Origin of the sequence: Kribbella sp. NPDC058693 (genome assembly GCF_042715335.1) — a bacterium.
Taxonomy (GTDB): Bacteria; Actinomycetota; Actinomycetes; order Propionibacteriales; family Kribbellaceae; genus Kribbella; species Kribbella jiaozuonensis.
In genome coordinates this window covers 374584-417974 of record NZ_JBHXSQ010000006.1, presented here as the reverse complement: position 1 = coordinate 417974, position 43391 = coordinate 374584, and the positions used below count along the sequence as shown (strand labels likewise).

The window sequence follows — 43391 nt, the reverse complement described above, 5'->3', positions numbered from 1 at the left end:
GGAAGTTAAGCCCGCCAGCGCCGATGGTACTGCGACCGGGAGGTCGTGGGAGAGTAGGACGCCGCCGGACATTCACACTGTTAAGGGCCACCCCAACTGGGGTGGCCCTTAACATATCTACAGGCAGTTTTCGTGCGGCTAGCGCCGCTCCTGAATGAGCTGCTTGCGCTGGGGCGTGTAGGACCACCACGGGCGGGCTGGATTGCCGTTGGCCTGGTCTGTGGCCGACATGATCGTGTCCAGTAGGCATGGGTCGTGGCGTACGCCGTCCCGTTCGCAGAGCGTTTCGTAGATCTCGAAGGGATCCCGGCCCGCCAGATCGTCGACCTGGGTGATCCCAACGCGCCCGAGATAGCCGGCTACCGCGGCGCCCACGTTCATGAGGCTAGTCAGATCACTAGGTTGCTTCGTTGGCATAGTTCGACCATGCCTCGGCGTCACCCATCGCGTCTTGAACGGATCGGACATCCGGCCACTTAGGATCTGTGCGTGGCTGTGATGGTGTTGATCGTTGGATTGCCGGGTGCCGGCAAGACGTCCTGGGCTCGCCGACTCGAGGAGGAGCGCAAAGCGATTCGGTTGACGCCGGACGAGTGGATGGAAGCCCTGTTCCACACCAGTGAGGTGAACGGACGCCGATGGGTGCTCGAGTCGGAGATGCTCTGGGGCGTTGCCGCGAGGGCACTTGAGCTCGGGGTCGACGTGATCCTCGACTATGGCTGCTGGTCCGAGGAGGAGCGGGATCTGTTCCGGACACGAGCGCAACAACTAGGCGCCAGTGCGGAGATCGTCGTACTGGATCTTCCGCTGCAGACCTTGTGGGAGCGGCTGGAGGAGCGGAATGCGGACTTGCCGGCTGCGACGTTCAGGGTCAGCCGGGAGGAGCTGGAGGAGTGGAGCGCCAAGTTTGAGGTGCCGACGGCTGAAGAGGTCCAGCGCTGGGATCGACACCTGGTGGTGACCAGCTAGCCGTCTACTCGGGCGCGATCCCGACCAGTGCGGCTGCGGCGCAGATGTGGACCGGGGTTAGGTCGATGGGGGAGACCGGCGCCTGGAGCAGGGTGCCGCGTTCGTACGGCGTGAGCGTGATGTCGATGCCGGGCGCACCGGCCACCATGCCCCGGACGTACGTCAGCCAGCCCATCATCGGGATGCCGCGGCGGAAGACGCCGGCCGCGGCGGCGAGCTCGGTGTCGGCGATGCTCGCCCAGTCGGGCTCCCAGATCGTGACGACCGCACGCAGTACCTGGGCGAAGCGCTCGGACTGCCTCAGCGCATCCTCGTCGCTCCAGTGCAGAGTGAGCTGGTCGGAGATGGTGGTCATCGTCCCGCCCATGGACAGGTCGAACAGCCACGGCAGCTCACCGGTGCTCTGCAGGTGTAGGCGCGTCGTACTCGTGCCGTTCGCGAGTACCTTCGTGGTGGCCTCGACCATCTCCTGCAGCGGAGTCGAGGCGTCGGCCTCGAGGACGTGGTAACCCCAGCGCTCGTCCTGGGTCCAGTTGTGGACGTCCGGGAACGCGACGGCGACCGCGGTCAGCGTACGGCCGACGCGGAGTGCGCGATGCTCGACGGACTCGTCACGGTGCGACCACTGGGCGCGGAGCAGCCAGGAAGCCATTCACGCCCTCCGATCATGAGGCGGTCGGCTCTGCGGAGGTGACACTGCGACGCCGGACGCAGGTGACGGTACGCCGTGATACAACCGCTTGACCAGAGGTCCGCCTACTCGGTGTGAGCGGGTGAGATCGATCTCTGGAGGCGTCACTGGAACAGTCTGCTGTACCCACCGGTCAGTGGTCAGCACCGGGGTCCGATTTTGGTAGCCACCCATCGAAATCTGGACAACTGTCAAAGAATTCAGCTCTTGGCGGTTGCCGCCAGGAGTCCGCCCAACGCGCTCGCCTGGGTACGCCAGTCGCGCACATTGGCGCCGCCGCCGGCCCATCGCTGACCGAGCCGGTTGAGCGAATCGCGATCGTTCTGCCAGATCGAGTCGGCCTGCCGCTGCGCATACGTCCGGTACGTCGCGTCGCTCGTGGAGTCGGCCAGATCCATCAGGTACCGCATGAACACGCCCTTGAACTGCTTCTGGTTGTCGTCGCAGTTCCCGGCCGCGTCACACGACTCGGTGAGGATGCCGCCCGGGCTGAGCAGCGGCGACGACATCGCCGCATCGCCCAACTGCCGCGCCGCGGCGAGCAGCGAACTGTCGCCGGTCGCCCGCCAGAGCTCCAGCGCACCACCAATGGCCAGACCCTGGTTGTACGTCCACACCGTCTGCCCGTTGTTGGTGCACGATCCGGTCAGGCCGTCGTTGACCAGCCCGGCCGAGTTGATCATCCCGCTCGCGCGGAACCAGTTCCATCCCGTCGTTGCCCGCTGCAACCAGACCGTGTCGCCGGCCAGCCGGTTGTGCAGCGCCGCCGCCAACCGGATATAGAGCCCGTTGGTGACCGCGTTCTTGTACGTGCGCTCGCGGTCCCACCACACGCCGCCGCCACACGTCCCCGTGTCCCAGTACCCCTGCACGTAGTTCGCGATCGTGACCGCCATGTCCAGGTACCGCCTATCACCGGTCAGGTCGTACGCCTCGACCCAGGCGATGCCCCACCACTCGGTGTCGTCGATCGCGCGGCTGATGAAGTTCCCCTCCAGCGCATCACCGCTCTTCTGGCCGGCCGGGAAGACACCCTTGTTCTTCTCGAACACCTCGTTCACGATCCAGCGCAGATCGGTGCGGCGGGTGCGCTGCTGGTAATCCATCAGCGTGGTCACCGCGACCGCTGAGTTCCACCAGCTCGACAGCCACCAGGCCGTGTTCGGCTGGTACGAGTACATCAACGCCTCGGCGGCTGCACCGGCGCGATCGGAGGCGGGCCGCACCCACGCCGTACAGCTGCCGTTCTGGCCTTCGACGGCTCGACCGCAGGCGCGGACGGCGCCGCCGTACAGCTTGGAGAGTGGGTCGGTTGTCGCATACAGCCGGGTGCTCGTCGAGGATGCGCCGGAGCCGACGCTGGTCCGGCCGAGCGACGAGCCGTCGGGCCAGGATGCGCCTTCGTTCCAGGAGCGGTCGAGCCAGATCTCGTCGCCTGCGGTGCCGTTGGCGATCGTTCCCCAGGCCATGCCGCGGTTGTCGAGGTGGAGCGAGATCGTGCGGTTGGCCAGCGTCGTCGACGGCGCCGGCTGGTTGTCGCCCGACGGTCCGTCGCTACCGTCGCAGGCCGCCGCGCAGACCGAGGCGTGTACCCAGGCGGTGCAGTCGACGCCGGCCGCGTCGCCGCACGCACGGATCAGACCGCGCCGGTGGCCGGCCGGATCGGGAAGGTTGTACATCAGCGTGCGAGTGCCGGTCCACCCGGACGGGATCCACGCCTTTCCGAGCAGACCGTCCCAGCTCGCGCCGCCGTCCCAGCTACGGTCGAGCCAGACCGCGTCATTGGTCGCCCCGCCGTCGATGCTGCCCCACGCCATCGCGTCCTTGTCCGACACATGCAGTACGACGTGGCGCCCGTTGATCACCTTCTCCGGCACGGGGAACGTCTCCTCCTGCGCCTTCGACGGATCGAGCGTGTCGCACGCAACCGAGCAGACCTGGTCCGCCTGCACCCGTGCTTCAGCCGTGAGCGTGCCGGCAGGCAACGCAAGTAAGACAACCGCGGTCAGCAAAGCACGGCCTGACGGCATGTGGATCTCCCTGGGGCGGTAGGAAGAGCGCTCTCATCTCGTGAGTATCCGGACCGCGGCGGTCAGGTCAAGAGCCCACGAGAACTACGTGAGCGTCGGCGAGGCCAGCTCCAGGGTCGGCGTGGAGCCGCGGTACGACGTCATCCACTCGCGCAGCAACTCGACCCGCGCCGCGTTGTCCTCGTTGCCCTTCACGACCGGCGCCTGGTTGTACGCCATGGTGTCCGAGCTGCGCCGGAGCTTGACGTACAGCCGGGACGACGCGAGCGCGTACCGCTCCATGTCGTCCTGCAGCGCGCCGATGACCGTGATGTTCCGGTCGCGACCGATCTGCTCGAACAGCGCGACTGCCTCGCGGCGGTGCTGCGAACCGAGGTTGCGGCCGAGCTCGTCGAGGATCAGCAGCAGCGGACGATCCGAACCTCCGGCGAGCGCCGCGGCGCAGACGAGCTTGACCGCCTTCTCGTCCATCTGGGCGGTGTTGCCCTTCACGTTGAACGCGGAGAACGGACCGCCCTCGGAACGACGCCACTTCGGCGTGACCGTCCAGCGCCACGGCTTGTCGGGCTCGGCCGGCGGGTCGGGCTCGGGAAACTCGAGCTTCGCGCCGTACCCGCCGTACTGCTGGTCGAGGCGGTCGAACTCCTGCGACACCAGGCGAAGTCGCGCTTTGATGCCGTCGGCAAGGGACGTGCGGTGGGCACGAGCCGTGCTCTCCGCTTCGTCCAGACCTTCGCGGGCTCGCTCGAGTGCGGCGTTGCGCTCGGCGCGCTGACTGGCGATCTGCTGTTGCTGCAGGCTGTCGAACGTCTCGTGCTGCGCGAGGTGGCTGCTCAGCGTCCGATGCAGCGCCGGGACCAGACCGACCCGGTCGCCGAGAGTGCCGCTGGTCCAGCCGTCCGGGCCGTTCAGGATTTCCCAGAGCTCGGTCGGGATCTCCTCGCGCGAACGCGCGTTCGGGAAACAGCGGCGGATGACGTCGTCCAGTTGGGTGCAGGCCTGGTGATTCCAGTCGGCCGTCGTACGGCGTTGTGCGTCGTCAGGCAGTCCGAGAATGAACTCCTCCGCCTCCGCGGGTGTGCCGCCCCAGGCGGTGGTCCGCGTGGTGAGGTCGAGCGCGGTCTGCTCCTCGAGCAGCGCGAGGCGGCGGCCGGTGAGGTCGTCGAGGATGCGGTCGTGGTCGCGTCGGGTCGACTCGAGGTTCTTCAGGCGCTCGTCGCGCACCAACTGCTGGCCGGCTGCAGCCTCCGCGGATTCCTTTGCTGCTTGGAGTTGTGGCGCGAGCGAGTCCCGATCGGTCTCGTGCCGGTCGATGGTCTCGCGGAGCTGCAGGATCTGCTCCTGGACCGCGTCCGCGTCGGCCAGCGCCTGGGCAGCCGCCGTACGGCGCTCTGCCTGCTCGACCCGGGATCGCGCCTGATCCAACGCGGCAGACGCGACCGCGCGGGCGGCCTTGGCCGCCTCCACGCGACGCCCGGCTGCCTGGATCCGGGCGGTCCGGCCGGTGATCGGCTCGTCGAACTGCCCGACCGCGACGACACCGGCGGTCTCGTCGATGTTCTCCTTCGTCGCGCGTTCGCCCAGCGCCGCGAAGAATCCGTCCAGCGTGAACCGCTCGTCCGCCGACTTCGGCCCACGGCGCAGCTTCGGCGCGTCCGGGCGATTCGCCAGTACCAGCAGGAATCCGGGGTACCCGGCGTCGGCCAGCGCGGTCGTCGCGACGGTCGCGTCACCGGCATCGATGACCACAGCCTCGCGGTACGGCGCGAGCCGCGGCTCCCACTCGGCCCGGTCGGATTCCGGCAACTCGGTGATGTCGGTCAGCGCGCCGCACTCGATGCCCGCGGTCTCCAGGACCTGCTGCTGCGTCGCGGACACGGTCTGGCCGCTCTCGGCCTCGCGCAGCTCAGCCTCGGTGTGCTCGACCGCCACGCGCGCGGCGTGGTCACGGCCGATGTGCTCCTCGAGGACCTCACGAGCCTCGGCCTGCTCCTCAGCGGCCGCGGCCAGGTCACGCCCATCCGCCGAACGACCTGCCTCGACCAACCGCCGATGCTCCTGGCCGAGCCGCTCCAACTGCTCGCGCACCGAACGCTGGGCCAGGTCGAGCTCGCGGTCGCGGGCGTCGAGCTTGTCCCGCTCCTGCCGGGTCAGCTGGACATCCCGGAGCATGCCCTCTTCATTGCCAAAGGCATCTATCTCCGAGTCGACAGCTTCCCTCCGGGCTTCCTGCTCGGCAACGTGTTCGTCGAGGACGCCGAGCTCCTGGAGGATCTCGCGGTTGCGGGCGTCGCCGTCGATCAGGTGCCGGGCGTTGCGGGCCTGCCAGGACTCCTTGGCTGCCGCGAGCGCTTCACGAGCGGCGGCACGCTGCAGGATGCCCGCCTCGACGGTCGCCATCTCCTGCTCCCAGCGCTGCAGGTCGGCCGTCGCCTGCTTGGTCGCCTCGCGCTGGGTGTGCTCGGCGGAACGGTGCGCCTGCTCCTGCTCGAGCTCGTGATCGAGACCGGTGAGTGTCGCGATCGCGTTGAAGATCCGGGCCGGGCCGAGCTCGTTGAGCGGCTCGGCGAGCAGGTTGGCGGTCGGGCTGGAGCGCACCGACGTCGACAGGAACGAGACGCAGCGGACCTGACCGCCGTAGAGAACCTGGGACAGCTTGTTGGCGTGGAAATCGGTGCGGCCGTTCGAGTGCGGGAGGGCAGCCCACAATGCGTCGGCGCCGGCGGCACGCTCGGCCTCGGTCGCGCCGTACGGGATGTGCAGGCCCTGCTTCCAGCGGAGATCGATGTACGACGCCTTGCGGTTGATCCGGATCCAGACGGTGATCGCGGCCGCCTCGACCTCGTCGAGGTCGGTCAGCCCCGGGTCGGAGAAGACGCCGACGATATAGCCGCGGTCGACGTTCGACCAGTTGCCTTCCTGGCCGGCCGCTTCCGCGGTGAACAGCAGCTCGGCCGCGCCCGGAGCGCCGCTGGTGAGGCGCCATTGGTCGTCGGCGTGCAGGAGGCTGAGCGCCGCGATCCACGACGACTTGCCGGCGCCGTTGGAGTCGGTCGGACCCTGACCGGCGACCGTGATCAGGCCGCGGCCGATCATCGGGATCGGGTGCGTCGACAGGCGCGACAGGTCGACCACCTGCACCCCGAGCAGCACCTTGGAGCCAAGGATGTCGAACGGCCCGTCCTCGGTTGCGGCGCTCATGCTTCGTCTCCTACTGCTACTGGATCTGCTGCTGGAACGCCGTTGCGGGCGCGGATGGCTTCGGCGATCGGACTGGCCGGCGCAGCGGCGAGGATCAGTTGGTCCTGCAATCGTCGACGTGCTGCTGGTGTCAGCCGCTGGAGCTGAGGACCTGGGATGTACGACGGTCCGCCCGAGTGATCGCCCGAGAGCTGGATCAGCCCGGCGGCACGCAATCGCTGCAGGGACAGGCGTCGTTCCTCGCCGCTGATCCGCGTCGTCCGCAGCTCGTCGACGGTCGTGGGTCGCGCTGACTTCCAGCTGTCGCCGGTCAGGATGCCTTCACTGCGGGGGATCGCGACGGAGTGGACAAGCACCAGCACGAGTACTGCGCGGTCGATGACCGACAACGGCTGCCAGCCTTGCGCGACCAGGCTCGCCGCGATGTCGTCGTCGTACCCGGCGGTCCAGTGGGTGCCGTCGACGTGGACGAGCGTCCGGCCGATGAGCTTCAGCATCCGCTGCACCTGGCGGCGGAGCGTCACGTCGCGGAGTCCCGCCAGCTGCACTTCGGCGACCGGGTGCGCGGCGTACTGCACTGCGCTGAAAGCAGCGAGCACTTCGTCGCGCGCGCGATCGCTGAGGTCCTGGAGCAACGAGTCGAACAACGCGTGCTGCTCAGTCATCCGACACCTCCGCGCCCAGCTGCGCATCGTCCGCGGCCGGCGCGGCGGGAGGTTTGATGGACAGCACGGCAGGCGGCGGCTCCGGAAGGTGGCGGCAGAGGTCGCGAAGCGTGGAGAGGTCCGTTGCGGTCCAGGTGATGACGCGCGGGCCGAGCCGGACCTCGGCTGCCTTCTCGTCCCACCGGATCCAGTGCGTGGCGTGCAGGCGGCGCAGGCTGCCGATGATCAGGGTCAGATCGCTCGACTGCTCGGCGCGGCCGCGCATCCCGGCGTACACGGATCTGATCTGGGCCAGCGTGCCGGTCACACCCGGCCAGGCCGGAGCGCTGCGGTCCGTCCAGCAGCAGGTGACGCAGATCGCGAGCAGGCGGGCGGTCTCGTTCGGCTGTTCGACGGCGACCGGGGGAGCGCCGAGCTCCTCGAGGACGCTGTGCCCCGCCCCTGACGGGAGCGTCGGCACGAGCCAGACGGTCGATCCGTCCGGCGAGGTCGCGCGGGTAAGACCGGCGACGGCGGGCGTTTCCGGGTCGATCTCGAGTGGGCCGGCAGACTGCACCTTCGCCCACCACATCGCGTTGTAGAGCCGCCGCTCAACGGCTTCCGTGCTCATCGCGCCACCCGGCGGAAGACACCTTCGGTCGCCCACGGCGTCCCTGCGGTCGGATCGATCCGCATACCGTCGGACCACACCAGCTCGTACTCAAGCTCGTCGTGCAAGTGCGCCGCGGTCAGCTCGGCCAGCACGCGTCGCGCGGTGATCCAGTCGCCGGCCTGATCAACGACCTCCACGATGTCCACCTCGGGCCGCCCAGCCAACACCCGCTCGGCCTCCGCGCGCAGGTCCTCGCGGTCCGTCGCGGCAGCGGACTCTGGCGCGTCGGCATCCGCGGTCGGGCGCGGTGGCGCCATCCGAGCGCTACCGGACCGGCGGCCGGTATCGACCGCTTCCACCATCGTCTGCGGCGAGAAGTCCGGCGCAGCAGCGTCAAACAGAAGACCATCCAGTACGGCGGCCAGCGCATCGGGCTCGCTGCTCCGGGTAAACGTCAGCCAGGTCTCGATCGGCAGCAGCCCGAGCGCCCTCGTCGTACCGGCTCGCTCGACCAAGCGGCCGGCGGCGAGTTGTACGGCGTCGGCGTACGCGGCGAGGGCCATGCGCAGCGAAGTGCAGTCGCGATGCAGCTCGGGCCAGCGCTCGAGGACGATCCGGTGGACCTTCTCAGCCTGCTCGATCAGGCGCTCGTTGCCCCACGCGAGCTGGGCGTTCTCGCGGAGCTGTGCCGTAGTACTCGTCGAGACGAGGATCGCCAGCTCGTTGCCGAGGAGCCGGAAGACCTTCGTCATCCGCCCGATCGACGCCTTGCCCTCGTCCGCGGTCGCCTGCGGATCGCTGACGCTGTGCGCCTCGAGTGTGAGCAGCTGGTGCAGCTCGGCCTGACCGCCCTGGACGGACATCCGGCGCAGGAACATCAGCATCACGTACGGCGCGAACGCGGCGCGGTGGCGCAACTCGTTCGGACGGTCGACGAGTTTGGTGATCGCGCCGTACTGCCTGAGGACTTCGAAGCGGCGGACGATCATGTCGTGCGGGTACGCCCGGCAGGCGAGCGTGGCCTGCTCGACCGTGAGACCGTCGCTGCCGGCCTCGGCGAACGCGTCCAGGATGGCCTGGTCGACGTCGAGCAGGTCGGGGTCGACGATCATCGCGCCGGCCTCGCGGGCGAGCACGGCGAAGACCTGACGGTAGACGCGCAGCACGGCCGCCTCGGCCTCGGCGTCGAGCAATGTCGCGTCCATCCCGTGCTCCCTCCCGTGTGATAGCAGCTGGGCTACCAGAGAAAAGGACTCTAACCACCCGCACCGACAGACCAAAACTCACCCGCCACCGGCCTGTGGACAACCGGATCGCAGGTGGTGCTGTGGAAAACCGGATGACGTCCCGAGCGCTGCTGCCTACCATCCGAGATGTGATGAGAATCCTTGGCTGACGCGGTCGACAGGCCGCGTCAGTACCACGGCGCCCCCTGGGCGTCGCCCCGCCGGTGCGGACCCTGTCGCAGGGTCCCCGGCGCGCTTGCTGATTCTCTCCTTTCGGAGCTTGCACATGACTGTGCACCCATTCGCCCACTCGGCGCGTTCCATCGGCGCCCAACATCCCCGGGTCCGTGACCTGCTGACCCTGCGGAAGGACGGTTCACCCGGCCGCATCATGGTCGAAGGCAGTTGGGAACACGACCGCCTACTCACCACCGCGGCCTCGATCGACGCCTTCTTCTGGTGCCCCGAGGTCGCCACGACGGAGGTCCATCGGATCGCGGAGCGTGCCACCGAGATGTACCGCATCTCGGAGAAGCTGCTCGCCCGCCTCTCCCGCAAGACCAGGTCCGACGGCCTGATCTCGATCGCGCGTCTCCCGGAATGGCGGCCGCACGCGTTCGAGTTCACCAACGAGTCGCTGGTGCTGGTCGCCGACGGCGTCGAGTACGCCGGCAACCTTGGCACCCTGATCCGTACTGCGGACGCCGCCAACGCCGACTGCCTCGTCCTGACGAGCAGGCGGGCCCGGCCGACGCATCCGTCCGTGTACTCCGCGAGCCGCGGCACCGTCCTCTCGATGCCGATCCTGGAGTTCGACGACATCCCGTCCGCAGCGGCGTGGCTGCGGAATCATCGCTTCCGCGTCCACCTCGCCGACCCGGCGGCAACGGGGACGTATCGCGTTCCGCAGTACGACGGGCCGACGGCGTTCGTGGTCGGTTCGGAGGGCTCGGGGCTGTCGCGGGAGTGGCATGCCGAGGGGTTCGACGCGGTGTCGATCCCGATGCTCGGGCAGGCGGACTCGCTGAACGTCGCGCTGTCGGCCGGGATCCTGCTGTTCGAGGCGCGGGCTCGGAAGGCCGGTTGGTGAGCTCGCCAGGCAGAATGGCACAGCAAACCCGATCACAAGGAGTGTGCTGTGCCGTTCGAGCCTGGCGAGGTCGTCGCCCCGTCCGATCCGCGCATCGTCCTGGAAGGACAGTGGGGTCACCAGCCCGGTGTGGCGATCACCGTGAACTCCGGTTCGCGGATCTCGTTCTCGTACGCCGGTGAGCGGCTGCAGCTGCTGTTCGACACCGACGGGCTCACGGTTGCGCCGCACCTGTGGATCACGGTGGACGACGGCGAGCCGAAGCTGCACGTGATCGAGGGGCCGGTCGTCGAGCTGTCTGCGCCGGACGCGCGGCACCGGGTCGAGGTCGTGGTCAAGGACGTGAACGAGCACGCGAACCGGTGGAACCCGCCGTTCGAGTGCGCGGTCGTGTTCGCCGGCCTCGTGCTCGACGTGAACGCGCGGCTCCGGTTGAGCGGTCGGCCGAGCGGTCCGCGGATCGAGTTCTACGGCGACTCGATCACGCAGGGCGTGCGGTCGCTGAGCGTGCACCCGGAGTCCGAGGGCGCGGACGGTACGACGACGTACGCGTATCTGACCGCGCGGGCGTTCGGCGCGACGTCGTACCAGGTCGGGTTCGGCAGCCAGGGGATCAGCAAGCCGGGGAACGGCGAAGTGCCCGCCGGCGTCGACTCGTTCGGCTGGAACTTCGCCGGTTCACCGGCCGAACACGTCGAGCCGTCCGACGTGGTCGTCATCAACCTCGGCGTGAACGATCCGACGCTGGAGGTCGAGGAGTACGCGGCCTACGTACGGCGGGTGCGCGCGGCGTACCCGGACACGACGATCGTGTCCCTGTCACCGTTCAACGGAAAACACGCTGACACGATCCAGGCCGCGGTGAAGTCCCTCGACGACCCCAACCTCATCTACATCGACTCCACCGGTTGGATCACCGAGGACGACTGCACCGACCAGGTCCACCCCACGGTCGCCGGCCACACCAAAATCGCCGAGAACCTCATCCCAGCCCTCGAAGAACACACAACCCTGCGCCGCGCATGACAGTCGACGAGTACATCGCGTCGTTCCCCGAGGAAGTCCGCGAGGTCCTGGAACAGGTACGCCGCACAATCCACGCCGCCGCACCCGGGGCCGGCGAGAAGATCAGCTACCAGATCCCCACGATCACCCTCGACGACAAGCCACTGATGTACTTCAGCGGCTGGAAGGCGCACATCGCCGTCTACCCCCTCCCACCCCTCGACGACGCCCTGGCCATCGCGATCGACCCGTACCGCTCCGGCAAAGGCACGCTGAAGTTCCCCCTCAACAAACCGATCCCGTACGACCTCATCACCCGCCTCACGCAGGCGTTCGTCGCTGCCCGTTGACTCAGGCGTACGCCGGCGCGATCGCCCGCGCGAGCGTGACGATTCCGGCTGGGCGCAGGATGCTGTCGGGCGTTGCGAGCAGTTCGACGTATGCGTTCTTGGCGGTGCGGAACACCAGTTGGCCGCCTGTTTGCTGCCAGCCTTCGGCGCCGACGCTCACCGGGTGCGCGTAGGGACTGTCCTTCATGTAGCCGAAGTCGAGCGAAGGATCCGAGCCCTGGCCGCCGGATCGGACCGCGACCGAGCCTGTTGCCGAACCCCACTGGCATGACAGGTAGCCGTCAGCCACGGTGTCTCGTCGCAGCACCGCCTTCTCGCCGAGCAACTTCTCGGCGGCCGCAGTACCGCGTGCACACGCAGGCTGCGCGATGACCGCCGGGGCGGTGGGAAGTCCGCCGGGAAGCGTGAGGATCGTTTGCGCGATGGATCGGAGTTCGTCCAGCGTGCCCGAGCCGTCGTTCAGTACGCGCAACTCGATCGGACTGTTGCCGGCGCGGAACACGAGCCAAGGGGCGGCTGCCGCTGGGTTGACCGCCCACGAGCCTGGTCCCACTCCGCCGTGCTGTCTGCGAGCGGCGCACTGACGCGGAAACCTGCTGCCGCGGCGGTCCAACGGCGGTGGTGCACCCTCCCCAGGAACGTACGTCGGGGGAGCTTAGAGGAGGTCGCGGGGGTCGGCGGCGGGTGGGCGGGTGAGGGTCCAGTCGTTGAAGGCTTGGTCGAAGCGGTACCAGAGGTTGTCATGGCCCAGGCGGAGTTGGAGTTTGCCGGAGGTCAGGCGGTTGGACTCGATGGTGGCGTTGGGGAGGGCTTCCAGGGCTTCGGTGAGGGCTTCTGGGTCGACGTCGTGCGGCTCGTCGAGGGTTACGGCGAGGCCGCCGGGGCCGGCTTCGCGCCAGGCGACGGCCCAGGTGGTTAGTTGGCGGGAGGAGATGCGGGCGCGGTGGGCCAGGTCGGCGAGGTCCGGCGTACCTAGGGCTTTGGCTGCTCTGCGGGCCAGGTCCTGCTCGAAGGTGAGGTTGAGGCCGCCGTCTCCGTCGCCGGATGCCAGCTCCCAGGCGCGTTGGGCGGCGTCGGTTGCCAGTGCGACCAGATCTCGTACGTCGACGCCGGACGACCGCGGCGGATCCAGCACCCGCACCGCCGCAGGCACTCCCGGAGCTCCCAGCGGTCTAGGTGGTGTGGGCACAGGCACAGGCCCCGCCGCACGCCGAGCATCCTGCTCGGAGGAGGCGGGCGTCGACGAGAGGGCTGGGCCGGCTGTCAGGTGGCGGGCGAAGGCTGCTATTGCGGGGATGCCGGCGGGGGGAGGAGTGCGGGGTGCGACGACTGGTGCGGCGGTTGAGCCGCGGCGGGTGCGGAGGGCGGCCAGGAGCTCGTCTTTGCGGCGACCGCGGAGGAGAAGCAGGGCGAAGGGGTCGTCGTCCAGCGCGTCCGTGATCAGGTAGCAGACCGCCGCGGAATGCTTGCAGGGAACGGCAAAGTCGGGACACGTGCAGTGCGTAAGGACCTCACCAGCACCGGGCAGAAGCTCGAGCCCCGCGTCGCGCACGTCGTCGATCACCTCGGGCGGCAGCTCACCATCCAGCAGCGCCGCCACCCGACCGATCTGCGCCGAGACCACCTCCAGCACCGAGTCCCACTCGGCGCTCGAGAACGCGCGGATCCGCACCGTCACCTGGTACGGCGTGACGCGGCTGCCCTGCACAACAGCCTCAACCTCACCCGGACTCACCGTCAGCTCGACAACACTCCCGCGCCGCGCGTACGACCGCCCACGCGACAACCGCCCCGGATCAAGCCGAGCCCGTTGCTCCAGCGCTTCCAACCACGCGCGACCCCACCACGTCGCCCCGAACGGCCGCCGACTCCCCGGCCCCTTCGCCGCCGGCAGTCCGGCATCCTCCCCCTTCCGCCGCCACCCCTGCCACGGCACCCGATCCTCATCAGCCATCGGATTTCCCAACAGCAGAAGGGTTGTACGCACTCGCCGAGCCCGACTTCGCCGGGGTAGTCGACAGCTCGACCAGCTCGGTGAGCTCGGAATCCGACAGCTCACTCAGCCACGCCTCACCCGAACCGACCACGGCATCCGCGAGGTCGCGCTTGGCGTTGATGACCGTCGAGATGCGGTCCTCGAGCGTGTTCTCGGTGACAAGCCGATGCACCTGCACCGGACGATCCTGACCGATCCGATAAGCGCGGTCGGTCGCCTGATCCTCAACCGCCGGATTCCACCAACGGTCGTAATGCACGACATGCGTCGCTCGCGTGAGCGTCAGCCCGACCCCACCGGCCTTCAATGACAACAGGAACACCGGCGCCTCACCCGCCTGGAACTCCTGGACCAGTTGCTCGCGCTTCTTCACCCCGATCCCGCCGTGCAGGAACAACGACTTGATCTGCCGCGCCGCCAGATGCGCCTCGATCAGCCGGCACATCTCGACGTACTGACTGAAGATCAGCACGGACTCGCCCTCGGACAGGATCACGTCGAGCAGCTCGTCGAGCGCGGCGAGCTTGCCCGAGCGCCGCTCCAGCGGACCGGGCTCGTGCAGGAACTGCGCCGGGTGATTGCACACCTGCTTCAGCTGCGTGAGCAGACTGAGCACCAGCCCACGCCGAGCGATGCCCTCCGCCTCCTCGATCTTGGCGAGCGTCTCCTTCGCCACGGCCTGGTAGAGCGTGGCCTGCTCGACAGTCAGCGGTACGACGACATCGCGCTCGGACTTCTGCGGAAGCTCCGGGGCGATCCCCGGATCGCTCTTCTTCCGCCGCAGCAGGAACGGCCGCGTCACCCGAGCCAGCCGCGCAGTCGCCTCCTCGTCATGGAACCGCTCCACGGGTACGGCGACGTCGTGGCGGAACCGGTCGAGCGTCCCGAGCAACCCCGGCGCCGACCAGTCCAGGATCGACCACAGCTCGGACAGACGGTTCTCCACCGGCGTACCGGTCAAGGCGATCCTGGTTGCTGAAGGCAACGTTCGCAACGCGCGAGCCGTGCGGGACAACGGATTCTTCGCGTGCTGAGCCTCGTCCGCGACGACCAGGCCCCACGCCACCTCGCCGAGAACGCGGTGGTCCTGACGCACCACGCCGTACGTCGTGAGCACCACCTCGTCGGGCGCAATGTCGCTGAGCGTCCGGCCTGCGCCGTGATAGCGCCGCGTCGGTACGTCGGGGGCGAACCGCTCGAACTCGCGCTCCCACGTGCCGAGCAAGGTCGACGGGCAGACGACGAGCATCGGGCCGCGTCGCTCCAACTGCAGATGCAACGCGATCACCTGGATCGTCTTGCCCAGGCCCATGTCGTCGGCGAGGCAGCCGCCGAGGCCGAGATTCGCGAGCTGCGCCATCCACGCGACGCCGCGGCGCTGGTAGTCACGGAGGGTCGCGCGCAGGCCGACCGGATCGGTGAACGGAGCCGGCTCCTCGGCCGTCCGCAGCCGGGCGAGCATCGCGGCCAGCGAACCGTCCGCATCAAACGGAACGAGCTCGCCGTCGACATCGATCGTCCCGGTCAGCGCCGCGCCGAGCGCTTCGGCGCCGGTGAGTTTGCGGGTCGAGCCGTTGCGGAGGCGGCGTACGACGTCCTGGTCGACGCGGATCCAGCGGCCGCGCATCCGGATCATCGGCCGTTTCGCTTCCGCGAGCGCACCGACCTCGGCCTCGGTCAGATCCTGGCCGTCGAGCGTCGGCCGCCAGCGGAAAGCGACCAGGTCGTTGAGACTGAAGTCCGGCCCGGTGATCGCGCCCGGAGTCGGCGTAGCGACGGAGCCGCGGACAGCCAGCTCACCCGCGAAGAGGTCGGTCGGCCAGAGCACCTCGATCCCGGCGCCCTCGAGCTCGCTACTCCCTTCGGCCAGCTCATCCAACGCCACGTCGTCGATCCCGACCTCTTCCGGCGCCGCGTCGCGCAGCGCGGCTCCCAGCGGAGGCCAGACTCGAGCCCCGCGGCGGAGAGCGAGGAGGAGATCGGTCTCCGCACGCTCACCGAGGGCTGTCAGTACGGCGGCTGGTGCGTTCCACATGTCTGCGACGTCGACCAGCAGGCTCGGGTCGAGCCCGCTTCGCAACTGCAGGACGCCGCGGAAGGATTCCTCAGGCAGCTCGGGTGGTTCGATCCGGAGCACGAGGCGGGCACCGGCCTCCTCGGCGAGGGCGGTCTCGTCGAGCCAGCCCGACGGTCCGGGGAGCGCAATCGGGTCCACGGCCGCGAACGGAGCCGCGCCGGGACGCCCGGCGATGGCGGCCGAAGGCGTACGGACGATGGTGTCGGCGAGCGCGTCCCAGAAGGCACGCACGAGTTGCTGGGGGTCGACGAGCCGGACCGGCCTGGTGCCCTCGATGGGCAGCGCGTGACCGTACGCCGGCATGGCGGCGCCCAGGTTCCGCAGCCACGCGCGGTCCAGCGGATCGAGCGGAGCGACGCGCCACGCGCCGTACCCGTCCGGACTGCGATCCGGCACCAGCCGCCCGCGCCCGATCAGCACCAGCCCCGCCAACCCAGCCGCCCGCCAGGCACCCCAACTAACCGAGCCCACCCCCCGAGGCGAACCGTCCTGACCCGCACTCGAGCCGACCCCACCCGGATCCGAACCGACCCCACCCGAGCCGCCGTCGCCCGGAGCTGTCAGCCGAGCCAACACCTCGGCAACGGACAGCAGGCGCGCGGGGACCGTCGTACGGCGGACTGTCGAGCCGCGCGGGAGGACGAGCTCGACCGTGCCGTTCGCCTCCTCGCCGGCCGCGGCGAGATCGCCGTACAGCGCCAACCGGCCCGCGCGCGGCGGGTCGGCCGGGACGAAAACGGCGTCGAGCATGCCCAGCACAGTACGCCGGACCACCGACACTTCCCGAGCTTGACCTGAACCAACGTTGAGGTTGCACTCTCGGAACCCCGACGACAACCGGAAAGAGTGCAGATATGCGTGCAGCAGTAGTCACCAAGTTCGGCGACGCGGACGTGATCGAGACCCGCGACGTGCCGGATCCCGAGCCCGGAGCCGGCCAGATGCTCGTCGACGTGGGGATCGCGGACGTCATCTTCGTCGACACCGCGATCCGCCGCGGTCAGCACGGCAAGTTCTTCGACGTCGAGCCGCCGTACGTCCCGGGCGGGACGCTCGGCGGCCGGGTCCGCGCGGTCGGTCCCGACGTATCGACCGACTGGATCGGCAAGACCGTGGTCGGCCGCACGATCGGCTTCGGCGCTCACGCCGAGCTCGCCCTCACCACGACCGACGTGGTCGAGGTACCACCCGAGCTCGACCTGCCGGCCGCGGTCGCGGTGTACGGCGACGGGTTGACCGCGCTCATGCTCGAGCAACTCGCACCGTCGATGACCGGCAAGGACGTTCTGATCACCGCCTCGGCCGGCGGTATGGGCCTGCTCCTGATCCAACTGGCTCACAAGGCCGGCGCACATGTGATCGCAGCCGCTCGCGGCGACGAGAAGCTCCAGCTGAGCCGGGCCCAGGGCGCCGACGTACTGATCGACTACAGCAAGCCGTCCTGGGAGAAGTTGGTGCTCGAGGCAACGAACAACCGGGGCGCCGACATCGTCTTCGAAGGCGCCGGCAGCGAACTCGGCGCGGCCGCGTTCAGCGTGGTCAGGGACGGCGGCTGGTTCTCCGCCCACGGCGCGCCGAGCGGCGGTTTCGCCGCCATCGATCCCGCCCAAGCCGAGCGCCGCGGCGTCACCGTGAAGGGCATCATGGACCTCCGCGCCGACTCGACCACCACGACAATCACCGGCGCCGACGTCATTACCCGCGCGGCCGCCGGTGACCTCAGTCCGGTCATCGACCAGCTCTACGACCTGGACCACGTCGCCGACGCCCATCGGGCGCTGGAACACCGCACCCTGCGAGGCAAGGCGCTGATCAGCGTCAGTCGTTGATGTGGTGATCCGAGTCGGACCGCTCTGACTGCTCCAGGTGGTCGACGTGGTCCGTGACGGCCGGCGGGTTCGGGAGGGCGGCCACGATCTGGTTGCGCCCGGACCGCTTGGCCGTCAGCAGCGCGTCGTCGGCGGCCAGGACGAGCTGGTCCATCGTGTTCGCGACGTGCGGGTAGATCGCCGCACCGAACGACGCCGGTACGCCGCTGATCGCTGCCGTGCCGCCACTCGTCGTACCGACCGACACCGTGAGGCTGACGAGCCGCGCTCTGATCCGCTCCGCGATCTCCATCACCTCGGTCTCGGACGCGCCGGGCAGCAGCACTGCCAGCTCGTCCCCGCCGACCCGTGCGACCAGGTCGCCGTGCCGGACCTCGGCCCGGATCGCCTCGCCGACCGCACGCAGCGCCTCGTCACCTGCGGGGTGGCCGTAGGTGTCGTTGATCTCCTTGAACTTGTCGAGGTCCAGCATCAGCAGACCGACTGTGCTGCGCAGTGTGTCCGCACGGGCCAGCTCGGCGGGCACTGCGCTCGCCCAGTACGACGAGGTGGCCAGACCGGTCTTCGAGTCGGTCCCAGCGGCCCGCTGGTACTGCGGAAGCAGCAGATCGCGGTGCAGCGCCATCACCGTCACCATGAGTACAGGGACGACCCATGGGTACGACGACTGGACCGCAGCGATCGCTACACCGAGCCCGAGCCCGGCACACACGACCAGCTGGTCTGATAGCTCGCCGAGCGCCTCACGCGCAGTCGCTTCGGGGGAGGCGAGCAGGATGGCGCCGATCACCAGCGCGTAGTTCACCAGCCACCAGACCCCGGCCGCGGCGATGACGATCACCAGTGACCAGAGGCTCGTCGGCACCCGCGGCTCGGTCAGCAGGCCGCCGGCGCGCAGCACGGCCGCGGCGGCGGCGCTGGCCAGGATGTACGTCGCCGTGGAGAACACCTTGCGGTGCGCGACGGTCCGCCCGTACACGCGGAACCAGGAGTAGGCGTAGGCCAGCACGACCAGCGGGATGACCAGCGACAGCGGGAGCAGCAGCAGGGCCGCGAAGATCCACAGGCACTTCAGGTTCGTGTGCGGTGAAGTATTGGCCGCCAGCTCGCGTCGGCGCTCGATTCCGCGGGCACACTCCAGATGCAGGGTCGAGGCGACGGCGAGGACGACGAATGCCACCCACTCGGAGTGCCGCACACCGGAATTCGGCCCGCTCACCGTGCTCCGAACCGCGAGTGTGGTAATCGTGACCGCAATCACATCAATCGCGAGCACATAAGCCAAAGCGGTCCTCGGCAACGACCAGAGCTTCCATTGCCGGGGTGGCCCCCAGCTGCTCCGACCGATCAGAATCATATGAGCCTCACACACGGTCGATCTGAGCGGTTATGCGTACATCGTAACGACCTGTTCACGTCTGGTCACCCCCGTGTCCGGGTCATTCCATCAGTTGGTCATTCCAGAAGGGTCGAGAATCATGCAGAAGACGACGCGCGGCACCGGCAACGGCAACGACTGGTTCACCGGCGGCAACGACTGGTTCCACGGGGGGAACGACTGGTTCGCGGGCGGGAACGACTGGTTCACCGGTGGCGGCAACGACTGGCTCCGCGGCGGTAACGACTGGTTCGCACCGCGCACCGCCAATGGCGGTAACGATTGGTGACGAAAGGTAAATCTTTACCTGGGTCTTACATTCCGGATAACTCATTCACGAGATAAACCGGGCGGCCCGGAACTTATCCTAACTGTAATTCTCCGAATGGTCGTCGATTCGGCGGGCGCGCGCCCAGGCGGCGCCCGCCGCGGCCGCCAGTATTGCGCCTGTGACGCCCATCACGGCGAGTGCACCGGATGGCCCGAATGGTTCTGCCAGCGCCCCCGCGAGCAGAATTCCGAGGCCCTGGCTGCCCTTCAGCGCGGTCCCCGCGACGCCGAACGCCTTACCGCGCTGATGATCGGGCACAGCCTGGACGAACGCCGCACTCGTCGGCAGGTGGTACGACGATGCAGCGCCGGACAGCGCCCAGAGACAGAACGTCACCACAGGCCCCGGCTGGAGCGCAGAGAAAGCCAATGGAACACACGCAGCGACCGCCAGGGGGCCGAGCAGCTTCATCCGCCGCTCCGGCGACCACAGCGTGATCAGCCACATCCCGACCACGCAGCCGGCCGGACTCGCGGCCAGCAGGACTCCCGCAGTCGTGGTGCCGTAGCCGATCTCGTGGGCGTAGGGGACTGCCAGACCCTCCACGGTGACGTAGAAGCCGGCGATGGTGGCGAGCAGGACGAGCGTCCGGAGCTTCGGTGTACGGGCGACCTGCGCGATGCCGGACGTCAGGTCCTTCAAATAGCTCCCGGATGGCGCATCTGTGCCACTTGTCGGAGCAGGGCGCCGGCGTACTCCGAAGGTGATCAGGAGGGCCGACAAGACGAAGGTGGCGGCATCCAGGAGCAGGCCGCCGGAGGTCCCCACGGCGACCACGACAGCGCCGCCGAAGCCGAAGCCGAGGACCTGGCTGAACTGGACGACCATGTCGTTCGCGGCCTTGCCGAGCACGTAGTGATCACCCGGGAGTACGGCGGGCAGCGTGGCCCCGCGCGCCGCGTTGAACGGCGACCCGAACGCCTGCAACGCGAGCAGCAGTAGGATCACGACGAGCAGTGGAAGGGCCTGGATCGCCATACCTGCAACGAGAATCGCCCGTGCGACATCGGTGACGATCATCACTGTGCGTCGCGGGTACCGGTCGGCGAAGCCGGCGAGTAGCGGCCCGAACAACAGGTCCGGTACGTAGGTCAGCGCATACGTCACCGCGGTCAGCCCGGCCGACGAGGTCCGGTCGAAGACCAGCACCGACAACGCCACCCGCGCCAGCTGATCACCCGCCACGGACAGCACCCCGGCGAGGAACAACGCCCGGAACTCGGCGTGCCCGAAGACGTCACGCCAGCGCGCCCGCTCGACCGCCGCAACCGACATACCTACGACGTTAACCACAATCCGTGGCCTGACACCTCCCGAGGGTGAGCAACTCTGTGTCCTGCAAGGGTTCAAGGGATAACTTGCGGCGCATCTGTGCCAGTTCGGGTCCAGATTGGGGGACCCGGTAGCGCAGTATTTGGGTGAACGTTCTACTCTGTAGATCTCCGGTAGCGGGGTCTGGGCGGGGCGGCCCCGACCCTGCTACCGGAGCTCTTCTTTGTGGGGCGGTATGGCCCCGAAACTGTCGGTAGGCCCCGGTAGCGTTCTCGGTGCCAGGGGCGGCTCCTGGACGTGCTTCCTTCTCCTTCACCAGGCCAAGTAGCGCGTCCGCTCTCCGCCCCTGGTGCCTTCATCTCACGACGCCACCGGGGAGACGCCATGCCGGAAGAATCTGCGCAGGTCCTGCTGCGCCGCCGCCGGCTCGTCGACGTCACCACGCTGACCCCGGCGGTACGCCGTACTGCCTGGCAATGGCTCCGCCGTCCGCTGACGATCCAGACCGGACTGTCCGCGCTCCAGGCCGACCTGATCCAGCGGGGCTTCCTGCTGTCGGTCGGCCTGTACCGGTACTGCGCCTCGCTGTCGGCTCCCGCACTCGCCGGCTTCGGCGGCGCACTGCTCGACCTGCTCGACGCCGAGTCCGGTCACGACACCCACCACACGCCGCTGTTCCGCGGCTTCCCGGAGAGCGTGCCGGGCAACACCGAGACCTTCTACGTGAACCGGGTGTTCGCTCGTCTCCTCCAGGAGCCCGATCAGCCCTGCGTCCTCTGCGGCGATACCAAGGCGGTGCATCCGGTCTCGCCGTGCGCCCATCTGGTCTGCCGGACGTGCTGGGACGGCTCGGACTTCAGCGCCTGCCCGCTCTGCCTGCGCCGGATCGACCGCAAGGACCCGTTCCTCAAACCGTCGTTCGACGAGGAGCAGCCGGCCCACGTCCGGTCGGACCGTTTGCGCCTGCTCTCGCCGGCAACGGACGACTCAGCCCGCGAGACGGTCGAGATCTTGCTGGCGCGGCGTGCACCGCTGTCGGGCGCGGACCGTGCTGACCTGCTGGTGCTGCTCGACGCTGCCGACCCGTCCTGGCTGCCGGACGAGATCCCGGTCCGCGAGACCCGGGCGCTCGTCATCGCGCACTTCCTCGCCGACGACCCGGAGCTGATCGATCGCACCGACACCGCGACCGACGTACTGCGTTTGATCTACGCGTTGATGGACGCCGATCCCGGGCTGCGGACGCCGCCGGCCCGGCGGAAGTCGTTGCCGCGGGCAACTCGGCGGCTGGTGCTGCGGCGGCTGGACCGGTTGCCGGCGGAGACGCTGGTCGAGGATCTGCTGCGCCACGAGCGGGCCTGGAAGCGGATCGCGGAGAACCTGCACCCGTTCGAGTTCGCGACCCGTTTCCCGGTCGCGGCGCTCGCGTTCGCAGTCCTTCGGCAGACCGATCTGGACCTCGGGACTCCAGCCGGGCGGGCAGTGGCGGGTGAGGCCGCGCAGCATCCTCTGATTCGCGTTGAGGACGGGCGGCTCGTGATGAGCACGTTCGCCTCGCGGGTCGAAGGCGCCTTCGCCCAAGGGCGGCCGGAGCAGGCGCTGGACCTGCTGCGTGAGCGTCCCGGCGAGTTGGTACGTCGACTTGTCCACCTCGCGCGCGTACTTCCGCCCGAGCAGCACGTCACGCTCGTCGAGGCCCTGACGACCGCAGTCTCGGACGTGTCTCCGGTGGTGATCACTGCCGCGCTCGGGCAAGTCCGCACACCGCCGGGCGATCTGCGGCTGTTCTTCCCGCGCGGCGGCACTGCCCGCATCTGGACGGCCGTGGACGACCGCGAGCCGTTGCCGAGCGAGCTGGCGACCGAGTTGTCCGGCGTACTGACCGGTGAAATGTTGCGTCGGGCAACGGATCTGCCGCGGTGGCGGCGGGCGTTCCTGGACGAGGAGTTGACCCGGCTGGCGGCGCCTGGTTCGGAGCGGAGCGCGTCCTCGAGTCTGCTGCGGATGACGCGGGGGAGTGCGGTGCCGATCCCGCAGGATGAACTGCTGCGCCTGTTCCTGCATTGGATCGAGCCGGCCGGACGGCGGGTCGATCTCGATCTGTCCGTGGCGGTGTTCGATGAGGAGTGGGCGTTCGTCGGGCTCTGCGATTACACGCGGCTGCGGTTCGACCAGGATGCGCTGGTGCACTCCGGTGACCTGACGTCCGCGCCGGCGCCGCACGGGTCCACCGAGTTCGTGGACATCGATCTGCGCGCGGTGCGCCGGGTCGACGGGCGCTACGTGCTCCCGGTTGTGTTCAGCTACAACGACGTACCGTTCGATCAGTTGGCGCGCGGGTTCGTTGGGGTGATGCGGCAACCAAATGGCCTGTTCGATCCGGCCGCGGTCGAGGAGCGGTTCGATCTGTCCGGGCCGGCGAAGATCCTGATGCCGTTCGGCGTCGACCTGCAGACCAAAGAGTTGCGCTGGTACGACGTGAACCTGGGCGCGGCCGGATACGGTCACAACATCGCGAGGTACGGCGGTCAGCTCGGGCTGATGGCCGCGACGCTCGAGGAAGTGCACGGGTCCGGCGATCGGGTCAGCCTGTGGGAGGTCTGCTGCTGGCACGCGGCCGCGCGCGCCGACGAGATCGCCGTACGGTGTGCCGACGGATCTGTCGTCGGGTATCAGCGGGAGCCGTCCGAGGAGCTTGCGGCGTTCGCGCGGCGGGTGACGGCCCGGTTGGAGCCTGACCGGCGGTGGGACGAGGATGCCGCCAACCGCGCCGATTTCGTCGCCGTTCTGGCTGGTGATGTCACGCCGCGCTCGGGGGCGGAAGTGTATGCGCTGCATCCGCGTCTGCTCGACCACGCGAGCGTGGAGCTGATCGACGCGCCGCACCTGCTCGCCGTACTTGCGCCTGACACTCGCGCCCGGGCGACTCTGCGGGCCGGCTGAGACGCGGCCCCTGCGCTCGGGCGAGTCTGGCAGGGGCCTGAGAAATGTTTGACAGTTCCGTGACGGAGGCGGGGGTGTCGCTTTGGTGCGCTCCGCTGCAGGAGTACAACGGAATTGACGCGAAGGGAGCCACGAATGACGTACGACGTGGTGGTGCTCATCGAGCGGGAGATGAGCGAGGGCGACGCGCGCCGCGTTGCCGCCCTGTACGCACGACATGAAGAAGCCGTTGGCTACCACCTGCTGGTCTCCAGCCATCCCGACAGCGGGATCGGTGGTCCGATGGCGTTGCTGGGATCGACGTTCGCGGACGTGGCCGGGACGACCGGCGCGGCGGCCGTGGTCGGCTCGGCGACAGCTCCGTCGGCACGGGTCGGCCCGACAGCCGCTCCGAGCCGGACACCGACGGCCACCCTCGCGGACCCGGCCGTCGACCTCGCGTCGGTGATCGAACACAGTTCGCGCCGCCTCCGGGCCGCGAGCGGGTACCAGGTCCACGTGTCCATCACGCACGGCGAGATCATGCTGGCGCTGATGCAGATGGTGAAGACCACCGGTAGCCAGGAGGTCGTGGTGGTCGCCTGGCCGGAGACCGCGGCCCGGTTCGTCTGCTCCGACTGGTCCACCAAGGCCCGCAAGCTGCTGAAGGTGCCGCGGGTCCGCATTCTCGAGCACGACACCTGAGGACCCGTACCGAACGACAGGACGTAGTTTCACGCCACCGGAGCGGGCGGGCTCCACGGCGTCATGGCGCGCACCGCCACTACCCTGTCGTTCGGTACGAATCAGCCCGTTGCGGGCTGCCGCGGCAACCGCACCTGCAAGGTGGTCCGGCCGGGCCGCGAAGCGATCGTGATCGTGCCGCCGTGGTGCTCGGCGACGATCCGTTGTGCGATGTCGAGCCCCAGGCCGGTGCCTTTGCCGACGTCCTTGGTCGTGTAGAACGGCTCGAACGCCCGGGCCGCGACCTCCGTCGGCATACCGCGACCGGTGTCGGTGAACTCGACGACGATCCGGTCGCCGTCGGTCCGGGTCATGATCCGCAACGTGCCGGCGCCGTCCATCGCGTCGACCGCGTTGTCGATCAGGTTCGTCCACACCTGGTTGAGTTCGCCCGCGAACGCGTCGATCCGCGGTACGTCGGCACCGTACTCGCGGATCACCTCGACGCCGTCGCGGAGCTTGTGCCCGAGCATCACCAGCGTGCTCTCGATGCCCTCGGTCACGTCGATCGTCTGGATCGAACCGCGGTCCATCTGCGAGTACGAGCGGACGGCCGCCACCAGTTCGGTGATCCGCCGCGTCGACTCCTTCACCTCACCGAGCAACGTCGCCGCGGACAGCGTGCTGGCCACCCACTCCAGACCGGGCTCCAAAGCATCGCCGAGTACGTCGGCCGCGCGCTCGCACCACTCGACGCCGGCGCCCGCCGCGGCCAACGGCGGCGCGATCAGCCAGTCCTGCGTGACACCGTGATCGGCGAGCCAGTCCGAGATGACGTTCTCGTCATCGGCAAGATCGACCGGATCCGGCGCCGCCGTACCCGAGCCGAGCTCCAGCCGCAGCTCGTCCAGCGCACTGAACTGCACCGCCGTGACCTCGCCCTCCGCGAGCCGGCGCAAGGCCGACAGCAGCGTGACGCACGCGGTGTCGAGTGCGCTGACGGACCGGGCCGCGGCCGCGGCCGGATTGTTGATCTCGTGTGCCAACCCGGCTGCCAACGTGCCGAGCGTGATCAGCGACTCCCGCTGCCGGGCCGTCGACTCGATGGCCCGCGCAGTCCCGTACACGCCCCTGATCAGGTGGCCAGCGAGCGGGAACCACGCGTCGACCCGTTCCCGCAGCAGGTCGGTCGGCACCCGCAGTACCCGACCTTCGGCCAGGCCGCGGCCGCTGGCGAGATAGACACCGTGCTCGTCCCAGGCACGGAACCCGCCGGCCCAGCGGCCCGGAACGTCCATCTTGCCCATCACGGTGTCCTCGCGGCCGATCTTGCGGTGCAGCGCGATCACACCGTCGACCAGCACCCACCAGAAGTCCGCCGGCTCACCTTCGTGGAACAGGTCCGCGCCGAGCTCGATCGGCACCTCGGTGCTGCCCTCGATCAGCTCCTCGAGCTGTCCGTCGGCCAGTCCCGCGAAGAGCGGGATGTCTCGCAGATCGTCGGCGCGCATCAGACGGTCGCAAGGTAGCGGTGGACGAGATAGATCGACATGGCGCCTTCGCCGACCGCGGAGGCCACCCGTTTCATCGAGTCGAGCCGAACGTCGCCCGCGGCAAACACCCCGGGCACGCTGGTCTCCAGCGCGTACGGCGGCCGCGGCAGCGACCACCGATCGAACGCGAGCACATCGGGTCCGGTCACCACGAAGCCCTTCTCGTCGCGTACCACGGAATCGCCGAGCCAATCGGTCCGCGGGATCGCGCCGACGAAGATGAACAACCAACTGGCGAGGACCTCCTCGACGCGACCGGAGTTGCCATCGGCCAACGTCAGGCCCTCGAGGTGACCGTCGCCCCGACATCCGACCACCTCGGTCCGGCATCGGACCTCGATGTTGGTCGCGTTGGTGATCTTGTCGATCAGGTACCTCGACATCGAGCTCTCCAGCGACTCGCCGCGGACGAGGAGCACGACCCGTTTGGCGTAGCGGGAGAGGTTGAGGGCTGCTTGGCCGGCCGAGTTCGCCGCGCCGACGACGTACACCTCGTCGTCCTGGACCTGGCTGGCCTCGCTGGCGGTGGCGCCGTAGTAGACGCCGCGGCCGGTGAGGTCGGCGAGGCCGTCGACGTCGAGGCTGCGGTACGAGACGCCGGTCGCGACGATCAGCGCGCGGGCCTCGATCTCACCGGATCCTTCGAGCAGTACGGCGTGCACGGGCCCGCGCGACTCGAGTCCGACGACCGAACGCGCGAGCACCATCTCGGCGCCGAAGCGGGATGCCTGCGCGACCGCTCGGGCGGCCAGGTCCGAGCCGGTGAGTCCGCGCGGGAAGCCGAGGTAGTTCTCAATTGCGGCGCTGAGTCCGGCCTGGCCGCCCGGGGCTTCGCGTTCGACGATCACGGTGCTGAGGCCTTCGGACGCGGCGTACACGCCGGCAGCCAGGCCTGCGGGTCCGCCGCCGACGATGCAGACGTCGTACAGCGGTTGTTCGGCTCTCGTACGCAGGCCGAGCGCCGATGCGAGGTCGAGGGTGGTGGGGGAGCGGAGGGTGTCGCTCTCCGGGATCAGGACCAGCGGGAGATCGTTGTCGGAGGCATCGGCCAGGTCCTTCAGCCGTTGGGCCTCCGGATCGCGTTCGACGTCGTACCAGCGGTACGGCACGTGGTTGCGGGCCAGGAAGGTCTTGATGTCGTGCGACCGGTCCGACCAGCGGTTGCCGACGACCCGGACATCCGAGACGTGGTCGGGGTTGGCGTGCTGCCAGTCGCCGAGCAGGTCGTCGACGACCGGGAACAGTTGGTCCTCGGGCGGATCCCACGGCTTCAGCAGGTAGTAGTCGAGGCCGATGTCGTTGATGGCCCGGATCGCGACGTCGGTGTCGGCGTACGCGGTGAGCAGCAGGTACTTCGCGCTCGGTGCGTGCACGCGGGCCCGTTCGAGCAGCTCGATACCGGTCATGCCGGGCATCCGCTGGTCGGTGGCGATCAGCGCGATCGGCTGGTTGCGCAGGGCCAGCTTCGTCAGCGCGGCCAGCGCCTGGTCGCCCGAGGTCGCGCGCACGACGAGGTAGTCGTCACCGTACCGGCGGCGTAGATCCCGGGAGATCGCCGCCGACACCATTGGATCGTCGTCGACAGTCAGAATCGCTGGTTTGCTCACGCGGTGCCCCCCACCAGTGAACCGATCCCGTCAGAATGCCACGGGAGTACCTCAGTCCTCTATGAGTGCACGCAACGTTTCCTGCTCGGAGTCGGGCACATACCCGCCGTAGTAGTCGTACATGTTCTGGCGGGCCAGGCGCGCGGCGGCGTGGCCGTTGCCGGTGCGGATCGCGTCGACGACGTCGGCGTGGTGGTGCAGTGACTCGAGCATCAGGGCGCGACTGTTCGGCGCGTGCGCGATCTTGTCGGAGATCAGGCTGAGTACGACGCCGCGGACGACCTCGTTGCAGGTCTGGATCAGCGAGTTGCGGCTGATCCGCGCGATCAACTCATGGAAGGCGAGATCGGCCTGGCTGAACGCGCCGAAGTCGACGTCGATCGCCGCTCGCATCGCCACCAGCGTCTCCTCCAGCTCGTCGAGCTCCTCCGGCGTACGCAGCCGGGACGCGACCTGGATCGCGGCGCCGTCCATGATCATCCGGAAGCCGATCAGCTCGCTCAGGGTCAGCTCGTCGACGCGCGCCAGGCGGACCATCTGCTTGCGCAGCGCGGACTGCGAGAACGGCAGGATCTCCGGCCCGTTGGGATCGCCCGGACGGGAGCGAACCACGCCGTTGCTCTCCAGCACCCGCAGCGCCTCGCGGACGGTCGATCGGCTGACCGCGAACTGTGCGACCAGTTCCCGTTCGCTCGGCAGCCGCTGGCCCGGGGCCAGGTCGCCGCGGGCGAGGGCGTCCTCGACCTGTTCGACGATCCGTTCGTACGCGCGCACGGGCTGTACCGGACTGAACTGCGGTCCAGTTGTCATCCGGCGCACCCCCTAGTCGCTTGACAGGCACCTGAGCAGGGGACAAATCTAGTGGCCCAGTTACACCTAGTCCACTGGTCGGACCAGTGAAGGAGTTGGCGTGAAGTCGTCGTTTCGCATCCGGGCGGTCGCGTTCGTCGCTTCCGCGGCGGTGCTGGCCCTGACCGCCTGCTCAGCGGGTTCGAGCACCTCTTCAGGCAGTTCGCCCGGCGGGGACCAGAAGCTGTCGATCGGCCTGGTCGCCGAGCCGGCCAGCCTGGACTTCACCACCACCGACGGTGCCGCGATCCCGCAGGCGCTGCTCGGGAACGTGTACGAGACGCTGGTCAAGCAGGACGACTCCGGCAAGATCGTGCCGTCGCTGGCGAAGTCGTGGACGGTCTCGCCGGACCGCAAGACCTACACCTTCGATCTGGTCGACAACGCGAAGTTCACCAACGGCAAGCAGTTCACCGCGAACGACGCGGTGTTCAGCATCAACCGGGTGAAGACGGCCTGGACGATCTCGCTGAAGGCCGCGATGGACGTGGTCTCCGGGGCCAAGGCGCTCTCGCCCACGCAGTTGCAGGTCACGTTGGCCAAGCCGAGCAACGACTGGCTGTTCCGGATGACCACCCGGATCGGCGCGATGTTCTCCGAGTCCGGTGTCAGCGCGCTGGCGACCGACCCGGTCGGCACCGGCCCGTTCAAGTTCTCGAAGTGGAACCGCGGCGACTCGATCGTCATGGTCCGCAACGACGACTACTGGGGCAGCAAACCGTACTTCCAGACGATCACGCTGAAGTACTTCAAGGACGCGACCGCGCTCAACAACGCCCTGCTGACCAGCACGATCAACGTGATCGGCACGGTCCAGGCGCCGGAAGCGCTCAGCCAGTTCACCAGCAACAGCAAGTACCAGGTGATCGAAGGTACGACGAACGGCGAGGTGCTGCTGTCCTTCAACAACTCCCGGCCGGTGTTCAAGGACCTCCGGACCCGCCAGGCGATCCGGATGGCGATCGACCACAAGGCACTGCTCGACACCTGCTGGGCCGGTCGCGGCAAGCTGATCGGCAGCATGGTCCCGCCGACCGACCCGTGGTACGAGGACCTCACCGGCGTCGCGCCGTACGACCTGGCCAAGGCCAAGTCGTTGCTGCAGGCATCCGGTGCGGCCGGCAAGACGCTCCGGCTGCGGCTGCCGACGTTGCCGTACGCAACGTCCTGCGGCCAGGTGGTGAAGAGCATGCTGGAGCAGGCCGGGCTGAAGGTGCAGATCGACCAGCTCGAGTTCCCCGCCGCCTGGCTGACCACGGTCTTCAAGAACGCCGACTACGACATGTCGATCATCGCCCACGTCGAGCCGCGCGACCTCGGTGCGGTGTTCAACGCGAAGTACTACACGCGGTACGACGATCCGACCCTGCAGGGCTATCTCGCCGCCGCGGACGCCGGTGACGAGGCCGCGCAGGTCGACAACATGAAGAAGGCGGCGCGCCGGCTGTCCGAGCAGGCCGCTGGCGACTGGCTGTTCCTGATCCCGAACCTGATCGTCGCTGACAAGAACATCAAGGGCCTGCCGACCAACGCCATCACCGAGAACTTCGATCTCTCCAAGCTCGCCCGATGATTCTCCGCCTGATCGAGCGCACCGGCGTGTTCTTGGTCAGTCTTGCGGTGAGCTCGGTGCTGGTGTTCGCGTTCATGGCGGTGCTGCCCGGCGACCCCGCCCGGGTCGCGCTCGGCGTGAACGCGTCCGATGAGGCGGTGGCCGAGTTGCGGCAGCAGTTCGGCCTCGACCGCCCGCTGCCGACGCAGTACTTCGACTGGTTGGGCGGACTGCTGCACGGCGACCTCGGTACGTCGTACGTGTCGAAGGTGGCGATCGGGCCGCAGGTGTTCGATCGCCTGCAGGTGACGCTGTGGCTGGTCGTGGCCGGGATGATCATCGCGCTGCTCGTCGCCGTCCCGGCCGGCACGATCATGGCCGCGCGGCACCGCAAGCTGTCCGGGCTGGCCCTGTCCGCGGTCTCCCAGGTCGGCGTCGCCGTACCGGCGTTCCTGGCCGGCATCCTGCTCATCGTGGTGTTCGCGGTGAAGCTCGGCTGGCTGCCCGCGAACGGCTGGACCCCGCCCGCGCAGGACCCCGGGATGTTCCTGAAGCAGCTGATCCTGCCGGCGCTCTCACTCGGCCTCGTCCAAGGCGCCGTCCTCACCCGCTACGTCCGTAGCGCGGTCCTCGACGTTCTCCGCGAGGACTACCTCCGCACCGCCCGAGCCAAAGGCCTGAAGCCCTTTCAAGCCCTCTGGCGCCATGGCCTCCGCAACGCCGCCGTCCCCGTCGTAACAGTCCTGGGCCTCCAGCTCGCGACCCTCCTCATCGGCGCGGTCGTCGTCGAACGAGTCTTCGTCATCCCCGGCCTGGGCAGCCTCCTCCTCGACGGCGTCTCGAACCGCGACCTCCTACTGGTCCAAGACGTCGTCATGGTCCTCGTCCTCGCCGTTCTCCTGGTCAACTTCATCGTCGACCTGCTGTACGTCGCTCTCGATCCGCGCCTGAGGACGGCATCATGAGGCGACTGAACCCGAGCCTGATCGCCGGCGGCGTCATCGTCGGCCTCATCGTGCTGATGGCACTCGTCTCGTTCGTCTGGACGCCGTACGACGCGACCCTGGTCACGCCCGCGTCGCGGTTGCTTGAGCCGTCGTGGTCGCACTGGTTCGGGACCGACAAGTTCGGGCGCGACGTGCTCAGCCAGATCATGGTCGGCTCGCGTACGACGCTGTTCGTCGGCGTCGTCGCAGTGGGCGTCGCCGCGGTCATCGGCGTACCGCTCGGGATCCTGGCCGCGATGGTCCGGCGCTGGCCGAGTGAGGTGATCATGCGCGGCAACGATCTGCTGCTCGCGTTTCCTGCGTTGCTGTTGGCAATCATGTTCGGCGCCGTGTTCGGGGCGAGCACGCTGACGGCGATGATTGCCATCGGCATCGCTTCGGTGCCGAGCTTCGTCCGCGTGATCCGGAGCGGCGCGCTGCAGGTGATGCGGACGGAGTACGTGCTCGCGGCCCGTGCGGCCGGACGACGGCCGTTGCCGGTCGCGGTCCGGCATGTGCTGCCCAACGTGACCAGCCTGATCACCGTGCAAGCCTCCGTGTCGTTCGCGATCGCCGTACTCGCGGAGGCGGCGCTCTCGTTCCTCGGATACGGCACGCCACCGCCGACACCGTCGTGGGGCCGGATGCTGCAGGAGAGCCAGGAGTTCCTGTTCAGCGCTCCGCGGCTGGCGATCTTCCCAGGGATCGCGATCGCCATCGCCGTACTCGGCTTCAACCTGTTCGGTGACGGCCTCCGCGATCGCTTCGACCCGAAACTGGAGGACCGCCGATGAGCGACGTGCTGACGGTTCGCGGGTTGTCCGTCAAAGTCCGCGACACGACGCTGGTGTCCGATGTCGACCTGACTGTCGGCGCGGGGGAGCGGGTCGGGCTGATCGGGGAATCGGGGTCGGGCAAGTCGTTGACCGCGTTGAGCGTGCTCGGACTACTTCCCGAGGACGTGTACGTCGGCGGCTCGGTCCGCCTCGACGGTGTCGACCACGAGTTGATCGGTGCCGACGAACGCCGCATGTCGCAGGTCCGCGGTCGCGACATCGCGATGGTCTTCCAGGAGCCGATGACCGCGCTCAACCCGACCATGCGGATCGGCGACCAGCTCACCGAGGCGATGCTGATCCACAAGACCAAGCCCAAGTCTGCAGCACGTGCGGCCGCCGCGGAGCTGCTCGAACGCGTTCAACTCCCGGCCGACGCCCTGCGCGCGTATCCGCACCAACTGTCCGGTGGCCAACGGCAACGAGTCGTCCTGGCGCTTGCCTTGGCCAACGATCCGTCCCTCCTGATCTGCGACGAGCCGACGACCGCGCTCGACGTCACTGTCCAGGCTCTCGTCCTCGACCTCATCGTTCGCGGCGTCATGGACCGCTCGTCCGCGCTCCTCTTCATCACCCACGACCTCGCCGTTGTCGCGACCGTCTGCGAACGAGTGCTGGTGATGTACGGCGGACGGGTCGTCGAGTCCGGTCCCGTCGCCGACGTGTTCACGCGCCCGCGCCACCGCTACACCGAGGGCCTGCTCGCGGCGTCCGACCTCGACACGACTACCCGTCGACTGACGACGATCCCCGGCAACGTGCCGCCCGCCGGCAAGTTCCCGTCGGGTTGTGTCTTCCGCACCCGCTGCGCCTACGCAACCGCCCTGTGCGAAGAGTCTCCGCCATGGTCGGGCGACGAGTCGGAGGGCTTCGCCTGCCACCACCCCGCGGGGGTGACGGATGCCTGAGCACCCGCCGACGTCCGGGCGTCCGCCGATGCCTGAGCACATCCCGACGACGCATGAGCTCGAGACGCCGACCGCCATCCAGGTCGTCGATCTCGTCCGCGACTATCCGCGGCCGCGTACCTCGTTGTTCCAGCCGGCCCCGGTCGTGCACGCGCTCCGCGGCGTGAGCCTGGAAGTCAAGCAGGGCGAGCGATTCGGCATCGTCGGCGAGTCCGGCTGCGGCAAGTCCACGCTGCTCCGGATCATCGCGGCCCTCGACCGCGCGACGTCCGGCAATGTGATTGTCGAAGGCACCGACATCACCCGCCTGTCCGATCGCCGCCTGCGCTTCCTTCGCGAGAACCTCCAGCTCGTCTTCCAGGACCCGATGAGCTCGCTCGACCCGCGGATGCGGGTCCGCGACATCATCGCCGAACCGCTCGTCGTCCAAGGCCATCCCGCCTCGGGCGAGCGCGTACGCGAACTACTCGAAGCCGTCGGCCTGTCCGCGGACGCCGGCGACCGGTACCCGCATCAGTTCTCCGGCGGTCAGCGTCAGCGCATCTCGATCGCGCGTGCGCTCGCGCCCCGCCCGCGCATCCTGATCGCGGACGAGCCGGTCAGCGCCCTCGACGTCTCCGTCCGTGCGCAGGTCCTCAACCTGATCTCCGACCTGGTCGACGAGCTCAACCTCACGCTGGTGTTCGTCTCGCACGACCTGTCCGTGATCAAGCACGTCTGCGACCGCGTGGCCGTCATGAACGCCGGCCAGATCGTCGAGACCGGCTACACCGGCGACGTGTACGCCGCTCCGCAGCACCCGTACACGCAGCGCCTCGTCTCGGCCATCCCCACGCTTCAGCGCGCGCTGTCCGGCGCGACCACGTCCGACCTGCTCGCGAAGGGAGATCCAGCGTGAAGTTCCCAGCCGGCCTGCCGATCGGTGAGGCCTGGGTCGAAGCGCCGGCAACAGCTCCGGTCATCTTCCCGTACGACGGTTCGACGGTCGCGGACGCACCGGTCGGCGACGTCGAGCTGGCCCGGGCCGCGCTCGACAACGCCCTGTCGGTCCGCGAGACGGTCGGCCGGCTTCCGTCGTACCTGCGCCGGAAAGTCTTGCAGAGCGTGCATTCCGCGGTCCTTGCTGCACGCAACGAATTCGTGGATCTGCTGGTGCTCGAGACCGGCAAGCCGCTGGTCGACTGCCGGGTGGAGATCGATCGGACGCTTCTGACCCTGGAGACGTCGGCGGAAGAGGTTGCTCGGCTGCACGGTGAGACGGTGCCGCTGGATCTGCTGCCGAGTGGTGAAGGTCTGCAGGGCTTCTGGGTGCGCAAGCCGATCGGCGTGGTCGTCGGGATCACCGGCTTCAACTACCCGTTGCTGCTGGCGGCGCACAAGATCGCGCCTGCGTTCGCGGCCGGCTGCCCGATCATCGTGAAGCCGGCGCCGCAGACGCCGCTTGCCACGCTGTGGCTTGTGCACCTCATGCGTTCCGCGCTTGCTGACGCGGGTGCACCGGAGAGCGCTGTTCAGTTGGTGACCGGCGGAGCGGATGTCGGCGCGGCGCTCACCACCGACGGTCGGGTTGGTGCCGTCTCGTTCACCGGATCTGCGGCTGTCGGTCATCGCATCGCGCGTGATGCGGCGCCGACGAAAGTCCTGCTCGAACTCGGCTCCAACTCTGCACTCGTCGTTGCCGAGGACGCCGATCTGGACGCCGCCGCCGATGCGATCGTTCGCGGCGGGTACTACGCCTCCGGGCAGGCCTGCATCTCCGTCCAACGCGTCATCGCCGTCGAGTCGATCCGCTCGGAGCTGCTGGAGAAACTCGGTGCTCGGCTGCCGACCGTCGTTGTCGGCGACCCGCGCGACCCTCTGACGCGGGTGTCTGCGCTAATCAACCCGGCGTCCACCGAGCGGGTTCGCCAGTGGGTCGGGGATGCCGTTCACGCCGGCGGGTCGATCGCGTACGAGGCGCCGGGCGACGTGCTCGGGCCGATCGTGCTGACCGACGTACCTGATGGTCTGCCGGCCTGGGACGAGGAGATCTTCGGACCGGTCATTGCGGTGCGGTCGGTGCCGGACGTCGACAGCGCGTTGCGGGCCGTGAACGAGACGCGGTACGGCTTGCACGCGAGCGTCTTCACGTCCTCGCTGGACACCGCGTTCGCCGCGATCGACCGGCTCGAGGTCGGCGGAGTCGTGATCAACGACGTACCCGGATTCCGCTCCGACGTCATGCCGTACGGCGGGGTGAAGGACTCGGGCACCGGCCGTGAGGGACCGCGCTTCGCGATCGAGGAACTGACCACAACCCGCATGGCGATCATCCGTCCACGCCCGTGAGAGGTGGCCCGTATGGAGTACGCGAATCTGTTCCGGCTTGATGGCAAGCACGCGTTGGTGATCGGCGCGGGGAGTGGGATCGGGCGCGAGAGTGCGCTGGCACTGGCTGCGCAGGGTGCGCGAGTGACGTGTGCTGACCGGGACCTCGCGGCGGCTCGTGCGACGGCCGGGTCCGAGCTCACGGCGTACGAACTGGATGTGCTGGACGACGCCGCGATCGCGCGGGCGGTCGAGGAGCTGGATCCGGTGGACGTGCTGGTGTTCACGGCGGCGACCAATGTGCGGAAGCGGATGCTCGACTACACCGGCGAGGAGTTCGACCGGGTGGTGTCGCTGAATCTGCGGGCCTCGTTCGAGCTGATCCGCGCGTTCGGGCGGGGGATGGCGGAGCGGCGGAGCGGCAGCATCATCGGGTTCAGCTCGATCCGCGGAACCACGGTCGAGCCGGGGCAATCGGTGTATGCGGCAACGAAGGCCGGGCTGGTGCAGTTGCTGCGTACGGCGGCGGCCGAGCTCGGGCCGTCCGGCGTACGCGCGAACGCGATCGCACCCGGCGTCGTCGAGACCCCGCTGACCGCGCAGATCAAGGCCGATCCCGCGTGGTACGCCGCGTACGCGCAGAAAGGTGCGCTGGGCCGGTGGGCGCAGCCGAGTGAGCTGGCGGGCGCGGTCGTGTACCTCGCGTCCGATGCCGCGAGCTTCGTGACCGGGAGCGTACTCGCGGTCGACGGCGGCTGGACCGCGGTCGACGGACGCTTCGACCCACCGAACTGAGGGGTGTGTATGAGTCTCGCCGATCTGACGGCGGTTGAACTGCTGGCGAAGTACCGCGACGGCTCGGTGTCACCGGTCGAGGTGATCGAGGACGTGCTGGCCCGGGTGGACGCTCGCGAGCCACAGATCTGTGCGCTGTACGCGCTCGACGCCGAGGGAGCACGGGCGGCGGCGCTCGAGTCGGAGCGTCGCTGGCGGGACGGGACGGCGGGGGCGCTGGACGGCGTGCCGGTGACGGTGAAGGAGAACATCGCGACCCGCGGTACGCCGGTGCCGCAGGGGACTGCGGCGACGTTGTTGACCCCGGCGGTCGAGGATGCGCCGGCTGCCGCGCGGTTGCGGTCGGCCGGGGCGGTGATCTTCAGCAAGACGACGATGCCGGAGTACGGGATGCTCTCGTCGGGGGTGTCGACGTTCCATCATCTGACGCGGAATCCGTGGGATGTGACGAAGACTGCCGGTGGGTCGAGTGCGGGTGCGGCGGCCGCGGCGGCGGCTGGGTACGGGCCGATCCATATCGGCACGGACATCGGCGGGTCGATCCGGTTGCCGGCGGGCTGGTGTGGGTTGGTCGGGCTCAAGCCGACGCACGGGCGGGTCGCGGTCGGGAATCCGTATCCGGGGCGGGCGATCGGACCGTTGACCCGTACGGCCGGCGACGCGGCGCTGGCGTTGTCGGTGATGTCCGGGTATGACCCGCGCGACCACACGTCGTTTCCTGCTTCCGACGACGAGTTTGGGGTTGAGCTCGAGGGGCTGCGCGTTGCGTTGTTGCTCGATGCCGGGGTCGGGCCGGCGGTGGATCCGGCCGTGATCGCGGCGGTGTCGGCGACGGCCGACGTACTGTCGAAGGCGGGTGCGCTGGTCGAGCCGATCGACCCGATCATCACGCGGGAGATGCTCGACGGGCTCGATCGTTTCTGGCGGATCCGCTCGGCGACGGACATCGCCGCACTGCCCGAGGAGCGGCGTGCGAAGGTGCTGCCGCAGATCCGGGAGTGGGTGTCGACGGCGGGGGATCTGTCCGGGTCCGACGTGTTCCACGGGTACAGCCAGATGGGTGCGATGGCGGCTGCGGTCGCGCAGGTGTTCACGGCGTACGACGTGATTCTGTCGCCGGTCGCGCCGATCACCGCGTTCCCGGCGGAGCTCGCGTATCCGACGGACGACCCGTCGAAACCGTTCGAGCACATCGGGTTCACGGTCCCGTACAACATGTCGCAGCATCCGGCGACCACGGTCAACGTCGGGTGGTCCGCTTCGGGGCTGCCCATTGGCGCGCAGCTCGCCGTACCGCATCATCAAGAGATGAGGGCACTGGCGTTGGCCGGTTACCTGGCCGACCACCAGACCGAGAGCCGGGCCTGGCCGATGGAGTAGCTATGGGTGACTCCGGGTTGATCGCGCACTGCTACCGCATGCTCGGCTCCATCACCGACGCCATCGAGATCGCTGGTTCCACGTCTGGTTATGAGGCTGCCACTCGCGCGTGTCTGCTGCACGCGGGGAGCCGTCCGCTCCCGTCCGACCTGGCCGCTCCCAGCGCGCATCCGGAGGGAGCACTCTCGGAAAGCTCCGAGATTCTCTGGCTCGAACCCATCCCCGAACATCTGATGGACGGCCGCCCGATCGACCTCGGCCTGATCGCCGCCCTCCAACGCATCCCACCGCGCGAACGAGCCGCGACCATCCTCCACGACATCGAGGACTGGCCTGGCGCCCGCATCACGGACCTGCTGGGCGACGTACGCCCGATGCCGCTCACCGTCAGACCGAGCGCCGCCGTCCCCGACGAAGCCCTGCTGGCTCGCTACCGGGCCGCGTTCGAGCAGTACGACGTACCCGCGATCGTCACGCTCTTCACCGCCGACGCGATCTGGGAGATGCCGCCGTTCACGTCCTGGTTCCGCGGCGCCCGCGACATCGGCCGCCTCATCTCCACCCACTGCCCGGCCGAACGCCCCGGCGACCAGTACCTCGTCCCCCTGAAAGCCAACGGCCTCCCCGCCTTCGCCGTCTACATGCGAGACCCCCGCGACAACATCCACCGCGCCTTCCAGATCCAGGTCCTGACCCTCACCGCGACCGCAATAGTCCACGCAGTCGCCTTCTTCGACCTGTCCCTCTTCCAAACCTTCCACCTACCCGACCTACTTCAAGGCCTCCCACCCAACCCCTACGACGGCACCCTCAGACCCCACGTAGAACGCCGCCACTAACCAACACCCTCAAGCCGAGCAACCGCGGCGTTGAGCAGCTGGACGAACGCGGCGTCGGTCGGGTAGGAGTCGCTGTCCGCGGTGAGCTTGAGCAGCGTGCCACCTCGCGCGACATAGGCGGCGTACGAGGCGGACTTCGCATTCCCGGTCCGGATGACAATCCCGTCCTTCAGCCCGGCGACGGGAAGCTGACGCGGGGTGATCCGGAACGTCTCGCCGTCGTACCAGGTCCCGCTGACGGTCGCACACCGCGGGAGCGTCGCGGCGATCCGCTGTACGACCGGCAGTCGCGACGTCGGCCACGAGCAGATGAGCTCGGTCACGGAGATCGGGTTGTCGTTCACACGGATGAAGTACTGACCGCGGATCGCAGTGGCCGGTACGCCGAGGTCCCGCATCGGATCCCTCACCATCCAGCAGTCTGCCGGCTCGTACTTGACGTCACTCGCCACCGTCGGCGAGGGATCCGGCGCCACGCCACCTTCCCACCCCTGCGGTCAACAGCAACACAGCACCGACCGCGAACCGGCGTACCACTCCTGACACGGCGCTAGTGCCTGCTGGCATCAAGCCGAGCCACCGCCTTCGTCAGAAGCTGAGCAAACGCTGCATCGGTGGGAAAGGTGTCGCTGACCCCAAAGATGCGGAGCACGGTGCCTCCGCGTACCACTGTGGCGGAGTGGAGGACGAAGATGCGGTCAGGAGTATCTGCATCGACCATCTCGGTGCGCAAGGCAATGCCGTCCTTCAAGCCTGGCATCTGCACTTCCTTGACCGTCATGCTGAACCCGGTCCTGAGGGACGTTGTGCCCTTGACGGTGGTGCAATGAGGTAGTGCCGTCGCGATTCTCTGGACGAGCGGCTGCTGTGTGGTCGGCCAGGAATAGATCAACTCTGTGATCCCCTCGAGAGGTTCACGGACGAAGTACTGCCCCCGGACCGAGGTACTGGGCGCGTCCAGGCTCCTCAGCGGGTTACCGACCACGATTTGGCAGTCCGCCGGATCGTACTGAGTCGTGGCGGCGCCCGGACTTGGACTTGGATCCACCGCGACGCCACCGTCCCAGCCTTTCGGCAGATCTGCCAGCGTCAGCGCCGCCTTGGTCGCTTGGGCGACTGTCAACGGGGCGGCCGTTGGCGTGGGGTTGGGAGTGGGGTTGTCGGGCTGTTGGCTGCAGGCTGTGAGTGCGAGTACAGCTACGAGCGCGAACCGGCGTACCAAGACGTCTCCTCAGGCTGGAACGGCCTTGATTGTAAGGGATTTGGGCCGGTTCGATTACAGCAGCGGTATCGCCTCGGCTGTGAACCGGGCCTTCAGGTCTTCCGGGCTACGACGATGCAGTGGTCGTCAGTGTCCGGGACTATCGGTTAGCGTTCGTCCAGGGGAAAGTGTGATGGGATGGAGCGGCGCCGGACGAGCTCAGCGGTTGTCCGCCGGCTGACTGGACTGCTCGCAGCCGGCCTGCTGGTCGCTGCCGTGACCGCGCTCATCAAGCTCGGCGAGCCCCACGTCCCGACACTCAGCCTGCTGGTGCTCTATCTGCTCGCCGTACTGCCCATCGCGATCTTCTGGGGTACGCCACTCGCCGTCGTCACGGCCGTGCTCAGCGTGTGGGCGTACGCGTACTTCTTCGTCAGCCCGCTGCACTCCCTCCTGCTTGCCGACGCCCAGAACGCGGTCGGCTTGGGTGTGTTTCTCGTGACGGCGGTGGTCGTGGGCGAGCTTGCGGCTCGGCTACGACGGGCGGCACTGGAGGCCCAACGGCTGTCGAACGAACAATCCGCGCTCCGGCGGGTCGCCACTCAGGTGGCTCGAGCGGTAGCGCCGAGTGTCCTGTTCACAGCCGTGACCGAAGAGGTGGGGCGACTCTGCGGCGCCGATCTCGCGCGGATGGAGCGGTACGAACCGGACGGGACGGTCACCGGTGTCGCGGCCTGGAGCCGGGTGCCCGCCCATCTGGCCGTCGGTGAGCGGTTCGATCTCGACGGCCTGAGCATCGCCCGCGAGGTACGCCGACGCGCCGGACCGATCCGCCTGGACAGCTTCGCCGGTGCGTCGGGCGCGATCGCGCAGGAGGCGCAGACCATCGGAATCCGTTCCTCGATCGGCTGCCCGGTCACCGTGGGCGGCCGCCTCTGGGGTGTCGTTGCCGCCTCCAAGACCAACGACATACCGTTCCCGGCCGCGACCGAGGCACAGATCGCGGGCTTCACCGAGCTCGTCGCCACCGCGATCGAGAACGCAGAGGCCCGGGCCGAGCTGATGGCATCCCGCGCCCGCGTGGTGGTCACCGCCGACCGGACGCGTCGGCAGATCGAGCGCAATCTGCATGACGGCGCACAGCAGCGGCTCGTCTCACTCGCGCTCCGGCTGCAGACAGCCCAGACGAAAGTGCCGCCTGAGTTGTCCGAGCTCACCGCGGAGCTGGACCAGGTGCATGGCGGACTGACCGACGCCCTGGACGAGCTCCGCGAGACGGCGCGCGGAATCCACCCGGCGATCCTCGCCGAGGGCGGCCTCAGCCCGGCACTGAAGTCACTGGGCCGCCGGTCGACGATCCCCATCCGCCTGACGCTCCGTGCGCAGCCGCGCCTGTCGGAGCGGCTCGAGGCGAGCGCCTACTACTTCGTGTCCGAGGCTCTGACCAACGCAGCGAAACACTCGCAGGCTTCGCTGGTCGTGGTCACCACCGACATCACCGGCGACGCGCTCCGCGTCGAGATCCGCGACAACGGACAGGGCGGCGCGGACTTCAGCCGGGGCACCGGGCTGCTCGGCCTCCGCGACCGGGTGGAAGCGCTAGGCGGCCGGCTGAACCTCGACAGTCCCCGCGGCGCCGGAACCACCTTGACCGCCGAGTTCCCGCTGACCGGCAGCTGACGTCCGCCGGAGCCAACGTTCGATTGCACAGAGAGTCGCGTTAGCTGGAATGCGCCGGGGCCCTCGTCGCGTGATTCTGGAGCCATGGGGTTGCGCTGCTTCATCGTCGACGACAGCACTGACTTCCTGGACGCCGCGCGGTCCCGCCTCGAAAGTGACGGGGTCACCGTGGTCGGAGTCGCCTCGACGATCGACGAGGCGCTGGCGCGACTGGACGGCGCCGAACCCGACGTCGTACTCGTCGATGTGAACCTCGGCAGCGAGAGCGGCCTCGACCTGGCCCGGCGGATCCAGATCGAGACGAATGTGGACCCCGCGCAGGTCGTTCTGATCTCCACCCACGCGGCGGAGGACCTGATCGATCTCGTCGAGAGCGTGCCGGCCGCGGCTCTGCTGTCCAAGACGGCGTTGTCGGGTGTCGCTCTCCGCCGGATCCTCGACGACAGGTAGGTCTACCGTGGGGAGATGACGATCGACTCGGCCGTCGATGGCGGTGCGACACGCAGCCGCGTCGTCCTGGCCGAGGACGACGTACTCCTGCGCCAGGGGCTGGCCAGCCTCCTCGAGCAGGCGGGTTTCGAGGTCGTCGGACAGACCGGCGACAGTGTGTGGATCCTCCCGCTGGTGCGGGACCTGTCGCCCGACCTGGTCGTGGTGGACATCCGGATGCCACCCACGCACAGCACCGAAGGGCTGGACGCCGCCCGGGAGATTCGGCGCGAGTTCCCGGCCGCCGGGATCCTCGTCCTGTCGGCCCACGCCGAGGTCGAGCACGCAATGGAGCTGCTCGCGTCCGGCCAGCGGATCGGCTATCTCCTCAAGAGCCGGGTGACGGATGTGGGCGACTTCATCGAGACGATGGAACGGATCCTCAGAGGTGGCTCGGTGATGGACCCTGCCCTGGTCCAGGAACTGGTCAACGCCCGCCGGGACGGCGACCCGCTCGCCGAGCTCAGTCCACGGGAGCACGAAGTACTCGCACTGATGGCCGAGGGTCGCTCCAACTCGGGCATCGCACGCCGGCTGTGGGTGACCGAAGCGACTGTGGAGAAGCATGTCCGGCATGTCTTCGCCAAGCTGCGCCTCCCCGAGACCAGCGACGACCATCGCCGGGTGCTGGCTGTGGTCCGGTATCTCGACGCCCACTGAGTACCGGTCAGCCAGACCCAGGATTCCGGTTAGCGGGTAGCCCCTCTGGACGCTGGCCTTGCTGACGCCCGCCCTCCGACGGCGGATCGTAGTGACGAGATCAGCGGCCTGGGGAACGACCAGAGGGACCGATCGCGATGTTCACGACAAGGCCCCGGCCTGGAGCCGATTGGTGGCGGACCGCCGTCATCTACCAGGTCTACCTCCGCAGCTTCCACGACTCCGACGGCGACGGTGTCGGTGATCTGGCCGGCGTCCGCGCGAAGCTCCCGTACCTGCGGGCCCTGGGAGTGGACGGCATCTGGCTCAACCCGTTCTACCCCTCACCGCAGCACGACCACGGGTACGACGTCTCCGACTACTTCTCGGTCGATCCCCACTACGGCACCCTCGACGGTTTCGACCGTCTGGTTGACGACGCGCACCGACATGACATCAAGGTCCTCATCGATCTTGTCCCGAACCACTGCTCGACCGAGCATCCCTGGTTCGCCGCGGCGCTGGCCGCAGGCCCGGGGAGCCCTGAGCGCGCGTGGTTCCACTTCGCCGACGGGCGGGGCGAGGAACCGCCCAACAACTGGCGCTCCGTCTTCGGCGGCCCGGCCTGGCAACAGGTTCCCGACGGCCAGTGGTACCTGCACAGCTTCGCGCCGGAGCAGGCCGACTTCAACTGGCGCCACCCCGACGTGGCGGCGTACTTCGAGCAGGTACTGCGATTCTGGCTCGAGCGCGGCGTCGACGGCGTCCGAATCGACGTGGCGCACGGGTTGCACAAGGCGGCCGGACTGCCGGACCACGGGCAGGCGATCGACGACGAGCTCACCGGTGACCCGCTCAACCCGCACGCGTGGAACCAGCCCGAGGTGCACGACGTCTGGCGCCGTTGGCGGCAGATCGCCGATGGATACTCGGCCTTCACCGGCCGCGAACGCGTGCTGATCGGCGAGGTCGGCGTACTGGATACCCGGCAACTCGCGCTGTACCAGCGGCCGGACGAACTGCATCAGACCTTCTATTTCGAGTTCCTGCGCGCGCACTGGGACGCACAGATTCTCTCCGACGTGGTCGACCGCGGGCTGGACACGATCCAGGACGCCGGCTCCTCGGTCGCCTGGGTGCTGAACAACCACGACATGCCGAGATCCGTCACCCGCTACGGCGGTGGGGCCCCAGGCGCACACGCCGGGGACGTCGATCTCGGGACCGCACGTGCGCGGGCGAGTGCGCTGCTGATGCTCGCGCTGCCGGGAGCGGCGTACCTCTATCAAGGCGAGGAGCTCGGTCTGCCCGAGGTCACGGATCTGCCGGACAATGTGCTCACCGATCCGATGTTCCACCGCAGCAACGGGGCGCGGCGAGGCCGGGACGGCTGCCGGATTCCCTTGCCCTGGTCGGCCGGCCAGGAGGCTTTCGGCTTCTCCCGGTCAGATCCGTGGTTGCC

General features: G+C 68.6%; 38 protein-coding genes (1 of these 38 running past the window's edge). 21 read left to right on the top strand and 17 right to left on the bottom strand.

Annotation, left to right across the window (positions count from 1 at the left end):
• Positions 1–138: 138 nt before the first annotated feature.
• On the bottom strand, positions 139–417 hold the full coding sequence (locus ACFWUU_RS39070; protein ID WP_380183535.1) for a helix-hairpin-helix domain-containing protein: 279 nt from the start codon (positions 415–417) through the stop codon (positions 139–141).
• Positions 418–498: 81 nt separating this feature from the next.
• Between ACFWUU_RS39070 and ACFWUU_RS39065 the strand changes: the two genes are divergently transcribed.
• Positions 499–969 (top strand): AAA family ATPase, encoded by a 471-nt coding sequence (locus tag ACFWUU_RS39065; protein WP_380183546.1) that lies wholly within the window; start codon positions 499–501, stop codon positions 967–969.
• 4 nt (positions 970–973) lie between these two features.
• Here the strand turns inward: ACFWUU_RS39065 and ACFWUU_RS39060 are convergent, their stop codons facing one another.
• From ACFWUU_RS39060 to ACFWUU_RS39035, 6 genes are all read right to left on the bottom strand, one after another.
• Positions 974–1621: a hypothetical protein gene (locus ACFWUU_RS39060; RefSeq protein WP_137257813.1), complete on the bottom strand. Its 648-nt coding sequence runs from the start codon at positions 1619–1621 to the stop codon at positions 974–976.
• A gap of 239 nt (positions 1622–1860) precedes the next feature.
• Positions 1861–3690 (bottom strand): glycoside hydrolase family 76 protein, encoded by a 1830-nt coding sequence (locus tag ACFWUU_RS39055; RefSeq protein ID WP_380183533.1) that lies wholly within the window; start codon positions 3688–3690, stop codon positions 1861–1863.
• 84 nt (positions 3691–3774) lie between these two features.
• Positions 3775–6891 carry a chromosome segregation ATPase gene (locus tag ACFWUU_RS39050; protein WP_380183531.1) on the bottom strand — a complete coding sequence of 1039 codons (3117 nt, stop codon included), beginning with the start codon at positions 6889–6891 and terminating at the stop codon, positions 3775–3777.
• Positions 6888–7556: a hypothetical protein gene (locus ACFWUU_RS39045; protein WP_380183529.1), complete on the bottom strand. Its 669-nt coding sequence runs from the start codon at positions 7554–7556 to the stop codon at positions 6888–6890. The genes ACFWUU_RS39050 and ACFWUU_RS39045 overlap by 4 nt, the downstream gene beginning before the upstream one ends.
• Entirely contained in the window at positions 7549–8166 is a 618-nt protein-coding gene (locus tag ACFWUU_RS39040; protein ID WP_380183527.1) for a hypothetical protein, read from the bottom strand. The genes ACFWUU_RS39045 and ACFWUU_RS39040 overlap by 8 nt, the downstream gene beginning before the upstream one ends.
• Complete coding sequence (locus ACFWUU_RS39035; protein WP_380183525.1) at positions 8163–9353, bottom strand: hypothetical protein; 1191 nt, start codon at positions 9351–9353, stop codon at positions 8163–8165. The genes ACFWUU_RS39040 and ACFWUU_RS39035 overlap by 4 nt, the downstream gene beginning before the upstream one ends.
• A 307-nt stretch (positions 9354–9660) precedes the next feature.
• Between ACFWUU_RS39035 and ACFWUU_RS39030 the strand changes: the two genes are divergently transcribed.
• Genes ACFWUU_RS39030 through ACFWUU_RS39020 form a run of 3 tightly spaced genes read left to right on the top strand, consistent with a single transcriptional unit; the run spans position 9661 to position 11819 of the window.
• Positions 9661–10464, top strand: coding sequence for a TrmH family RNA methyltransferase (locus ACFWUU_RS39030; protein WP_380183523.1), 804 nt, complete (start codon positions 9661–9663; stop codon positions 10462–10464).
• A 48-nt stretch (positions 10465–10512) separates the two neighbouring features.
• A complete protein-coding gene (locus ACFWUU_RS39025; protein WP_380183521.1) occupies positions 10513–11490 on the top strand; it encodes an SGNH/GDSL hydrolase family protein in 978 nt (325 codons plus the stop codon).
• Positions 11487–11819, top strand: coding sequence for an iron chaperone (locus ACFWUU_RS39020; protein ID WP_380183519.1), 333 nt, complete (start codon positions 11487–11489; stop codon positions 11817–11819). The genes ACFWUU_RS39025 and ACFWUU_RS39020 overlap by 4 nt, the downstream gene beginning before the upstream one ends.
• 1 nt (position 11820) lies before the next feature.
• Here the strand turns inward: ACFWUU_RS39020 and ACFWUU_RS39015 are convergent, their stop codons facing one another.
• The 3 genes from ACFWUU_RS39015 to ACFWUU_RS39005 all read right to left on the bottom strand — a co-directional run bounded on the left by ACFWUU_RS39015 (position 11821) and on the right by ACFWUU_RS39005 (position 16642).
• Positions 11821–12372, bottom strand: coding sequence for a hypothetical protein (locus tag ACFWUU_RS39015; RefSeq protein WP_380183517.1), 552 nt, complete (start codon positions 12370–12372; stop codon positions 11821–11823).
• A gap of 102 nt (positions 12373–12474) precedes the next feature.
• On the bottom strand, positions 12475–13773 hold the full coding sequence (locus ACFWUU_RS39010) for an SWIM zinc finger family protein (RefSeq protein WP_380183515.1): 1299 nt from the start codon (positions 13771–13773) through the stop codon (positions 12475–12477).
• Entirely contained in the window at positions 13766–16642 is a 2877-nt protein-coding gene (locus tag ACFWUU_RS39005) for a DEAD/DEAH box helicase (protein WP_380183513.1), read from the bottom strand. Before ACFWUU_RS39005 ends, ACFWUU_RS39010 begins: the two co-directional genes overlap by 8 nt.
• Before the next feature lie 104 nt (positions 16643–16746).
• Between ACFWUU_RS39005 and ACFWUU_RS39000 the strand changes: the two genes are divergently transcribed.
• Entirely contained in the window at positions 16747–17721 is a 975-nt protein-coding gene (locus tag ACFWUU_RS39000; RefSeq protein WP_380183511.1) for a zinc-binding dehydrogenase, read from the top strand.
• On the opposite strand, the gene ACFWUU_RS38995 is transcribed toward ACFWUU_RS39000, so the two are convergent.
• Positions 17711–18940 (bottom strand): diguanylate cyclase, encoded by a 1230-nt coding sequence (locus ACFWUU_RS38995; RefSeq protein ID WP_380183509.1) that lies wholly within the window; start codon positions 18938–18940, stop codon positions 17711–17713. The genes ACFWUU_RS39000 and ACFWUU_RS38995 overlap by 11 nt on opposite strands.
• Before the next feature lie 259 nt (positions 18941–19199).
• Between ACFWUU_RS38995 and ACFWUU_RS38990 the strand changes: the two genes are divergently transcribed.
• On the top strand, positions 19200–19388 hold the full coding sequence (locus ACFWUU_RS38990; protein WP_380183507.1) for a DEAD/DEAH box helicase: 189 nt from the start codon (positions 19200–19202) through the stop codon (positions 19386–19388).
• Between the two features lie 78 nt (positions 19389–19466).
• On the opposite strand, the gene ACFWUU_RS38985 is transcribed toward ACFWUU_RS38990, so the two are convergent.
• Complete coding sequence (locus ACFWUU_RS38985) at positions 19467–20705, bottom strand: MFS transporter (protein ID WP_380183505.1); 1239 nt, start codon at positions 20703–20705, stop codon at positions 19467–19469.
• Positions 20706–21086: 381 nt separating this feature from the next.
• Here ACFWUU_RS38985 and ACFWUU_RS38980 point away from each other — a divergent pair, with 381 nt between their 5' ends.
• Together ACFWUU_RS38980 and ACFWUU_RS38975 are read left to right on the top strand one after the other, a co-directional pair.
• On the top strand, positions 21087–23645 hold the full coding sequence (locus tag ACFWUU_RS38980) for an MXAN_6230/SCO0854 family RING domain-containing protein (protein WP_380183503.1): 2559 nt from the start codon (positions 21087–21089) through the stop codon (positions 23643–23645).
• Between the two features lie 135 nt (positions 23646–23780).
• On the top strand, positions 23781–24329 hold the full coding sequence (locus ACFWUU_RS38975; RefSeq protein WP_137257797.1) for a hypothetical protein: 549 nt from the start codon (positions 23781–23783) through the stop codon (positions 24327–24329).
• 101 nt (positions 24330–24430) lie between these two features.
• Here ACFWUU_RS38975 and ACFWUU_RS38970 read toward each other — a convergent pair whose 3' ends face one another.
• Genes ACFWUU_RS38970 through ACFWUU_RS38960 form a run of 3 tightly spaced genes read right to left on the bottom strand, consistent with a single transcriptional unit; the run spans position 24431 to position 28278 of the window.
• Positions 24431–25819 (bottom strand): sensor histidine kinase, encoded by a 1389-nt coding sequence (locus ACFWUU_RS38970; RefSeq protein WP_380183501.1) that lies wholly within the window; start codon positions 25817–25819, stop codon positions 24431–24433.
• Positions 25819–27468, bottom strand: coding sequence for an FAD-dependent oxidoreductase (locus ACFWUU_RS38965; protein WP_380183499.1), 1650 nt, complete (start codon positions 27466–27468; stop codon positions 25819–25821). Before ACFWUU_RS38965 ends, ACFWUU_RS38970 begins: the two co-directional genes overlap by 1 nt.
• A gap of 51 nt (positions 27469–27519) precedes the next feature.
• Positions 27520–28278, bottom strand: a complete 759-nt coding sequence (locus ACFWUU_RS38960) for a FadR/GntR family transcriptional regulator (protein WP_137257794.1) — start codon at positions 28276–28278, stop codon at positions 27520–27522.
• 100 nt (positions 28279–28378) lie between these two features.
• Between ACFWUU_RS38960 and ACFWUU_RS38955 the strand changes: the two genes are divergently transcribed.
• The 9 genes from ACFWUU_RS38955 to ACFWUU_RS38915 are packed head-to-tail and all read left to right on the top strand — an operon-like array spanning position 28379 to position 37920.
• Positions 28379–29890 carry an ABC transporter substrate-binding protein gene (locus ACFWUU_RS38955; protein WP_380183496.1) on the top strand — a complete coding sequence of 504 codons (1512 nt, stop codon included), beginning with the start codon at positions 28379–28381 and terminating at the stop codon, positions 29888–29890.
• Entirely contained in the window at positions 29887–30834 is a 948-nt protein-coding gene (locus ACFWUU_RS38950) for an ABC transporter permease (protein WP_137257793.1), read from the top strand. The genes ACFWUU_RS38955 and ACFWUU_RS38950 overlap by 4 nt, the downstream gene beginning before the upstream one ends.
• Complete coding sequence (locus ACFWUU_RS38945; protein WP_380183492.1) at positions 30831–31649, top strand: ABC transporter permease; 819 nt, start codon at positions 30831–30833, stop codon at positions 31647–31649. Before ACFWUU_RS38950 ends, ACFWUU_RS38945 begins: the two co-directional genes overlap by 4 nt.
• A complete protein-coding gene (locus tag ACFWUU_RS38940) occupies positions 31646–32599 on the top strand; it encodes an ABC transporter ATP-binding protein (protein ID WP_380183490.1) in 954 nt (317 codons plus the stop codon). The genes ACFWUU_RS38945 and ACFWUU_RS38940 overlap by 4 nt, the downstream gene beginning before the upstream one ends.
• Positions 32592–33497 carry an ATP-binding cassette domain-containing protein gene (locus ACFWUU_RS38935; RefSeq protein ID WP_380183488.1) on the top strand — a complete coding sequence of 302 codons (906 nt, stop codon included), beginning with the start codon at positions 32592–32594 and terminating at the stop codon, positions 33495–33497. Before ACFWUU_RS38940 ends, ACFWUU_RS38935 begins: the two co-directional genes overlap by 8 nt.
• Positions 33494–34927: an aldehyde dehydrogenase family protein gene (locus tag ACFWUU_RS38930; RefSeq protein WP_380183486.1), complete on the top strand. Its 1434-nt coding sequence runs from the start codon at positions 33494–33496 to the stop codon at positions 34925–34927. Before ACFWUU_RS38935 ends, ACFWUU_RS38930 begins: the two co-directional genes overlap by 4 nt.
• A gap of 12 nt (positions 34928–34939) precedes the next feature.
• On the top strand, positions 34940–35701 hold the full coding sequence (locus tag ACFWUU_RS38925) for an SDR family NAD(P)-dependent oxidoreductase (protein WP_380183484.1): 762 nt from the start codon (positions 34940–34942) through the stop codon (positions 35699–35701).
• A gap of 9 nt (positions 35702–35710) precedes the next feature.
• The gene (locus ACFWUU_RS38920; protein WP_380183481.1) at positions 35711–37081 is read left to right on the top strand and encodes an amidase; all 1371 of its coding nucleotides are present in this window, start codon (positions 35711–35713) and stop codon (positions 37079–37081) included.
• Between the two features lie 2 nt (positions 37082–37083).
• On the top strand, positions 37084–37920 hold the full coding sequence (locus ACFWUU_RS38915) for a hypothetical protein (RefSeq protein WP_380183478.1): 837 nt from the start codon (positions 37084–37086) through the stop codon (positions 37918–37920).
• Here the strand turns inward: ACFWUU_RS38915 and ACFWUU_RS38910 are convergent.
• Together ACFWUU_RS38910 and ACFWUU_RS38905 are read right to left on the bottom strand one after the other, a co-directional pair.
• On the bottom strand, positions 37917–38396 hold the full coding sequence (locus tag ACFWUU_RS38910) for a hypothetical protein (protein ID WP_380183476.1): 480 nt from the start codon (positions 38394–38396) through the stop codon (positions 37917–37919). The two genes, ACFWUU_RS38915 and ACFWUU_RS38910, sit on opposite strands and share 4 nt — an antisense overlap.
• A gap of 74 nt (positions 38397–38470) precedes the next feature.
• On the bottom strand, positions 38471–39043 hold the full coding sequence (locus ACFWUU_RS38905) for a hypothetical protein (RefSeq protein ID WP_380183474.1): 573 nt from the start codon (positions 39041–39043) through the stop codon (positions 38471–38473).
• Positions 39044–39319: 276 nt separating this feature from the next.
• Here ACFWUU_RS38905 and ACFWUU_RS38900 point away from each other — a divergent pair, with 276 nt between their 5' ends.
• From ACFWUU_RS38900 to ACFWUU_RS38885, 4 genes are all read left to right on the top strand, one after another.
• Positions 39320–40801, top strand: coding sequence for a DUF4118 domain-containing protein (locus ACFWUU_RS38900; protein WP_380183472.1), 1482 nt, complete (start codon positions 39320–39322; stop codon positions 40799–40801).
• Between the two features lie 84 nt (positions 40802–40885).
• Positions 40886–41251, top strand: a complete 366-nt coding sequence (locus tag ACFWUU_RS38895) for a response regulator (RefSeq protein ID WP_380183470.1) — start codon at positions 40886–40888, stop codon at positions 41249–41251.
• A 15-nt stretch (positions 41252–41266) separates the two neighbouring features.
• Complete coding sequence (locus ACFWUU_RS38890; RefSeq protein WP_380183468.1) at positions 41267–41950, top strand: response regulator; 684 nt, start codon at positions 41267–41269, stop codon at positions 41948–41950.
• A 137-nt stretch (positions 41951–42087) separates the two neighbouring features.
• Positions 42088–43391, top strand: partial view of a glycoside hydrolase family 13 protein gene (locus tag ACFWUU_RS38885; protein WP_380183466.1) — the 5' portion only. The gene runs 325 nt beyond the window's last position; the window shows 1304 of its 1629 coding nt (coding positions 1–1304); it begins with the start codon at positions 42088–42090; its stop codon lies beyond the right edge, outside the window.

Excerpts from the sequence above, each read along its gene's own strand:
- ACFWUU_RS39070 (WP_380183535.1), bottom strand. The coding sequence starts at position 417 with ATGCCAACGAAGCAACCTAGTGATCTGACTAGCCTCATGAACGTGGGC.
- ACFWUU_RS39065 (WP_380183546.1), top strand. The coding sequence starts at position 499 with ATGGTGTTGATCGTTGGATTGCCGGGTGCCGGCAAGACGTCCTGGGCT.
- ACFWUU_RS39060 (WP_137257813.1), bottom strand. The coding sequence starts at position 1,621 with ATGGCTTCCTGGCTGCTCCGCGCCCAGTGGTCGCACCGTGACGAGTCC.
- ACFWUU_RS39055 (WP_380183533.1), bottom strand. The coding sequence starts at position 3,690 with ATGCCGTCAGGCCGTGCTTTGCTGACCGCGGTTGTCTTACTTGCGTTG.
- ACFWUU_RS39050 (WP_380183531.1), bottom strand. The coding sequence starts at position 6,891 with ATGAGCGCCGCAACCGAGGACGGGCCGTTCGACATCCTTGGCTCCAAG.
- ACFWUU_RS39045 (WP_380183529.1), bottom strand. The coding sequence starts at position 7,556 with ATGACTGAGCAGCACGCGTTGTTCGACTCGTTGCTCCAGGACCTCAGC.
- ACFWUU_RS39040 (WP_380183527.1), bottom strand. The coding sequence starts at position 8,166 with ATGAGCACGGAAGCCGTTGAGCGGCGGCTCTACAACGCGATGTGGTGG.
- ACFWUU_RS39035 (WP_380183525.1), bottom strand. The coding sequence starts at position 9,353 with ATGGACGCGACATTGCTCGACGCCGAGGCCGAGGCGGCCGTGCTGCGC.
- ACFWUU_RS39030 (WP_380183523.1), top strand. The coding sequence starts at position 9,661 with ATGACTGTGCACCCATTCGCCCACTCGGCGCGTTCCATCGGCGCCCAA.
- ACFWUU_RS39020 (WP_380183519.1), top strand. The coding sequence starts at position 11,487 with ATGACAGTCGACGAGTACATCGCGTCGTTCCCCGAGGAAGTCCGCGAG.
- ACFWUU_RS39010 (WP_380183515.1), bottom strand. The coding sequence starts at position 13,773 with ATGGCTGATGAGGATCGGGTGCCGTGGCAGGGGTGGCGGCGGAAGGGG.
- ACFWUU_RS39005 (WP_380183513.1), bottom strand. The coding sequence starts at position 16,642 with ATGCTCGACGCCGTTTTCGTCCCGGCCGACCCGCCGCGCGCGGGCCGG.
- ACFWUU_RS39000 (WP_380183511.1), top strand. The coding sequence starts at position 16,747 with ATGCGTGCAGCAGTAGTCACCAAGTTCGGCGACGCGGACGTGATCGAG.
- ACFWUU_RS38990 (WP_380183507.1), top strand. The coding sequence starts at position 19,200 with ATGCAGAAGACGACGCGCGGCACCGGCAACGGCAACGACTGGTTCACC.
- ACFWUU_RS38985 (WP_380183505.1), bottom strand. The coding sequence starts at position 20,705 with ATGTCGGTTGCGGCGGTCGAGCGGGCGCGCTGGCGTGACGTCTTCGGG.
- ACFWUU_RS38980 (WP_380183503.1), top strand. The coding sequence starts at position 21,087 with ATGCCGGAAGAATCTGCGCAGGTCCTGCTGCGCCGCCGCCGGCTCGTC.
- ACFWUU_RS38975 (WP_137257797.1), top strand. The coding sequence starts at position 23,781 with ATGACGTACGACGTGGTGGTGCTCATCGAGCGGGAGATGAGCGAGGGC.
- ACFWUU_RS38970 (WP_380183501.1), bottom strand. The coding sequence starts at position 25,819 with ATGCGCGCCGACGATCTGCGAGACATCCCGCTCTTCGCGGGACTGGCC.
- ACFWUU_RS38960 (WP_137257794.1), bottom strand. The coding sequence starts at position 28,278 with ATGACAACTGGACCGCAGTTCAGTCCGGTACAGCCCGTGCGCGCGTAC.
- ACFWUU_RS38950 (WP_137257793.1), top strand. The coding sequence starts at position 29,887 with ATGATTCTCCGCCTGATCGAGCGCACCGGCGTGTTCTTGGTCAGTCTT.
- ACFWUU_RS38945 (WP_380183492.1), top strand. The coding sequence starts at position 30,831 with ATGAGGCGACTGAACCCGAGCCTGATCGCCGGCGGCGTCATCGTCGGC.
- ACFWUU_RS38940 (WP_380183490.1), top strand. The coding sequence starts at position 31,646 with ATGAGCGACGTGCTGACGGTTCGCGGGTTGTCCGTCAAAGTCCGCGAC.
- ACFWUU_RS38935 (WP_380183488.1), top strand. The coding sequence starts at position 32,592 with ATGCCTGAGCACCCGCCGACGTCCGGGCGTCCGCCGATGCCTGAGCAC.
- ACFWUU_RS38925 (WP_380183484.1), top strand. The coding sequence starts at position 34,940 with ATGGAGTACGCGAATCTGTTCCGGCTTGATGGCAAGCACGCGTTGGTG.
- ACFWUU_RS38920 (WP_380183481.1), top strand. The coding sequence starts at position 35,711 with ATGAGTCTCGCCGATCTGACGGCGGTTGAACTGCTGGCGAAGTACCGC.
- ACFWUU_RS38915 (WP_380183478.1), top strand. The coding sequence starts at position 37,084 with ATGGGTGACTCCGGGTTGATCGCGCACTGCTACCGCATGCTCGGCTCC.
- ACFWUU_RS38900 (WP_380183472.1), top strand. The coding sequence starts at position 39,320 with ATGGAGCGGCGCCGGACGAGCTCAGCGGTTGTCCGCCGGCTGACTGGA.
- ACFWUU_RS38895 (WP_380183470.1), top strand. The coding sequence starts at position 40,886 with ATGGGGTTGCGCTGCTTCATCGTCGACGACAGCACTGACTTCCTGGAC.
- ACFWUU_RS38890 (WP_380183468.1), top strand. The coding sequence starts at position 41,267 with ATGACGATCGACTCGGCCGTCGATGGCGGTGCGACACGCAGCCGCGTC.